Annotated in this window: 54 protein-coding genes (2 of these 54 running past the window's edge); 23 read left to right on the forward strand and 31 right to left on the reverse strand. The window is 49.7% G+C overall.

The window, feature by feature from the left end; translation table 11 throughout:
• Together AB1757_12130 and AB1757_12135 are read right to left on the reverse strand one after the other, a co-directional pair.
• Window positions 1-917, reverse strand: the 5' portion of a protein-coding gene (locus AB1757_12130) for an ABC transporter permease (protein ID MEW6127776.1). 343 nt of this gene lie to the left of the window's left edge; 917 of the gene's 1,260 nt are visible here — the first part of the coding sequence; it begins with the start codon at window positions 915-917; its stop codon lies off the left edge, out of view.
• 168 nt (window positions 918-1,085) lie between these two features.
• The gene (locus AB1757_12135) at window positions 1,086-2,312 is read right to left on the reverse strand and encodes an ABC transporter permease (protein MEW6127777.1); all 1,227 of its coding nucleotides are present in this window, start codon (window positions 2,310-2,312) and stop codon (window positions 1,086-1,088) included.
• 158 nt (window positions 2,313-2,470) lie between these two features.
• Here AB1757_12135 and AB1757_12140 point away from each other — a divergent pair, with 158 nt between their 5' ends.
• The 4 genes from AB1757_12140 to AB1757_12155 all read left to right on the forward strand — a co-directional run bounded on the left by AB1757_12140 (window position 2,471) and on the right by AB1757_12155 (window position 9,350).
• Window positions 2,471-3,664, forward strand: a complete 1,194-nt coding sequence (locus AB1757_12140; protein ID MEW6127778.1) for a 1-deoxy-D-xylulose-5-phosphate reductoisomerase — start codon at window positions 2,471-2,473, stop codon at window positions 3,662-3,664.
• 27 nt (window positions 3,665-3,691) lie between these two features.
• A complete protein-coding gene (locus AB1757_12145; protein MEW6127779.1) occupies window positions 3,692-4,108 on the forward strand; it encodes an ester cyclase in 417 nt (138 codons plus the stop codon).
• A 695-nt stretch (window positions 4,109-4,803) separates the two neighbouring features.
• A complete protein-coding gene (locus AB1757_12150; protein MEW6127780.1) occupies window positions 4,804-5,457 on the forward strand; it encodes a rhomboid family intramembrane serine protease in 654 nt (217 codons plus the stop codon).
• Window positions 5,458-6,074: 617 nt separating this feature from the next.
• Window positions 6,075-9,350: a TonB-dependent receptor gene (locus tag AB1757_12155; protein ID MEW6127781.1), complete on the forward strand. Its 3,276-nt coding sequence runs from the start codon at window positions 6,075-6,077 to the stop codon at window positions 9,348-9,350.
• 82 nt (window positions 9,351-9,432) lie between these two features.
• Here AB1757_12155 and ispG read toward each other — a convergent pair whose 3' ends face one another.
• Entirely contained in the window at window positions 9,433-10,683 is a 1,251-nt protein-coding gene (gene ispG / locus AB1757_12160) for a flavodoxin-dependent (E)-4-hydroxy-3-methylbut-2-enyl-diphosphate synthase (GenBank protein MEW6127782.1), read from the reverse strand.
• A 339-nt stretch (window positions 10,684-11,022) separates the two neighbouring features.
• Here ispG and AB1757_12165 point away from each other — a divergent pair, with 339 nt between their 5' ends.
• Both AB1757_12165 and AB1757_12170 read left to right on the forward strand, forming a co-directional pair.
• Window positions 11,023-11,343 (forward strand): YbjQ family protein, encoded by a 321-nt coding sequence (locus AB1757_12165; GenBank protein MEW6127783.1) that lies wholly within the window; start codon window positions 11,023-11,025, stop codon window positions 11,341-11,343.
• A gap of 274 nt (window positions 11,344-11,617) precedes the next feature.
• A complete protein-coding gene (locus tag AB1757_12170; GenBank protein ID MEW6127784.1) occupies window positions 11,618-11,767 on the forward strand; it encodes a hypothetical protein in 150 nt (49 codons plus the stop codon).
• A gap of 110 nt (window positions 11,768-11,877) precedes the next feature.
• Here AB1757_12170 and AB1757_12175 read toward each other — a convergent pair whose 3' ends face one another.
• The 4 genes from AB1757_12175 to rseP all read right to left on the reverse strand — a co-directional run bounded on the left by AB1757_12175 (window position 11,878) and on the right by rseP (window position 17,150).
• Window positions 11,878-12,342, reverse strand: coding sequence for a hypothetical protein (locus AB1757_12175; protein MEW6127785.1), 465 nt, complete (start codon window positions 12,340-12,342; stop codon window positions 11,878-11,880).
• Between the two features lie 160 nt (window positions 12,343-12,502).
• A complete protein-coding gene (locus AB1757_12180) occupies window positions 12,503-13,699 on the reverse strand; it encodes a Xaa-Pro peptidase family protein (GenBank protein MEW6127786.1) in 1,197 nt (398 codons plus the stop codon).
• 288 nt (window positions 13,700-13,987) lie between these two features.
• A complete protein-coding gene (locus tag AB1757_12185) occupies window positions 13,988-15,694 on the reverse strand; it encodes a S8 family peptidase (protein ID MEW6127787.1) in 1,707 nt (568 codons plus the stop codon).
• Between the two features lie 55 nt (window positions 15,695-15,749).
• The gene (rseP, locus tag AB1757_12190) at window positions 15,750-17,150 is read right to left on the reverse strand and encodes an RIP metalloprotease RseP (GenBank protein ID MEW6127788.1); all 1,401 of its coding nucleotides are present in this window, start codon (window positions 17,148-17,150) and stop codon (window positions 15,750-15,752) included.
• A 260-nt stretch (window positions 17,151-17,410) separates the two neighbouring features.
• Here rseP and AB1757_12195 point away from each other — a divergent pair, with 260 nt between their 5' ends.
• On the forward strand, window positions 17,411-18,661 hold the full coding sequence (locus AB1757_12195; GenBank protein MEW6127789.1) for a hypothetical protein: 1,251 nt from the start codon (window positions 17,411-17,413) through the stop codon (window positions 18,659-18,661).
• Between the two features lie 122 nt (window positions 18,662-18,783).
• Here the strand turns inward: AB1757_12195 and AB1757_12200 are convergent, their stop codons facing one another.
• The 5 genes from AB1757_12200 to AB1757_12220 all read right to left on the reverse strand — a co-directional run bounded on the left by AB1757_12200 (window position 18,784) and on the right by AB1757_12220 (window position 24,269).
• Complete coding sequence (locus tag AB1757_12200) at window positions 18,784-21,261, reverse strand: M1 family aminopeptidase (GenBank protein ID MEW6127790.1); 2,478 nt, start codon at window positions 21,259-21,261, stop codon at window positions 18,784-18,786.
• Between the two features lie 163 nt (window positions 21,262-21,424).
• Window positions 21,425-21,973 carry a hypothetical protein gene (locus AB1757_12205; GenBank protein MEW6127791.1) on the reverse strand — a complete coding sequence of 183 codons (549 nt, stop codon included), beginning with the start codon at window positions 21,971-21,973 and terminating at the stop codon, window positions 21,425-21,427.
• Window positions 21,974-22,244: 271 nt separating this feature from the next.
• Window positions 22,245-22,673: a hypothetical protein gene (locus AB1757_12210; protein MEW6127792.1), complete on the reverse strand. Its 429-nt coding sequence runs from the start codon at window positions 22,671-22,673 to the stop codon at window positions 22,245-22,247.
• Window positions 22,674-22,852: 179 nt separating this feature from the next.
• Window positions 22,853-23,482, reverse strand: a complete 630-nt coding sequence (locus AB1757_12215; protein MEW6127793.1) for a hypothetical protein — start codon at window positions 23,480-23,482, stop codon at window positions 22,853-22,855.
• A 223-nt stretch (window positions 23,483-23,705) separates the two neighbouring features.
• Window positions 23,706-24,269 carry a hypothetical protein gene (locus AB1757_12220; protein MEW6127794.1) on the reverse strand — a complete coding sequence of 188 codons (564 nt, stop codon included), beginning with the start codon at window positions 24,267-24,269 and terminating at the stop codon, window positions 23,706-23,708.
• Between the two features lie 342 nt (window positions 24,270-24,611).
• Between AB1757_12220 and AB1757_12225 the strand changes: the two genes are divergently transcribed.
• Window positions 24,612-25,061, forward strand: coding sequence for a type II secretion system protein (locus tag AB1757_12225; protein MEW6127795.1), 450 nt, complete (start codon window positions 24,612-24,614; stop codon window positions 25,059-25,061).
• 4 nt (window positions 25,062-25,065) lie between these two features.
• On the opposite strand, the gene AB1757_12230 is transcribed toward AB1757_12225, so the two are convergent.
• The 4 genes from AB1757_12230 to AB1757_12245 all read right to left on the reverse strand — a co-directional run bounded on the left by AB1757_12230 (window position 25,066) and on the right by AB1757_12245 (window position 28,338).
• Complete coding sequence (locus AB1757_12230) at window positions 25,066-26,106, reverse strand: homoserine dehydrogenase (GenBank protein ID MEW6127796.1); 1,041 nt, start codon at window positions 26,104-26,106, stop codon at window positions 25,066-25,068.
• A gap of 18 nt (window positions 26,107-26,124) precedes the next feature.
• A complete protein-coding gene (gene hpt / locus AB1757_12235; protein ID MEW6127797.1) occupies window positions 26,125-26,661 on the reverse strand; it encodes a hypoxanthine phosphoribosyltransferase in 537 nt (178 codons plus the stop codon).
• 571 nt (window positions 26,662-27,232) lie between these two features.
• Window positions 27,233-27,826 (reverse strand): hypothetical protein, encoded by a 594-nt coding sequence (locus tag AB1757_12240; GenBank protein ID MEW6127798.1) that lies wholly within the window; start codon window positions 27,824-27,826, stop codon window positions 27,233-27,235.
• A gap of 272 nt (window positions 27,827-28,098) precedes the next feature.
• Entirely contained in the window at window positions 28,099-28,338 is a 240-nt protein-coding gene (locus tag AB1757_12245; GenBank protein MEW6127799.1) for a winged helix-turn-helix domain-containing protein, read from the reverse strand.
• Window positions 28,339-28,817: 479 nt separating this feature from the next.
• Between AB1757_12245 and AB1757_12250 the strand changes: the two genes are divergently transcribed.
• From AB1757_12250 to AB1757_12270, 5 genes are all read left to right on the forward strand, one after another.
• Complete coding sequence (locus AB1757_12250) at window positions 28,818-29,378, forward strand: hypothetical protein (protein MEW6127800.1); 561 nt, start codon at window positions 28,818-28,820, stop codon at window positions 29,376-29,378.
• 61 nt (window positions 29,379-29,439) lie between these two features.
• Window positions 29,440-29,991, forward strand: coding sequence for a hypothetical protein (locus AB1757_12255; protein MEW6127801.1), 552 nt, complete (start codon window positions 29,440-29,442; stop codon window positions 29,989-29,991).
• 115 nt (window positions 29,992-30,106) lie between these two features.
• Window positions 30,107-31,252, forward strand: coding sequence for a histidine kinase (locus AB1757_12260; GenBank protein ID MEW6127802.1), 1,146 nt, complete (start codon window positions 30,107-30,109; stop codon window positions 31,250-31,252).
• Window positions 31,231-32,037 (forward strand): LytTR family DNA-binding domain-containing protein, encoded by an 807-nt coding sequence (locus AB1757_12265; protein ID MEW6127803.1) that lies wholly within the window; start codon window positions 31,231-31,233, stop codon window positions 32,035-32,037. The genes AB1757_12260 and AB1757_12265 overlap by 22 nt, the downstream gene beginning before the upstream one ends.
• A gap of 297 nt (window positions 32,038-32,334) precedes the next feature.
• Window positions 32,335-34,110 carry an alpha/beta fold hydrolase gene (locus AB1757_12270; GenBank protein ID MEW6127804.1) on the forward strand — a complete coding sequence of 592 codons (1,776 nt, stop codon included), beginning with the start codon at window positions 32,335-32,337 and terminating at the stop codon, window positions 34,108-34,110.
• Between the two features lie 506 nt (window positions 34,111-34,616).
• On the opposite strand, the gene AB1757_12275 is transcribed toward AB1757_12270, so the two are convergent.
• Window positions 34,617-34,838 (reverse strand): hypothetical protein, encoded by a 222-nt coding sequence (locus AB1757_12275; GenBank protein MEW6127805.1) that lies wholly within the window; start codon window positions 34,836-34,838, stop codon window positions 34,617-34,619.
• 93 nt (window positions 34,839-34,931) lie between these two features.
• The gene (locus tag AB1757_12280) at window positions 34,932-35,735 is read right to left on the reverse strand and encodes a CbbQ/NirQ/NorQ/GpvN family protein (protein MEW6127806.1); all 804 of its coding nucleotides are present in this window, start codon (window positions 35,733-35,735) and stop codon (window positions 34,932-34,934) included.
• Between the two features lie 102 nt (window positions 35,736-35,837).
• On the opposite strand from AB1757_12280, the gene mnmA reads away from it, so the two are divergent.
• Together mnmA and AB1757_12290 are read left to right on the forward strand one after the other, a co-directional pair.
• The gene (gene mnmA, locus AB1757_12285) at window positions 35,838-36,962 is read left to right on the forward strand and encodes a tRNA 2-thiouridine(34) synthase MnmA (GenBank protein MEW6127807.1); all 1,125 of its coding nucleotides are present in this window, start codon (window positions 35,838-35,840) and stop codon (window positions 36,960-36,962) included.
• A gap of 208 nt (window positions 36,963-37,170) precedes the next feature.
• Window positions 37,171-39,546 carry a cytochrome c biogenesis protein CcdA gene (locus AB1757_12290; GenBank protein MEW6127808.1) on the forward strand — a complete coding sequence of 792 codons (2,376 nt, stop codon included), beginning with the start codon at window positions 37,171-37,173 and terminating at the stop codon, window positions 39,544-39,546.
• 105 nt (window positions 39,547-39,651) lie between these two features.
• On the opposite strand, the gene AB1757_12295 is transcribed toward AB1757_12290, so the two are convergent.
• The 3 genes from AB1757_12295 to AB1757_12305 form a co-directional block, all read right to left on the reverse strand.
• Window positions 39,652-40,350 carry a methyltransferase domain-containing protein gene (locus tag AB1757_12295; GenBank protein ID MEW6127809.1) on the reverse strand — a complete coding sequence of 233 codons (699 nt, stop codon included), beginning with the start codon at window positions 40,348-40,350 and terminating at the stop codon, window positions 39,652-39,654.
• A gap of 63 nt (window positions 40,351-40,413) precedes the next feature.
• Window positions 40,414-41,100, reverse strand: a complete 687-nt coding sequence (locus tag AB1757_12300; protein ID MEW6127810.1) for a response regulator transcription factor — start codon at window positions 41,098-41,100, stop codon at window positions 40,414-40,416.
• Window positions 41,101-41,111: 11 nt separating this feature from the next.
• Window positions 41,112-42,941, reverse strand: a complete 1,830-nt coding sequence (locus AB1757_12305; GenBank protein MEW6127811.1) for an ATP-binding protein — start codon at window positions 42,939-42,941, stop codon at window positions 41,112-41,114.
• Between the two features lie 84 nt (window positions 42,942-43,025).
• On the opposite strand from AB1757_12305, the gene AB1757_12310 reads away from it, so the two are divergent.
• The 4 genes from AB1757_12310 (at window position 43,026) to AB1757_12325 (ending at window position 45,242) form a co-directional block, all read left to right on the forward strand.
• Entirely contained in the window at window positions 43,026-43,385 is a 360-nt protein-coding gene (locus tag AB1757_12310) for a hypothetical protein (protein MEW6127812.1), read from the forward strand.
• A gap of 234 nt (window positions 43,386-43,619) precedes the next feature.
• A complete protein-coding gene (locus tag AB1757_12315; protein ID MEW6127813.1) occupies window positions 43,620-44,384 on the forward strand; it encodes a DUF1080 domain-containing protein in 765 nt (254 codons plus the stop codon).
• Between the two features lie 170 nt (window positions 44,385-44,554).
• The gene (locus tag AB1757_12320; GenBank protein ID MEW6127814.1) at window positions 44,555-45,013 is read left to right on the forward strand and encodes a GNAT family N-acetyltransferase; all 459 of its coding nucleotides are present in this window, start codon (window positions 44,555-44,557) and stop codon (window positions 45,011-45,013) included.
• A gap of 7 nt (window positions 45,014-45,020) precedes the next feature.
• The gene (locus AB1757_12325) at window positions 45,021-45,242 is read left to right on the forward strand and encodes a DUF5597 domain-containing protein (protein ID MEW6127815.1); all 222 of its coding nucleotides are present in this window, start codon (window positions 45,021-45,023) and stop codon (window positions 45,240-45,242) included.
• 40 nt (window positions 45,243-45,282) lie between these two features.
• On the opposite strand, the gene AB1757_12330 is transcribed toward AB1757_12325, so the two are convergent.
• On the reverse strand, window positions 45,283-45,777 hold the full coding sequence (locus AB1757_12330; GenBank protein MEW6127816.1) for a hypothetical protein: 495 nt from the start codon (window positions 45,775-45,777) through the stop codon (window positions 45,283-45,285).
• 481 nt (window positions 45,778-46,258) lie between these two features.
• Here AB1757_12330 and AB1757_12335 point away from each other — a divergent pair, with 481 nt between their 5' ends.
• The 3 genes from AB1757_12335 to AB1757_12345 all read left to right on the forward strand — a co-directional run bounded on the left by AB1757_12335 (window position 46,259) and on the right by AB1757_12345 (window position 49,022).
• On the forward strand, window positions 46,259-46,900 hold the full coding sequence (locus AB1757_12335) for a sulfur transferase domain-containing protein (protein ID MEW6127817.1): 642 nt from the start codon (window positions 46,259-46,261) through the stop codon (window positions 46,898-46,900).
• Window positions 46,901-46,995: 95 nt separating this feature from the next.
• On the forward strand, window positions 46,996-48,258 hold the full coding sequence (locus AB1757_12340; protein MEW6127818.1) for a PQQ-binding-like beta-propeller repeat protein: 1,263 nt from the start codon (window positions 46,996-46,998) through the stop codon (window positions 48,256-48,258).
• A gap of 26 nt (window positions 48,259-48,284) precedes the next feature.
• Window positions 48,285-49,022, forward strand: a complete 738-nt coding sequence (locus AB1757_12345) for a DJ-1/PfpI family protein (protein MEW6127819.1) — start codon at window positions 48,285-48,287, stop codon at window positions 49,020-49,022.
• On the opposite strand, the gene hpnE is transcribed toward AB1757_12345, so the two are convergent.
• The 7 genes from hpnE to AB1757_12380 form a co-directional block, all read right to left on the reverse strand.
• Window positions 49,019-50,335 (reverse strand): hydroxysqualene dehydroxylase HpnE, encoded by a 1,317-nt coding sequence (gene hpnE / locus AB1757_12350; protein MEW6127820.1) that lies wholly within the window; start codon window positions 50,333-50,335, stop codon window positions 49,019-49,021. The genes AB1757_12345 and hpnE overlap by 4 nt on opposite strands.
• Window positions 50,336-50,340: 5 nt before the next feature.
• Window positions 50,341-51,207, reverse strand: coding sequence for a presqualene diphosphate synthase HpnD (hpnD, locus tag AB1757_12355; GenBank protein MEW6127821.1), 867 nt, complete (start codon window positions 51,205-51,207; stop codon window positions 50,341-50,343).
• The gene (gene hpnC / locus AB1757_12360; GenBank protein ID MEW6127822.1) at window positions 51,207-52,253 is read right to left on the reverse strand and encodes a squalene synthase HpnC; all 1,047 of its coding nucleotides are present in this window, start codon (window positions 52,251-52,253) and stop codon (window positions 51,207-51,209) included. Before hpnC ends, hpnD begins: the two co-directional genes overlap by 1 nt.
• Before the next feature lie 97 nt (window positions 52,254-52,350).
• Entirely contained in the window at window positions 52,351-52,908 is a 558-nt protein-coding gene (locus AB1757_12365; protein ID MEW6127823.1) for a CarD family transcriptional regulator, read from the reverse strand.
• Window positions 52,909-53,445: 537 nt separating this feature from the next.
• Window positions 53,446-54,996 (reverse strand): trypsin-like peptidase domain-containing protein, encoded by a 1,551-nt coding sequence (locus AB1757_12370; GenBank protein MEW6127824.1) that lies wholly within the window; start codon window positions 54,994-54,996, stop codon window positions 53,446-53,448.
• A gap of 443 nt (window positions 54,997-55,439) precedes the next feature.
• Window positions 55,440-55,769, reverse strand: coding sequence for a carboxymuconolactone decarboxylase family protein (locus tag AB1757_12375; GenBank protein MEW6127825.1), 330 nt, complete (start codon window positions 55,767-55,769; stop codon window positions 55,440-55,442).
• Window positions 55,770-55,782: 13 nt separating this feature from the next.
• Entirely contained in the window at window positions 55,783-56,181 is a 399-nt protein-coding gene (locus tag AB1757_12380; protein MEW6127826.1) for a hypothetical protein, read from the reverse strand.
• Between the two features lie 77 nt (window positions 56,182-56,258).
• Between AB1757_12380 and AB1757_12385 the strand changes: the two genes are divergently transcribed.
• Entirely contained in the window at window positions 56,259-56,393 is a 135-nt protein-coding gene (locus AB1757_12385) for a hypothetical protein (protein ID MEW6127827.1), read from the forward strand.
• On the opposite strand, the gene AB1757_12390 is transcribed toward AB1757_12385, so the two are convergent.
• Window positions 56,390-57,292 (reverse strand): hypothetical protein, encoded by a 903-nt coding sequence (locus AB1757_12390; GenBank protein ID MEW6127828.1) that lies wholly within the window; start codon window positions 57,290-57,292, stop codon window positions 56,390-56,392. The two genes, AB1757_12385 and AB1757_12390, sit on opposite strands and share 4 nt — an antisense overlap.
• Before the next feature lie 88 nt (window positions 57,293-57,380).
• Window positions 57,381-57,671 carry the 3' portion of an EthD family reductase gene (locus AB1757_12395; protein ID MEW6127829.1) on the reverse strand. It continues 33 nt past the right edge of the window, so the window shows 291 of its 324 coding nt (coding positions 34-324); its start codon lies beyond the right edge, outside the window; the stop codon is at window positions 57,381-57,383.

Consider the following 57,671-nt stretch of genomic DNA (forward strand, 5'->3'; position numbering starts at 1 on the left):
ACCAGCAACCCCGCAGCCGATAGCGGCACGACAATCACGCTCGCGCCATAAGCGATTTGATTCAAAATATCGAAAATGCCTTCGGGGGTGGTGAGTCCGAAATTATTCGGTTTATCTGCCGGAACGCCGCGACGACGGCGCATCAACTCGGTTACTTCATCGGTCATCCTGCCGAACTGTTTCGGTTTGGATTTAACCGTGATGGTGATTTCCTCGATTTCGGGATGTTTGGATTTGACGGTGGAAAACGGAATGAGCAATTCGCGGTCTTCGACAGCATCGCCGCCAAACAGTCCGCCGGGCGCTTTATCCATCACGCCTATAATCGAAAAAATTTCGCCTTCGACTTCAATCTCTTTGCCAACCGGGTCGATTCCGCCGTAAAGGGTTTCCGCGACGCTTGCGCCGATGACCGCTACCTGCGCGCGATGTTGTTCTTCGGAAACGGTGAAAAATCTGCCCGATTGGATATAGACATTGCGCAAGCGGTCATAATTGCTCCACACGCCGAGGATGAGTGGACGATTGGCTTCAACGCCTTTGTATTTGACAACCGGTGACACCCCGAATGGCGCAAAAGAACCGACAACGATTTGCGGGGTCGCGCCTTCAACACTTGGTAATTCGGCAACCGCCTGCGCGTCTTCAAAGGTGATGTCTTTGCGCATACGCTCTTCCTGCGACGGTCTGCCGCGCATGCCAATCGAATTCATTTTCGATACGAAAATTAAATCGGGACCAAAGCGTTCGGTCTGATCAATCACGAACTGGCGCAAGCCGGTTAAAAAAGATGAAATCGCGATGACCGTCATGACGCCGCCAATCACTCCAAGCATGGTGAGCGCCGAACGAATTTTGTGCGTCCGCAAGGTGTCGAACGCCATTAAAATATTTTCGCCTACTTCCTGAATATACATATTTAAAGTAATGAGGACTGAGGACTGAGGACTGAGTTGCAAAAAGGATGAAGTCTGAAGGCAGGACGATGAACTACGGTTTTTAATTTTGATGCTTCTTGTTTATCCTTCATCGTTCATCCTTCATCGTTTCAGGAAAACTCAGTCCTCAATCCTCAGAACTCAGTCCTAATCTGCCCGCAGCGCCGTAATCGGGTCGAGTTTGGCGGCGCGGTTCGCCGGATAAATTCCGAAAAACAGACCCGTGAGCGTAGAAACAATGATAGCGATAAATGGTGCCCAGAAGGGAATGGCGACCGGAACCGGCAAAAATTTTCCGAGTATGGTCATTACCGTAATTGCCATCAACAATCCGACAATGCCGCCCAACAATGACAACATCGAAGATTCAACTAAAAATTGCACCAGGATGTCGCGTCGCGTCGCGCCGAGCGATTTGCGTATGCCGATCTCTTTGGTGCGTTCCGTAACCGTCGCCAGCATGATGTTCATAATCACGATGCCGCCAATGACCAGCGAAATGCCGACTACAGGAAAAGCCACGGAGGCTACGGTTTTGGTAATCGAGCCGAACATTTGTTCGGTAGTTTCATCGGTGACCACCGAAAAATCATCCGGTTGATGGAAATCCAGTTTATGACGCGAACGCAAAATGACGCGCACCTGATCCTGGACATCCGAAGACGGCACATTATCGTGCCCGCGAATCACAAACGTCAGTGAACGACGGCTGCCAAACACTTTCAAATAGGTGCCAATCGGAATGTGTACGAAATTATCTTGAGAAAAACCGAGCACCGTGCCGATGGCTTTGGCGACGCCGATAACCGTATAGGTATAGCGCCCGATTTTAATCTCTTTGCCTATCGGGTCTTCGGTTGGAAAAAGTTTGGTGGCGACCTCTGCGCCGATATAAGCGACAAATCTTCGCGATTCATCATCGGCTTCGCTGATATAACGACCCTGCACGACTTCAACATTGGTAACAAAAACCACATTGGGCGTGACCCCTTGAATGCCGACGCCTTCAACGGCGTTGTTGCCATATTTGACGATTTGCGAACTGCCGTCCTGTGCGGCGATGTTATCGGCAAGTGTTACATTTTCACGAAGCGCGTAAAGGTCATCCATTTTGAGGTCGGGATTTTTACGCATGGCTTCCATGAATTTATCGAAATCACCGAAATTCATGGCGGCTTTTTGAATGCGAAAAACTCCTGAACCGAGGGTGGCGATTTTTTCTTTGATGTAAACGTTTGCGCCTTCGATGACGGTTGCCACTGCGGTGACGACAAACACTCCGATGATGACGCCGAGCAGAGTGAGAAAAGCTCGCAATTTATGAGCGAGAATCGAAGATAAGGCAATGGCAGCGGCTTCAATAATTTTATTCATTCGGCATCGCAAACTTTGGGATTAATTTACTGATTGAGACATTGGGATTATAACAAGCACATAAGAAGAGACAAGGAATTTGCCGAAAAAGCCGCAATCTGCAATCTTTGATATTGCCACGAATGGCGTGATAGAATGCCGCCGCCACGGGTAATTTTATGAGAAAACTCAGCATTCTCGGCTCTACAGGTTCCATCGGTCAAAGCACACTTTCGGTGGTTGATTCGCTCACCGGGCAATTTCAAGTCATCGCGCTTGCCGCAGGCAAAAGCCTCGATGAACTCGCTAAACAGATTGTGCGTTATGCGCCCGAACTGGTTTCGGTGGCAAGCGACGGTGATATACAACTCTTAAAAGAAAAGCTTCGTGATGCGAATGTTCATCGCTTGCCGGAACTGGTAAGCGGCGAAGCCGGATTGGTTGCGGTTGCCACGCACGCCGATGTTGATACGGTGATTTCGGCAACTGTCGGCGCGGTCGGATTTTTGCCAACCTACGAAGCGTTGCGACTGGGTCGCCGTGTCTGTCTTGCCAACAAAGAGACCTTGGTGATGGCTGGCGAGGTGATGACCAAAATCGCCTGTGAATCGGGCGCCGAACTGTTGCCTGTCGATAGCGAACATAACGCTTTGCATCAATGTATGCGCGGCGAAAAGAATGCTGAAATCAAGCGCTTGATTTTAACCGCATCGGGTGGCCCGTTTCGTGAGAAATCGGTTGAAGAGATGCGCGAAGCCACCGTAGAGCAGGCGCTTGCGCATCCGACCTGGCAGATGGGCGCGAAAATTACTATCGATTCGGCGACCTTGATGAACAAAGGTTTGGAAGTCATCGAAGCTCACTGGCTCTTCGGTTTCGGCGGCGACAAAATTTCCGTCTTTGTGCATCCGCAATCCATCGTGCATTCGATGGTCGAGATGATTGACGGTTCGATTATCGCGCAACTCGGCGTCACCGATATGCGCTTGATGATTCAATACGCCATGACCTATCCCGAAAGACTGCCGACCGATTTGCCCGCGCTCAGTTTTGAGAAACTCAGCAAACTGGAATTTTTTGAACCTGACTTTGTGCGCTTTCCGTGCCTGCGTCTGGCTTACGATGCCATGCGTGAAGGCGGCACTACGCCAGCGGCAATGAGCGCCGCAAATGAGATTGCGGTTGCAGCGTTTTTGAATCGCCGCATCAAGTTTATGGAGATTCCGCGCATTATCGAAGAGACCATGAAGGCGCACCAGAAACAGGCGTGTTCGAGTATCGAAGCGATTTTGGAAGCCGACCGTTGGGCGCGCGCCTTTGCCGAAACTTTAGTGAACAATAGCTTGTCGGTTGGTAAACAGAGCATCAAGTGAACGGTTTTCAGTTGAAAGGAAGAGTTTATGCTTTCTGAAGCGGTGCGTGAGTTTCGCGAAAAAAAGGTTCGTGAACATATGGAATCCGAAAATGTTCAGGATTTCGCCACCACCATGACGACCTTTTCGCATCCGCATTATGAAATTATTCCCACAGATAAAATCTACGATGGTGAAGCTGAGGTCGCCGAATATTTTCGTGAAAGCCGCCGGGCGTTTCCAGACCAGCGCAACGAATTGATTTCTTTGCGCCACAGCGATGATGCGGTGATTGTTGAATTCTGGTTGATGGGAACGCACAAAGGCGCGCTTGCGAATTTGCCGCCGACCGGTCGCCAGTTTCGTTGCCGAATGACAGCATTTTTTATCTTCGATGATAAAGGCATCGTTTGTGAGCGGGTCTATTTCGATTCGGCAACCATTCTTAGGCAACTGACAGCTTGACCATGAATGATTGAGTTCGACTTTGCCAGCCTGTTGAATAAGCGATCATTTAATCGAAGCATCGCCGCATCTGATTCATTAATCAATTCCATCCCGAGCCTTACATCAAGCACCAGATTTCGATGCGCAACCGCGCGATTGCTGCGTAATGATGCCGGTAATAAAGCCAGCGACTAAGCGCCAAACCAGCATACAAAGGGAAAGAGCAACACTTTGACGAATGGGTTTAATTCGTCCTCAGCCAACGAACTACTTTGTATTCGCCGCTTGAGTTCTGCCGTCATTGCCCTCTCCTTTCTATGCTGGCTTCGCTCGTAAAGTAAATTGGCAAGAGGTATGCCAAGGGCGAATTTTTATGAGTTCCAAACCCCACAGACATCGCGCTATCTCATTTAGCAGCCAACAGTTTTAAGCAGTTCTGCGCGAGCAGTTTTATTTGGCGCTGAGAAACTTCTGTCGGTAAATCCTTCATAATTTATTTTTCGATTGCTGCATAAAAAAAATACAAGCTGAAAAAAAATAATCTGTATGTGTGAAATACAATGCGCGATTTTTTAGAAATCAGCATAGCGGTTATCAAATAAATAAACTGCATAGGTGGCTTTTATTGTGGAAGCTTTTCGGTCTGCAAATTGCAGAAAGGGAAGCGAGCACAAAATTGGGCGCTGAAAATAAAATAGAAGGAGAATAAAAATATGTTATTCCCAATCGGCGATGATAATTCGACCAATAAGACACCGGCTATGGTTACTTATGGGTTGATTGCCTTGAACGTCATTTTCTTTTTTGTCGAAATGAATGGCGGCGAAGCGTTCATTCAACAATGGTCAGTTGTGCCGCGCCGATTGTTGGCTAATCCGGCTGCGGATTTTCCGACGGTACTCACTTCAATGTTTATGCATGGGGGATGGCTGCACCTGTTTGGCAATATGCTCTACCTTTGGATATTCGGTGATAATGTTGAAAACCGCTTCGGGCATATCAAATTTCTCATCTTCTATTTGCTCTGCGGGATCGCCGCGACAGTTGCGCAGGTAGCCGTCAGCGCCAATTCGACAATCCCGAATCTCGGCGCCTCGGGTGCCATCGCCGGTGTTCTCGGCGCTTATATTGTGATGTTCCCTAAAGGGCAAGTAAGAGTCTTGATCGGGCGGGGGATTGCCACCTTGCCGGCGTTTGTGGTGCTTGGACTATGGATTGTTTTGCAGTTTTTTAGCGGCATCGGTTCGATTACGGAATCGGCGCAGACCGGCGGCGTCGCTTATATGGCACACATCGGCGGCTTTATTGCGGGACTCATTTTAACGTTTATTCTGGGCGGTGGGCGGCGCACTCAGGCTGCGGTTTAACCGGCATATAAAAAATAATGATTGAAAAAATCAGGTTGAGCGGGCAATACCGCTCTGAAATCTTCGCTTCTAATATTGATGAGAATCTGTAAGGTGATGAAAGGCATTTATGTTTCTGCCTGCTAAGGCTTGGTTGAAAACCTTTTCGTAAGCAGCATGTAATTTTGCCAGTTGGTAATAAAGATTGCTCCTGGACTTGTTCGCTAATATCCTTACACGAGTTTGTTGATTCAATATTTTGAATAATCGTCCAATATATTGAATCGCAACTTTTACAACTTTTTACATCATTCCATTTTTTTGAAGATATATACAAAACTTTGAACGGCAAATTCTTCAGTCTCACTTGAGTTGAAATACAATTATCGAAAACAAAGCGGTTAATGAAAAGCCGCAGGCTGGCATAAACTTTGCTTTTTAAACGCCCGACTAACCCAGCTTGTTTGCGCCTCAACTCAAACATCTTACCAGGAGTTAGAGTACTTCCACGCAACCAGCCTTGTTGTACGAAGAGGGGCAAAAAGCGACAAACAGAGTTACGCTGAACAACCAGATACCCGTGTGTGCATAGGTTGTCAGCAACTTTTCAACTGAACCCTAGGAGTAAAAAAAACTATATGAAAAGTAAGTCCCTAATTCTGACCATCATTCTGTTGATTGTCTCGGTGCCGGGTCTGGCGCAGACCAGTCGCGGCACGGTCACAGGACTTGTTACCGATTCATCCGGAGCGGTAATTTCCGGCGCGACGGTTACCTTGACCAATAATCAAACTGCGGTGACCCGAACAACCGCCAGTAATGATGAAGGACTCTATCGTTTTGATGCAGTTGATCTCGGCACTTATTCGGTGAAAATTACGGCTCCGAGTTTTGGTGCCGTAACGAAAACCAATATTGTCGTAAGCGCCAATCAACTTGCCACTGTTGACGTTCAATTGACGCCAAGCGGTGGTGATGTCGTCGTCGATGTGACCGCTGGCGGCGGCGATCTGTTACAAACCGCAGCGCCGGTTCGCGGTGGTAACATCGAAGAGAAAAAAATTGTTGAACTGCCGATTGCCAGTCGCAATCCGGTTTCGCTTGCCTTGACTTTGCCCGGCGTTTCCACCAATCGCTTCGGCTTTGGGGTGGGAACCTTTTCCGTCAATGGCAGTCGCGGTCGCTCGAATAACTTTTTAATTGACGGAACCGAAAACAATGACATTTCGGTTGCCGGTCAAGCCTTTCAAATTACCAACCCGGATGCGGTTGCCGAAGTCTCGGTGCAGACTTCAAACTATGACGCGGAGTTTGGTCGCGCCGGTGGCGCGGTCGTCAATACCATCACCAAAGGCGGCACCAACAATTATCATGGCACCGTCTCTTACCTGGTTGAATCCACACGCTTCAATGCGATTACCAGCAATGCAGCGCTCAATCCTGAAGTGCAACGTCGCAAGCGTCCGCTTCCGGGCACGGATCAATTTTTTTCCGGCACTTTCGGAGGCCCGATCAAACGCGACCGCACCTTCTTTTTCGGCGCGTTTCAGGAAGAACGCACCAAATCTTCGGGAACCATCAATCTGGTGACGCTTTCGGCGGCAGGTCGCGCGAGCCTTCGCGCGCTGTTTCCGCAAGGCAGCAACAGCAATGTGGACACTTATCTGGCGGGCACTGAGGGTGTCAATGCAACCAGTCAATTTTTCACACAGGATTTAGGCAACGGGCGCGGGCCAATTCAATTCGGCACTGCCATCGCTTCGTTCCCCAATGAATTCCGTGACCGTCAATGGCAAGCGCGTATAGATCATCGCCTGGGAGAAAACGACCAACTTTCGGGACGTTACCTGTTCGATGATCAGGATGCGCCAACCGGCGGCGGCGGCGGCTTCCCGAGTTTTATCACCAGCAACAAAAATCGCTTTCAGAATTTCCTGATTGCCGAAACCCATGTCTTTTCAACCTCGCTGACGAACGAATTGCGCCTTGCCTACAATCGCATTACCCTGGCATTTCCAAACGATGCCAGCAATTCTCTGGCGCAGACCTTGCCCACCATCGATCCGGGCGCGCCGTTCAGCAATGTCGGAGTTGCCACCAATATTCCGCAAGGGCGCATTGCCAACAACTATTTGATTCAAGATACCGTAACTTATATTCGCGGCAATCACACTTTCCGTTTCGGCACGGAATTGACAAAGCAACGTTCGCGACAGTTTGCGCCGATTGTTGAACGCGGCTTGTTGACTTTCCGTTCATCGCCGGGCAGGTCGGATTTTGCCAACTTCGTGGATAATTTCGGCGGTTCCGGTGGCGGCGCGCGTCGCGATTTCGGCAGCGCGGCTTACTATCCCGAACTGTTCCGCCAAGGTTATTTCGGGCAAGACCGTTGGCGCGCAACCGAAGAACTGACCTTGACGCTCGGCTTGCGTTACGAATATTTCGGCTTGCCGATTAATTCGATTCGCACGGCGGCGTTTACCGGGTTGTTCAATGTTGACCCGTCCACATTCCAAGGGCCATTCAGCGAGCCGAACGAAGTGGAAGCGGATAAAAATAATTTCTCGCCAACCCTTGGCATCGCATACTCACCGTCGTTCAAAGAAGGCTGGCTGCATCGCATCTTCGGCGACAAACGTTCGGTGATTCGCAGCGGCTACCAGATTGGCTACGACTCGTTCTTCAACAACATTGCGTCAAACGCGCAAACCTCTTCGCCCAATGTAGTGGCAACCAATGTGCCGTCGACGGTGAATGCTGCCAACCCGCGCGGACTCACCAATGTTTCGGGTTCATTGCCACTGGTGGCGCGCGCTTTGTCGCCGCTTGATTCGCAGACCCTGGTGCTGGCGAATCTGGTGAATCCTTACTATCAACGCTGGTCGCTTGGCATTCAAAGAGAATTGCCCGGCAATTTCCTCTTTGATGTTTCTTACGTTGGTTCAAAAGGCACAAGACTGTTTATCAATGAAGACCTCAATCCGCTCGTGCCTGCGAATTTGCGCATCACACCTGCGGGTTACACCGGACCGATTTCAGGTCGTCTCGATAATTTACAGGGGTCGCGGTTGATTCGCTCCAATGGCGGTTCGTCAACTTATCACTCAGGGCAACTTCTGGCGCTACGTCGTTTTGCCAATGGCTTAACGATGACTGCCGCTTATACCTATTCCAAACTGATTGACAACGCCAGCGAAGTCTTTGGCGTTGGCGGTAACAACCAACCGCAACAAGCGGCGGTGCCGTCAATTTTCGGCGGACAGGCGCGTGAACGCGCGGTGTCGCTGTTTGACCGCACCCATCGCGCTTCATTCACTTATGTGTATGAACTGCCGTGGATGCGCGAACAGCATGGCGTTCTTGGTCGTGTGGTGGGCGGATGGCAAGTTGCCGGTGTCACCACGTTTGAATCCGGTGTGCCGTTGAATGTCTCGAACGGACAGGATGCCGACAGCATTGGCGGCAATCTGGATCGCCCGGACTTTAATCCCAACGGACAGTTCGGGGTTCGCGCTGTACCGAACGCCGCAAGCCCGACGGGGTACATCAACCCGGATAACAACAACGCGCCGATTGACCCCAGTCAGGCGATGTTCATCGGCATTGCTGCGAATTCCGGTCGCACAGGCAATCTCGGACGCAACACTTTGCGCACGCCGGGACTCAACAACACCAACCTGACACTGACCAAACGGGTATTGATTACCGAAGGCCAGCGCATTGAATTCCGCACGGAATTCTTCAACGTTTTCAATCATCCGCAATTTACGAGTTTGAGTTCGAGTGCTTTTGCCTCCGGCTCAACGACGATTTCAGCAAGCGTTTTCAGCTCACCCGCCGGACGTTTTCTGAGATCGGATTTTGCAGATGGCGGCGGACGTGTGGTGCGCTTCCAGTTGAAATACTTGTTCTAAGTAATAAGGCGTGTCAGTAACCCGACCGTGAGGGAGGGCGTTCAATGAGTAAAGGGCGAAGAATTTTCTTCGCCCTTTTTATTTACCCTTGAAAAGTCGCTGGTTGGATTCCTTGAATGGTCGCGTAATGCGAATCAATATACTCATCGAGAATCCGAATAAATTCGGGAACAATCGTTGCCCCTTGCAGAGTTTTAAACATTCGCCCGTCAACATAGACGGGAGCGCGCGGCTCTTCACCCGTACCCGGAAGCGAGATGCCGAGATTCGCGTGTTTCGATTCGCCGGGACCATTGACCACGCAACCCATCACCGCAACTTTTAATTCTTCAACGCCGACGTAAGTTTCACGCCACTCAGTCATTTTTTCGCGAATGTAATTTTGAATGTCTTCAGCCATCTCCTGAAAGAGCGTGCTGGTGGTGCGCCCGCAACCCGGACACGCGGTGACGAGCGGCATAAAACTTCTCAGTCCCATGGTCTGCAAAATCTGCTGCGCGACTAAGACCTCTTCGCTGCGGTCGCCGTTGGGTTTTGGTGTAAGCGATACGCGAATGGTGTCACCGATGCCGCGTTGCAGTAAGACGCCCATCGCCGCAGTTGAAGCGACAATGCCTTTGCTGCCCATCCCGGCTTCCGTGAGTCCCAGATGCAATGGATAGTCACAACGCGCCGCAAGGTTTGTGTAGATGGCAATCAAATCCTGAACTTCGGAAACTTTGGCGCTGAGGATTATCCGGTCGTGACCAAGACCGCATTCTTCTGCAAGTTCGGCGGATTCAAGGGCACTTATGACAACCGCTTCGTGCATGACTTCGCGGGCATCTTTGGGACTGGCGCTGGCGGCATTTTCATCCATCAAGCGGGTGAGCAAGGTTTGGTCGAGCGAACCCCAATTGACGCCGATGCGCACCGGCTTATTATTTTCGATAGCGACTTCAATCATTGATTGAAAATTTTTGTCGTGATGTTTGCCTGCGCCGACGTTGCCGGGGTTGATGCGATACTTGGCAAGCGCACGGGCGCATTCGGGATACTCTTTTAAAAGAATGTGTCCGTTGTAATGAAAATCGCCGATGATGGGAACCGGGCAGCCGCGCTCTGCAAGGCGTTCGACGATGTGCGGCACGGCGGCGGCAGCCTGTCTGGTGTTGACCGTGATGCGGACGAGTTCGGAACCGGCGCGAGAGAGTTGTTCACATTGCAAAGCGGTGGCTTCTATATCGACAGTGTCGGTGTTGGTCATCGATTGCACGACGATTGGATGACCGCTGCCAACTTGAATGCCGCCGACATCAACGGCAACCGAATTTCTTCTTTGAATAAATGACAAGCGTTTGACTCCTCAAACAGGATTCAGGATTCGGGATTCAGGATTCAGGTTTTAATTTAACCGAATCGCAAATCGCCTATTCCATCGAATGCAAAATTGTAACGGCTCGGATGCTGTGTGGCAAAGTTGGGTTTTCTCATTCGTCAGATGTAAAAATCATTTGCGTCAGCACGATGCGCAACGCGACAGCAATAACAGTTCGTGATAAAGTTGCGAAAAACAGACAGCGAAAGGGAATTGAAAATGAACGATAGATTACAACACCTGGACAAAGCCCAACAAAGTGTCACCCCTGAAACCCCCTATTCAGTAGCTCAAGGCTACAGGCTTTCACACCACATGGTCACCACGGCATTTAACCTTGAAGGATTTCGCATCGTCAGACAATTAGGTGTGGTGCGCGGCATCACTGTGCGTTCGCGTTCGATTTTCGGAACGCTTGGCGGCTCACTGCAAACCATCGTTGGCGGCAATATCACCGCGTTTACGAAATTGTGCGAACAGGCGCGCGCCGAAGCCTTTGAAATTTTGATTCAACACGCTAGCGAAATCGGTGCCAATGCAATAGTCGGCATGCGTTATGACGCGACGGAACTGATGAGCGGCGTGAGTGAGGTTTTAGCTTACGGTACGGCTGTGGTTGTTGAGCCGATTGAATGAGCGCAGGTTTTGTATAGCTTTATGATTTGCGATGGATGTTATCTATCAAAGTTGCCATTGCCGAAGGGGCAAAGGAAGTTAGCCTGTGGTAAAGCCACAGGTTAATGAGCAAGGCAAATCTTTCGCGCCCCCCTTCAGAGCCAATGCCATTAAGTTAAGGAGAATTACTTACCGGGAGCGCGGACGTCCACGTCCGCTGGTGGGAGAATGCGGACGTGGACGTCCGCGCTCCCAGTCTTAACTTAATGGCATTGCCCTTCAGGGCGCGGGTGCGATGACGACGATGGCTTCATTGAAAGAGATTGCGGCAAGCAAAGATATGTCTTACGAAGCATTGTTGAAATTTTATATTGGACAAGGGCTGAGAAAAGACATCGCCAAACATTTTTCCGAACGAGTGTTAAAGAAGACCGAAAAGTTTTAACAAAACATCTGCAATCGCAGGAATAAGTCGCCGCGATTTGGCGAGAGATTCGTGATGAAGCAGTTGCATGAAATGCGTTGACTGAAAATGAAATCAAGAACAGTTTTAATTCAATCTCCGAATTTTGGCTTGCGGCGGTTCTTCAAAATATAAGTGCCGTCGCAAATTACCCCGTGACCAAAACCGCACGCGAAATCTGCGCCGCTTTGTCTGACTATCACTTTGTTGGCTTGAAAAGTAAAAGTAATTTCACAACCCTCTTCACTGTATTCAGTGGTTTTGAAAACCGCTACGCCATTTTTGACTAGGATAGTGCCGCCCGCTACACCTGAATTGTATGAGGGCGCGCCGCGATTGAATTCAATCTCAAATTCGATTTCATCAGCCGATTTTTGCAAGACTTTAAGCAAGCCGCCCGCGCCGCGTTTATAAGTAACTTCATAGGTGCCCGTGACATTTTTCGGCGGTATATTTGATTTTTGAAATCCCGCAAAGGCGAGCACCATAAAAATCAATATCGGAACAAGCGTATAAATTTTCAGATGGCGAACCTCTTTTCCAATGCGCGAATTCATAACCGATTCCTTTATTTGAAGTGGAGTGATTATGATTGCTTTGAAAGAAATTTCCAAACCCAAGGCATGAAAAAAACGAGCCTTGCGAAATATCAAAGAGATACTCGCAAGGCTCGTTAAACTCGCAAGACTGGCTAGACTCGCCGGACTCGCCAGACGATTACGCCAAAATCGCGACGACTGCGGTTTGCGGATGATCGCCGGTGACGCGGGCTTCGCCTTCGGCAACATACATATCGATTTCGCTGCGCACGCCGAATTTGCCTTCCTGATAAACCCCCGGCTCAATTGAAAAACAGGTGCGCGGAATCAACACGCGGCTATCCTGCGTTTCGAGATTGTCAATGTTTGCGCCGTTGCCGTGAACTTCTGTGTGAATGTTATGCCCTGTGCGATGAATGAAGTAGTCGCCATAACCCGCTTCCCGAATGGTGTTGCGGCAGACATCATCAACTTCCCAACCATGAATCGTGCGCCCTTCGGCAAAGGCTTGTTTGACGAAATCAATTGCCGCGTCGCGACCGCTGCGCACCACCTGAAAAACTTTGTTGACTTCATCAGGAATCGTTTCACCAACGAACCCCGTCCAGGTGATGTCTGCATACACCGAACCGGGTTTATCCAATTTCGCCCACAAATCAATCAACACGAAATCGCCTTTATTGATTGGCGAGCAGTGGTCTTTTTCGGGTCCATAATGCGGCATGGCGCTGTTGGCATTGACGGCGACAATCGGCGGGTCGTTGGTAATCATGCCGCGCGAAGCGAACCTGTCCATAATGAATTGCTGGATGTCGTATTCGGTGGTCGGAATATTTTCTTTCATGCGGCGTCCGATTTCCGCGAAGGCTTCTTTGACGCTGGCATAGAGACCGCGCGCCGACTCTTCGTGCATGGCGAGTTGTTCATCATCCCACGCGGCTTCAAATTGTTGAACGAGGTTTGCCGAGGTAATTGGTTCGACGCCGAAAGAGCGGATGAGTTCGATGGTTCCCGCATCAATGCGCGAAAGATAGGGAATCGCTGCATCGGGCGAATACTGCATGGCGACGCGCGGTTTGCCATTGGGATTTAAAGCGAGCAAGGCTTCTTTCAAGGTAGCGTGCAGTTGTTGCCAGGGCAAATAAATTTTTTTGCTGCCCGGCAGATGGTCAAGCGTGCCGCGTTCGATGGAATGCACGATTTTTGTCGGTTCACCTTTGGCGGGTACAACATAAAACCAGCGACGAGTGGCGAGGTGCCCGCCGGTTGGAAAGCGCAGGATGTTTGCGGCAATCGGGTCGCTGCCTCTGAAACTGTAAAACAACCAACCGTCGAGACCTGCTTCCTGCAAAGCGTTTTGAATTTTCTCTATCAAGTTTTTTGCCTCCGAGTGGAATGTGTATAAATGCTGATGCGGTTCAGACTTTTCGATTAACATAGTAAGCAGGAAAAATTTCTTTGACAAAAAACTACTGGAATTTCTTAGGAAATCCGCTATCTCGTGTCAAGGAATTTTTTCGGTTCTACTTAATTCAATATGCCTTTAAGTTCTCCTTGCCTTGGCTCTTTCACCGCAGAGGCGCAGAGAAGGCGGAGATGGCGCAGAGCAACCTGAGTTATTTCTCTGCCCGAAGTCGGTTTTTCAAAAAGCCTGTCGAATAAATTAAAATCTGCGCGTGAAACTGAACGCGGTTGAGCGCGCGCCGGTGTTGGGATTAAATGCCGTAATATTTACAGGCGTCCCGACCGGAAAAGTCGCTGCTACACCGGCTTTCCCAAGTTTCACAGCAATGCGTGTGAATGAACCATTTGCTAATGTAAAAGCCGAATCGAAACGGCTGCGACCAATCTGCACGCCGTTGACTTCGATGACGGTTTGCGAATCGACAAATCCAAGCCCATCGATGAAAACGAATTTGCCGCTGAGGGTCACGCCGCCCACTCCCAGAGAAGGAACCGACGGGATGTGATTCATCAACGCATTAAAGGCATTGGCGCGACCCGATGATTTGATCTTTGAAGCCAATGGCAAAGTCGGTTCGGCTGTGGTGATGATGCGTTGTTTGATTTGTTCGGGCGTCAGCGACGGTTCGCGTGTGGCTAAGAGCGCCACGATGCCTGTCACATGCGGCGCGGAAAACGAAGTGCCGCTTTGCGCGCTATAAGCCAACGCCTCAGGTAAACCTGCAAAGCCACGCGGCACGGTTGTCAGTACGGCAACCCCGGGCGCGGCAACGCTCACGCTTTCGTGTCCGAAATTTGAAAAAGTCGGAAAGGTGTCGGTGATATCGACCGCCGCAACCGACAGGGCATTCGGCAGCGAACCGCCCCACGAGGCAGGGTATTCCGGCGCGGCATCGAGGTCATCACCGTTGCGATTGGCGCCGCAATCGCCGTTTCCGGCTGAACTCACAAAAACGATTCCGGCGTTACCGGCTTTATTGATGGCTTTTTTCAAACTCTTGGAAAAACTGTCATTGCAACTCGCCCCGGTCGGTCCCCAACTGGCATTGATGGCGCGGACATTGACGCCTTTATTTTTTTGCGCGATGGCGTAATTGATGGCTTTGACCGCGCCCGCGGTATCGCCCGAACCGTTGCTGATAAATTTGAGCGGCATCAGTTTCACATTCCACGACACCCCGGTGATTCCTGCGCCGTTGTTGCCGACTGCGCCGATGACTCCCGCAACCGCTGTACCGTGCGCATCAAAGGTGACGCTATCGAATACGCGGTTGTTGTTATCGAAAAAATTCCAGCCGTTCACATCATCAACAAAACCGTTGTTGTCATCATCAAGGTTGTTGCCGGGAATTTCGGCGACATTCGTCCAGATATTTCCTGCAAGGTCAGGGTGTTGAATATCCACGCCGGTGTCGGTGATGCCAACGACGACATTATTGCTGCCGGTGGTTAAATCCCAGGCGCGGGTTGCAGAAATATCTGCGCCTGAAACCGTTTGGTTGAACAGTCCCCACATTTCGTTAAAGCGTAAATCGTTGGGAACGGTTTCCGAAGGTTTGAGAATGAAATTGGGTTCGGCATATTCGACACGCGGGTCGCTTTCCGCCTGACGAATCGCCTCATCAATCGAAAGGCTGTCGTCGAATTCGACTTTAACAATACCGAGGCGTGGTTGCCGCTCAACATCAAGCGATTCGGTGCGCAAGCGTTGGTTATTAAAAATCTGTTCGGGAATCACCGAATCATTGACGGACTGGGCAAAAACATCTTTGAACTTAATCAGGATTTGATTTGCCACATAACCGCTATCGGCTTGACTCAACTTTTTAGAATAGGCGGATTTTTGCGGAATGAGCAAAAGGACACAAAGCGCAAGGCTCAGGAATAACAATGCGTACTTCTTCATTGAAAGAAAACCTCAGACAGAATAAAGATGCGTGTGGGAGAAATTGCCTGCGGAGTTATTTCTCCGCAGGCTTCGGTTGTTCAACTTGTTGCTGCACAGCAGGCGCTTTTTTGCTGCTGATCTTTTTGGAAATATCGTTGTAGATGATAAAGCCCATCAATAACATCAATGCCACGAAGCCGACTTGAATCATCTTTTCTTTGATTTTGATGGTGAGCGGCAATCCGAAAAACCCGAGCACTGCTTCAAGTCCGAGCATGAAAATCAATCCGCCGTCGAGCACCGGGATCGGGAAGAGATTGAAGATGCCGAGATTGAGCGAGAGCAGCGCCATCAGCGAAAAGAGCACGATGGGTCCGGCTTTTACCGCCTGGCTGGAAAGTTCGGCGATGCCGACGGGACCAGAGAAGGTTTCGCCGACTTTGCGTTTGCCTTCAAATATCTGACCGATGGCGGTTGCCGTGAGTTTCACCATTCGCCAGTTTTCTTCAAACGAATAGGGAATGGCTTCGGTGAGTGATTTGGTTTTGACGATTTTGTCGAATTGCGGCGACGGCGCAAACCCGATTTTAAATTTGCCGTCCATCATTTGCGGTGTGGGGGTGATTTCAACTTCGCTGCCGTTACGCTCAACGGTTAATTGAACCGGTTGCCCGTTGCTGTTGTTAATCGTGGCAATCAATCGTTCAACCCCTTGACGACTCTGTTCAAGCGGTTGCCCGTTGGCGCTTAAAATCACATCGCCTTCTGCCAGACCGGCTTGAGCGGCAGGGCTTCCGGGCGCAATACTGGTTGCAGTAATTTTCGCTTTATCCTGAATGAAACCGTGAATGCCGATTTTATCCGACCCCACATCTACAGTTTTAATTTCCAGGTTTAAGTCTTTGGTTTGGTCGCCGCGTTTGACGGTCACCGGAACCGTTTGCCCGGGACGGACAATCGCGTATTCATCAACATCGCGCCAGGTGGGATTCGTCAGGTCGCCTATTTTCATAATGGTATCGCCGGATTGAAATCCTGCGGCGGCAGCCGGTGAACTGGCTTCGACCGAATAAATCTGTGCGGGTTGGTTGCGGAAGGCTTCCTCTTCAAAATAGAACATCGAAACCACAGCCGGAATCAGTAAGGCAAAAAGAATATTGACCGCAGGTCCGGCAACCGCGACAAAAAACCGTTGCCATTTCGGCTTCGACATGAATTCATAAGGTGCGCCGGTGACCTGTTCATCCAGATTTTCACCCGACATCTTTACATAACCGCCGAGCGGAATCAGGCTCACCCGATAATCGGTATCCCCACGTTTAAATCCGAACAGACGTTTACCGAAACCAACACTGAATACTTCCACGCGAATGCCGAAATATTTTGCCACAATAAAATGTCCGAACTCGTGTATGACCACCAACGGTCCCAAAACGAGCACGAACGCCAGCGCCATCATAAAATAATCGCCCAAAATAAGCTCTCCTTTATAATCCTGTTCAATACTTGCTAATAATTATCTCCAGCCCACATAAGCAGAGATGCCTAATTCACCCGTTAAGTTTATCGTAGCCGCAAACCCATGTCTATAGGTTCGTGCGTTAAAGCTTGACACTGCTTGCAGGTGTCCCTTTTAATACGGCGCAAATTTAAGCCAGTGGTTTGAAGGTAAAAATTCTTGTTCCGTATAAGCTTGAGCGGTGCTTTTAAAATTAATGAACTTGAGGTGAAGACATGCGACAAAATAGCGACCGGCAAAACCGCCTGATGAAACCAGGCAAGACAATGAGTTGGTTCCTTAATCGTTTGTCGGGTGCAATACTGGTTGCGCTTATTTGCTGCCTGAAAGCTATGGCGCAGGCGACCCCACAACCATCTGCCAGCGAACCGTTTTCTCCGCCTACAGGGAAGTTTGCGGTCGGCACCCACGAGTATTTATGGATTGACCGGAAACGCGAAGAACCCTTCACCCAAGACCCCGCTGACCGCCGTCGCCTGATTGTGCGCGTCTGGTATCCCGCCGAAAAGGTCGAGGGCAAAGAGACTTCGCGATATGTGCTCAGCGCCGATGAATTTCCCGAAAAAAGCATCTACCGGCGCGGCGTCAATCTGAAAACCAACGCCGTGACCGATGCGCCGATAGCCAAAGGGAATACCCGGTTCCCGGTGTTGGTTTATCAACCCGGCGGCGGCACAGCGCGATTCGTCGGCACTTTTCAAGCCGAACACCTCGCCAGTCATGGCTATATCGTCATCAGTGCAGACCATCCGGGGTTCAGCGATACCATCCTTTTTCCTGATGGCACCCGGTTTCAAGCCGATATGATGTTGATGCCGAAAGAGACCGGCAATTTCCGCGATGATGTGCTGAAAAATTGGGAGTGGCTGGATAAACAGGTTTTTCCGATCTGGGTTGCCGATGCGAAATATGTGTTGGATAAACTCGAAGAACTCGACAAAGCTACAGGGCAACTGTTTTATAAACGATTGGATTTATCGCGCATCGGCATGATGGGCTGGTCTTTTGGCGGCGCAACCGCAATTCAGATGAGCCGGGATGACCCTCGCGTCAAAGCGGTAGTTGACCAGGATGGACAACTTTTTGGCGATGTGCGCGATAAAGGAACCCATCGCCCGGTTATGTTGATGCATCATGGGCTTGAAGACAAACCCCCGAAACCCGAACAGTCCGAGGTGATGAAAGAACTCATCGCCATGACAAAAACTCAAACCACCACCTTCATCAATCGGTCAACCAATGATTGGTACGAGATTACCATTGATAAGACCCAACACGGACATTTCTCGGATTTTCTGCTCTTTTTTCCGCGTAGTCCGTCTCAGCTAGACCCGCGCCGCGCGCACGAAATTATCATCGCTTACACTATGGCATTTTTCGATAAGCACCTGCGCGGGAAAGATAGCGAATTGCTCAAAGCGCCATCATCGCTTTACGGAGAAGTGACTTTCAAGAAGAAAAAATAACCTCACAAATTACCAATCAAAAAACTGCCAGCGCGCGAGCAGCGGTCTCTGACCGCGCCATTCGCCAATCCGATGCCGCTGTTCAATGCTGCCCCAATTTGTTTGAGGCACACTGCCATTCGTTACCTGGTGCTTGCGGCTTTCAATTGATTAATCGCATTGGTGATGAATTGATTGGCAAAGGGTGGAAGCCCCGGCGATTTCGCCAACTCTTCGATTGCCGGAATGGCGCGCGCGTCGCCTAAGGTAATCAAAGCTTGTAGCGCGGTGAATTTGATTTGTGGCGAAGGGTCTTTAAGCGCGCCGGTCAAGAGTTCAAGCGCCGGGTCTTTGCCTTTGCCGATTGCGGCTAAAAGCATCATGGCTTCGGCGCGCGTTTCCGTAAGATTTCCGGGCGCGGCAAACTGCAAAGCTACGTCGAAGGAACGCGAATCTTTAAGCGCCGCAAGCCCTTTGACGGCTCCTGCCTGAATCGTGCCTTGCCACGATTTCAGCTTTGCGGCGTTCGTCAATTGGTCATAGGCTTTCGGGGATGCCGTTTGCCCAAGGGCTTCTGCTGCGTCGGCAACCGCAAAATAACTCGCATCATGGTTGATAATGTTGATAAATCGGTCTGCCAGTTTTTCATCTTTGAATTTCGCCAAGCCTTTGACGGCAGCGCGCCGCACGCTCGATTCTTTATCGTTCAACGCTTCAATGAAAACGGCTTTGGTCGCTTCGCTTTGGATTTCCGCGAGCGCATTTGCCGCTTCGACGCGCACACCTGCGAATTTGTCTTTCAGCATCGCTTCGCTCAACGCTTTGATTGCGACATCGCTGGTTTTGCCCTTCAACTCATTTGCCGCCAGCACCCGCCCCATCACATCTGTATCGTTTAAAAGTTGGGTTGCCAGTTCCGCGTCTGTGCGGGTGAATTTAATTTTTTTAATCAGGTAATTGCCTTTGTCGAAATTGATAAACTGCGGTTTTCCATCAACCGCAAAAATGAATTCTTCTTCTTTCCGGTCAATCCAGACGCGATGAACTTTTTCACCTGTGGCGGTGGTGATGGCGATGTCTACAGGCATGGTGAAAAATTCCGTTGACGCAAAACCCTTGCGCTGCTCATCGGGTTTTTGCGTTTGGTTGACGACGAGTTTCACCTGCTTTGCGGCTTCATCGTAACTCGAGGTGATTTCAAATTCAGGATGTCCCATTTTGTACAACCATTCATCGAAAAACCATTGCAGGTTTTGCCCTGTGGTTTCTTCGATGGCGACCACCAGTTGTTGAGTTTCGACATTTTGATATTGATGTTTTTTGACGTAATGCTGAATGGCTTTCCAGAAATTCTCTTCACCTAAAACGAATCGCAACATATTGACGACGGCTGCGCCGCGCGGATAAACATAGGTGTCAAACAGCGCATCCGGGTCGTTATAGAATTTGGTGACGATGGGGCGGCGAATGCCTGCCTCCCAGGTTTGGAAATAGGCTTTTTGATTGCCGTACATTTCATAGAGGTAATCGTCGCGGCTTTTGTCATGTTCGGTCCAGGTGGCTTCCATAAAGGTTGCGAACGATTCGTTCAACCACAATTCACCCCAATCGCGACAGGTCAGCAGATTGCCAAACCATGAATGTGCAAGTTCATGGGCGGTGATGCCATCGGATGAAACATCCAGGTGTGCGCGGTGGTCATGAACCGCTGTATCGGTCATGGTTGTGGCGGTGATGTTTTCCATCGCGCCGCCGAAATCGCGCACAGTGGTTTGCGCGTATTTGGAAAAGGGATAGTCGTAGCCGGTTTTCTTCGAGAAAAATGCCACCATTCGCGCGAGTTTGCCAAATGAGATGCGAGCATTTTCAACCTGATCCTTGTACACGTAGGAACTGACCGGAATGTTTTTGAAACGGTCTTTGACTTCGGTGAATTCGCCGACGATGAAAGAAACCAGATAGCTCGAAAACGGTTGCGTCATCTTCCAGTGATAGGTTTTGGTTTTGGTTGCCGGATGATTTTGCACAGCAATCAAGGTTCCGTTTGAGATGACCTGATATTTATTCTCAACCGTGGCGATAAGCTCGCTTGTGGCTTTGTCATTGGGATAGTCATAACAGGGAAACCAGTAGTGATTGGTTTGCGCTTCGCCTTGCGACCAGATTTGGTAAGGGCGATTAGGGTCTGTATTGGTCGGAGTGATGAAGGTGACGCCTTTGCCTTCCGGCGGATTGGCGGTGTAGTTAATAACCACCGCGACACTGCTGCCAACCGCGTAAGGTTTATTGAGAGTGACGAAAAGTTTTTCGTTATTGACGTAGCGAAAATTGAGGTCAGTGCCTTGTGCCAGCTTTACTGATTTAATGGTCAGGTTGCCGGCATCAAGTTCAATGGCGCTGATAGCCTCTGAAAATGGTTTGAAGTACACAGTGGTTTCGCCATCAATTGATTTTTCCTGCCAGTTAAAAGCAAGTTTGATGCGGTAATGTTGTACATCATAGTTATGGCTGCGGGGCCAGTTCACGGGCGGCGCGGCAGGCGTTTGCGCGAAAGCAAATAACAGATTGCCGGTAAAAAGTACGGCGGCAAATAGAGGAGTAAAAACAAAACGCTTCTTCATAGAATCTGATTCAGGTGATAAACGAAATTGGCGGCTGGCAGGAAATAAGCTACCGGGATGAAAGCAGCAAAGATGTGCTGAGCGATTCGCTTAAAATCATCAGCACATCTTTGGTTCAATGACTTCCCCTGTTGATTAAAAGATAAACTTTGTAGACTGCGAACTAATTCTTCTTTTCAGCCGGATGATTGTGGTCAGCCAGATAGGGCACTTGAAATTCAGAAGTGCAACGGAAATTGCCGCCGCGCCCTTCGATGGTGAACACATCGGCTTTATCGGTCGGACGAAAATCGAAAGTTAAATAGTTGACCAGGGCAGCATCTTTAACCGTGGTCAAATCAATTTTCATATCTTTGCCGCCTGCGCCGAGAACAATTTTAAAATTGTCGTTGGCGTCAAACCACAAGCCGAAATCATAAGTGCCTTTGGGCACATTGACGCCGGAAATCACGACATCGAACTCGGTTTGCAAAGTGCCGATTTTTTTCCACAATGAACCGACCACGCGCTCGCGAAGCTGGTCGTTTTTCTTGAATCCCAGATATGCCGGTTCATTCCAATGCATGGATTTATAAGTAAGGGTGAGGGTGCCTGCGCCCTCCACCTTCATGGAGTGGGAAAACTCTTTGGCGACGGTGCGCGGGTCATGCGCCGAAGCGCCGACGGCGAGCGCAAAGACCATCGCCAACGCCGGAAATAAAAATTTTTTCATGGTGACTTTCTCCTTAGATTTGAAAATGAATGCTGGAACTGAAAGGCAGATTATAGCCGCTGGAGATTGGCAGGACAATGTAAGAAGTTGTGAAGTTCGGTCAGCTATCGCCTGACGAACAAGCGATGGTTTAATGATGAATCGGGTATGAACGAATTGAGCGCGATCAGCCATTTCGCGCGACTGAATTGCCGGAAGAAGGTGAGCCAGAGCAACTGCTTACTCTGGCTTGAGGCATTTTTATTGCTCCAAAAACTGACCACCTGCCGGATTATTGCGTGATGCAAACCGCCTGATTGTTGCGGGCTTCAATGGGTAATCTGTCCCAATCCTGCACGATTTGCGCCAATTGCTGGGCGATTTCATCATTCGCATTGCGATTGATGAGCATCCATTTGAGCCGGGATAACAATTCGCTGATTAACGCCGGGTCTTGCGTGGCGAAGATAATTTTTTTGTTGACTTCAAGTTTTAAAGCCGGAACATCGATGGTTTCAAAACCGATGGGAAATTCGGGTTTGCGTAATTCTCTGTCCCAATTGGGAGAAATGATGTTCATCCGCCAGTGTTTTGAATCATCGCCGCGCACGATTCCCGAGGCGTGATAAACATCAGTAATTTTACTCTTAATCCACATACAATCTGTGCAGTAGGTATGCTGGACGATGGTGAGAACAAATTCAGGATTTCTAGGTTGCATATAGACTCTAATTTTTACCGGGATGAGAAAAACTCGAACTTGTAAAAGCTTTGGTAAAACCACAAGGGGACATCAAGACAGAGCCTTTATAAAAGCATAACCCGGGTTCGTCAACACTTTTATTGAACCAAGAGGTCGTTTATCAGTTTTCATTGAATCGAAATACCGCAGGCGTAAAGCTATTTCGATTTGTGCATAGCCATTGCTAGTTCTGATTGCGGCACAAAAACACTTTGCACCGGGTCAGCAACCCATTCGGCAGATTTCAAACCCGCCTTTTCTTCATATGAAAAGCTGATGAGAAACTGATTCGGATTATAAGGTTTGACAGACCACCCGGTATAACTGACGAGTTGCCCGCTTTCTCGCGACTTTTTAACCTCATCCATCATGCATTGGTCTAAAGTCATACCCTCTTTTTTAGAAGGCATATTCCGTAACCGGGTCATCAAACCGGCGGTGGCTTTGGCTTCTTCCAGGCTTATTTCTTTGGGTTGCACATAGCGATAGGCAAAGTACGCACTGACGCAAAGAATAACCAGGGTCACAGCCCACAGCGCCCAACTCGGAATCAGCGATTTAAAAGGGATGGTTCGCCAGTTTTTCCAATCAATGGATTTCCAGTCAACTTTTTGACGGTTGGCTTTCCAAACAACTTTTCCTTTTTGTTTTCGTCGGTCAGCCACCAGCTTTTGCTTTTCAACAGAGGCTTTCTTTTCAGCCGCCTTGCCTTTCGGCGTGACCAGATTGCACCCCGGACATTGCATGGCTTCTGGCGGCGTTTCCGTAAAACATTTCGGACATCGCATAGTTTTTCTTCCTGAAGTTTAATTTCTCTCTCAAAATACATTGACCTGCAAAGCATTTGTAATGCCAAACTTTCTAGCACTTCGTTTCAATGAACAAACCACTTTTGAAACAATAAATAACCTGAATTCAGCGATTCAAATTTAGAAGCTGAACCCCCAAGCCTCCCAATTTTTGTCAGCGAATGAAAAATTTAATGACAAAACCCGTTAACCAGAACTGACATTAAGGTTTATAAACAAAGTTTGCCAAATCGGTTTGTGGTTTATAGGTATTTTCAAAAGCATTAAACAGCCAGACGGCTTTTTGCTGCTTATCTTTTTCCTGAAAGGAGAAGGTAATGGAAAAGCCGCCCTCAATCGCTTCGACATTCCAGCCTTCCGACTCCATCAGGTTCTCTGCCTTGCGCGATTTTTCAACTTCATTGTTCAAGGCTTCATCAACCGTCAAATAAGAGTTATTGGCAGTTTGCGATTGCAATCGTTCGAGGACTTCCTGGTGCGGAATGCGTTCGGCGGGTTTTGGCGGGTCGCCGAAATAAGTGAAACTGAGATATGCCCCCAAGGCACAAATGCTCACAGACGCGACAATAATTAGCGTAGAGACCAGCGGGCTGATGCTGAGCTTTTTTGCCCCGCCGGAGATGCTTTTATCGAAACGGCTTTTTTCAGAAGCTTTCTTCTCTTCTGCTAATTCGGCTTCTAAACGCCCTCTTGGGGTCTTCAATTTACAGCTTGGACAAGATAGCGCGCCAATCGTGGTTTGGGTGCGACATTTCGGACAGATCATAAATACACCTCCAGTGCAGCATGATTTTTAGCATTTTACAGACCACAACTAACCGCTTGCGTGAAGACTTGCAAATTGCACACAACGCAAAAGTTAAGTTTTTTCCAAGACCGCAATTTGGCGGCGGCATTACACTATTTGTCATTTGCTGAATCCCGGCTAGTGACAAAATATGGAATTGAAAAATCGGGAGGGGCAACATTTGTTGACGTGATGCAGAGCATATCGCGCTTGATTTGAAGATTTACAGATTTCTATCAGCTACCGATTGAAATAGGGAATGCACGGTCTTTGAATTGCAAGAAAACTAAGGATTATTTTTTCTGATAAAGGGGCACAATCATGAAAGAAGCCGGTTTTTCCTTGGTAGAAATATTAATTGTGGTGGCGATACTGGGAATATTATCGGCGATTGCAGTTCCGAATTTATTGCGTTCCCGCCAGGCTGCCTTTGAAGCCAATGCTTTAAGGTATGTGAAAACCTGGCTACCGGGTCAGGAAATGTATAAACGCGCCCACGGTCGTTATGCCGATAGCGATGAAATCATGGTATCGGAAAAATTCATCAATAAAAGCATGCGTTCGGGCAACGCCGACGACACCGCTTATACCTATTCCATAGATTCCCAATCAACCAACGCGAACGGCACTCCCAACACCACCCGGTGGTGGGGAACTGCCAGACGGCGATTCGGCTATAACAAAATTCAATCTTTTTACATTGACCAGACGGGCGTCATCCGCAGCGCTTTTGCCAATACGGCGACTTCACTCGATAAACCAATAGAATAAATTTTTAAAATTTGCCCGATAGTTGTCGGTGAATGCTGAGCATATCGCTTAACAAGGCATAAGCGGTTTGCCTGAGCTTCGGGTGATGTTCGACAAGGCTGATTTCACCCATCAAATCGGTGGTTATGGAAAGCGCGCTTGAGGTGCCTTGCAGGGTAGCAAACAGCGAGCCGACATTTGTGATTTCCGGCGCAACCTGAATTTCTACCTTCTCACCTCGACGCTCGGCGCGGGCGATTAAGCGAATCGTTTTACCGGCGGCACGCGCCGACTGAACAGCTTTCAAAGTCACCTCGCGAATGCCCGTGGGTGACAGATTGCGTGGATGCAACTCAGCATTCATTAAGACATTGGCTAAAGCGATAGCCTTTACTCCCGCATCCCATCCGTCAATATCGTAATCGGCGTTGGCTTCGGCAACCCCCAGTTGTTGCGCTTCCAGAAGTCCTTCGGCAAATGTGCTGCCTGCTTCCATCGCGCTCAGGATGACATTGGTGGTGCTGTTTAAAACGCCTGAGAAACCGAGAATCTCGGTTGCCGGTAAACCGAACCGATGCAGGTTGAAAATTGGTGTGCCATCCATCACTGTGCCTTCAAAGTGAAATTTCGCTGCCTGCTTTTCGGCAAGCGATTGCAACTCGTGATAGGCACAGGCAATCGGCCCTTTGTTTGCCGTAATGACATGGATACCGAGCCTTAGGGCTGCGCGAATATAAGTCGTCGCCGGTTCGCCATCCAAGGGGCTGAGCGGGGTGGTCTCAAAAATGATGTCGGCATCAGCGCGTTGAATCAACTCTTCGGCGTCGGTGATTTCCGTTATATCGGAAATGCCGGAAAGTTGATGGTGACGTTCGACCCGCTCGGTTGCTTCCATCAGGTCAATATCCGAATCGGTGATGATTGAGCCGTGGCGATGTGTGGCAATCCCTGTGGTTCGCCACTGAACGCCATAGATTTCATTGAGCAAGGTTTGACGGCTGGCAAGCAGTCGCGCGAATTCACGCGCCACGTTTCCGAACCCGATGAAGGCGAGTTTTAATTGCATCGTTTAACCTTAATCCTGTTAAGCCGTTGTTGGATTGAGTACGGCGATATGTGGCAGGTTGCGGTAACGCTGTTGATAATCCATTCCGTAACCGACGACGAACACATCTGGAATGTCGAACCCGCGATAAGCAATCGGCAAATTAATCAGGCGTCGGGCGGATTTATCGAGCAGCGTGCAGAGTTCAAGGCTCGCCGGATTACGCTCTCTGAGAACTCTTCGCAGATAGTTTGCCGTAAGCCCTGTGTCGATGATGTCTTCAACCAGAAGGACATTGCGTCCGGTGATACTCTCTTCCAAATCCTTGGTGATGCGAACGACTCCCGATTGCGGTTGATTGGCGTAAGAAGAGATCGCCATAAAATCGATTGTGGTGTGAATCGTGATGGTGCGCAGCAAATCGGCAGCAAAAATAAATGAGCCTTTGAGAATCGCGATGATTGCCAGGTCTTTACCGGTATAAGCCGCTGAAATTTCCGCGCCCAACTCTGAAACCCGCTCCTGTAGCCGATTCTGTGGTATGAGAACTTTTCCTAACATGATTTCTTTGGTCATAAACTTTTTAAGAAAAATTTATTGCCTGATAGCAATTTTTTTATTGACATAATTTTTCAGTGTGATAGTATCACCGCCACTTGGTTGGTAACAACTAAGTGCAGATCCCGAGAGGTTGAAATTGAAATCTTCTGAATCGTAAGTGAACCAAAGCTTCGCAAGAAGTGGCGGGGAACATACGAAACCTCTAGTACGGATACCGACGTTTGAAAGCTGAGGGAAGCGGAAACTCGCAAGAGTGGAAGCCGACCAAGGTTAGAGAGTAGAGGGAAGCGGAAGCCGACGAAAACGGCGGGCAACCAAAGTTTTTGAAAGCGGAAGATGACTGAAGCTCAAAGGACGAAGGGGAGCGGAAACTCGCAAGAGCGGAAGCGAACCGGAGTTCAGAAAACGTGGGCTGTTAGGATTCTTCGGAATCTTAACAGGTAAGATTTCGCAAGGAATCTGAACTATGTACAGAGGCTCGGAGGAGGACAACGTAGGTCACTCGGGATCACTGCTTTTCAGGCAACAATTTTTCAGCAAACCGCATACATCACATTCAAATTTTATTATCAATTAATCTTGAGCCTTACCTTCTGCCGCCGCTTGCTGAGAACTTTTCCAGCAATTTGTGGTAATCCGAAGCGTAGAGCAGTTTGATATTCACATCCGGGTAGTGTTCGCGCAGCAACCGCACTTTGCGATTTTTCTTGGTCACCAGCGACTGTTTGAGCGTGGTAAGTTCGATGTAGAGGTCGTGGTCGGGCAGATAAAAATCGGGTGTAAAACTGGTGGCGACATTGCCCGCTTCATCGCGTTCGAGCACGAAGGTGCGCGGTTCGTACTGCCAGTGAATATGATAAAAATCGAGTATGCGGGCAAATTCGGCTTCGGAATCGTGAGCAAATTGAATGAGGCTTTCGGAGGCAATGGATTCATCCCTCTCGAAAGCGCTTTGGGAACGCTCTTCATCCGGTTGTTTTTGGACAAGGGCTTCAACCGCGCGTTGCAGTTCGGGTAAAAGTGATGCCGGAATCTCCACGGCATATTCAGCGGTTTGATTGAGCGGGTGCTGGTCTTTGATGACGAGGAATTGTTCTCCGTCGCGTTCGGCAATTTGAATATCAATGTCAGCAGGTTTGGTCAAACGTTCAGTTGATGCGTCTACAAATTTTGTCGTCATAAGAAACCTATGCTTGTGCCTCACAGGGTTCCTGCCTGCGTAAAACGCAACTGAAAAGAGGGCTTAGGGTTGCGTTGCGCCCCTCGTTCGGTTGGGTTTAATTGCTCAGCAGGTTTATGTCCCTCAGCTCAAGCAATTGTCTCAACAAAAAATCCCCTGTTATGCAGTACGTTTGTGTCAGCAAAACAGGGGCGTCTCACGACCTCAGTCTAACCCAATAAAATCATTTCACACAAGCAACATAAAATACTTTGCAGAAACTTCAGATAGATTTACGCGCAAGGTAACCTGACCCGCGCCAGATTGGACTCTTCAACGAAAGTGTCCTGCCACACGAGTTGCACTAACTCTTCTTTTTCGAGAATCCGACCCCGGTTGTTTACCAGCGCCAGAAGCACATCGAAAGTTTTCGGTGGCAGCAGCAAATCCTTGCCATCGCGCAACAGCACCCGTTCTGTCGCATCCAGACGAAAGTCACCGAAATCATAAAATTTGTTGCTTTGACTGGACATAACGGTTTGCGAAACTTTTTTAGAACTTCCTCAAAACTTTTTCATCTTTTCCGAAAGACTTTTGTTGGGTTACTGGTGTATTTTATGCAACGAAAATAATGAATATACGCGAAACCTCTTCCTGAAAGCGTTTGTCATCGCCCATTTTAGCCCAAAGCGACGTATCGGACAAAATTATTGGTAATCACGTCAGAGTTTTTCCATCGACGGCGTGTACAGGCGGGATTTTTATGAGTAACAGGTTGAGCGCGCGCCACACAAGAGTGGTTCACGACATTTATACTATGCACAGCTTACTGTCACGGCGATGTAATTTGTTAACCCATTAACTTGAAAATTATTTCTGCGCCCAACTCAAAAAGGATGCCTGGACGGGGAACTTCGGCGTTTATCCGCCAATTGCCCTTGAACCGGGACGCGCTGAGGGGGAGTTCATCGATGCAGGGCAGAAGAAACGCCTGAACTATGTTCGTGCCCGCATGAATGAAGCTCTTGAATACCTCTTTCTGACCTTTACCGAGCAACCGTTTTCGCAAGACACGCCCGGCAAAGAACACACACCCTATCTACAGATTCGCATCAATCCCAAGCGGATGGCAGTGTCGGGCGTTGATGTGATGCGGGCAAACGGCAATATCAGCGCCAGCAGCAGCATGGATAACCAATTCGCCATCCGCAACGGCAATCTGCTCGAAGGGCGATTTGTTTACGAAGGCAGCTACAACGTTGCCTGCAAAGTGTTGATTGAAGCCGACCCGGATGCGCCGGTCACGGCGCGCGATGGCACGTCCCTACCTGCGGGCGGCGGCGCAATTGCCAAAGCCTACTTCGATTCTAAAAAGCAGATGGATATGAGTAGCGTAAACCCGCGAGAAATGATTTATTTTACGAACCCTCGTGTCATTCGTGGTTTTCAACAGGGCAACCGCGCCACCCTTACCATTCAGGATAGAGATGTGATTTATACCATCAGGATGATTCTCGACGGCGGCAAATGGAAACCCGCGTCGGAAAAGCTCACCGATTTGGTCGTTCGATGAACCTTCGCCGTTCAAATTATGTGATCTGAGTAACGCCAGGGCGAAAGCATAAGCGAAAACGATGCGACGACGTAAACAAGCCGAGCAAGCCTTAGCTCCTTCTGCCCGAAAAGCCGGAAACCTTTTGATGGGGCTGGCCACGCCGATTGTCAGCATGATGGTCATGAAATTTTTACCGGCAATCGATTTCGATACCTATTCGCGGGTGCTGCAAACCATCTTCATCGCCGCGCAGGTGCTGTTTATCGCGGGCATTCTGCCAGAGTGTAGAAAAAAGAGTGGGAAAGCGCGACGCGAAGTGGTCTATGGGGTGACGAGTTTGAGCCGTGAGCCAGATTCAACTCTGACGAAAGCTTCGGTAGTGACGTGCACTATTTGGTCATCGTCGGTTTGCGGCTGTGCCGCTTTGATGTGCGGAAAGTCTCTGACTTTCCGAGCGCCTTGCCACCTAACGCTTGCGGCTGTGCCGCCAATTTGGGGCGTAGCCCCGAACCGTTTGCTAATGGTCTCGGCGGGGCAACGCTCGCGCCGCACAGCAAAGCGGCATAGCCGCCAGCAGTTTGATAACCTGTCATTGCACGGCGGTAGAGAAACCTTGAGACACCAGGTCTAAAAAGGAATTTGCCCGCCTGAGTTATAACCAACAGCAGCGGCTTATCAACATTTCATCGTTGAAGAAATTGCCCGCACCATGAATAATGCAAAAGTCGAATGTCGATTTGCATAAAATGAAAACGCCACCTCTTATTGATAAAAAATTTCCCCGCGCCTTACGCCTGCACCTTGCCATCATCCTGGGCGGGTGGCTGTTGCTGGCGCTCATCAGCACCGTGCAACGCTATGCCGATAGTATGCAGAAGGTTGCCAGCGAGAACTTTTTCTCCGTATTGTTTTGGTCTTTGGGAATGTGGCTTTATTGGGCGCTTGCCACGCCTCCGGTCTTTCAACTGGCGAAAAAAATCCCGCTCAATAAAAAGACTTTGGCTTATGCCACGCCGATTCATTTTTTGCTGGCGTTTCTTTTTGGACTCCTGCACATCACGGTTCTTGCCCTGATGGGCGTTTGGTTTAGCACCGCTCTGGCCGGCGCGCCGCCGACATTTCAACAGGAATTCGTAAGGGTTTTCAGCTACTTTCTCTATCTGGAGTTTGTGTTTTACTGGGCGATTTTAGGCGCCGGCATCGCCCAGGACAGCTATCAAAAATATCGTGAACGTGAGTTGCAGGCGAAAGAGTTTGAAATCCAACTGAGCCAAGCCCGTTTACAGGCGTTGAAGATGCAACTGCATCCGCATTTTCTGTTCAATGCCCTGAACACCGTCTCCATGTTGATTCGTAACCGCGAACCTGAACAAGCAGTGCAGATGATCGCCGGAATCGGCGATTTGCTCAGACATTCGCTCAATGACCATACCGCGCAGGAAGTTCCACTAGCCGCCGAATTAGCGTTCATTCGCCGCTATCTGGACATCGAACAATCGCGTTTTGCCGACCGCTTGCGTGTAGAAATTGACGCGCCCGGTGATTTGCTCACCGCGCAAACGCCTAACTTGATTTTGCAACCGTTGGTCGAAAACGCCATTCGTCACGGCATTAATAAATCGTCTTCGGCAAATTTAATTCGCATTGCCGCGGCGCGGCAAAACGGCTGGCTTGAATTATCCGTGCAGGATAACGGCTGCGGGTTTGCAAAAGATTGGCAAGCGGATGAATCACAAGGCATCGGCATAAAGAACACGCGCGCCCGGTTGCAACAGCTTTATGGCAGCGAGCAGCAATTGATTATTGAAAACGCCGAACCGAACGGCGCGCGTGTGCGTTTGAAAATCCCTTATCATCAGGCGGGAGTCGAATGGAAATCATCAGAGCGTTAATCGTGGATGACGAAGTGCAAGCCAGAAAAGGCATTCGCGCGTTGCTGGCGAGAGATGCGGAGATCAAAGTTATCGGCGAATGCAGCGATGGCGGGCAGGCGATTGCAGAAATTGAACAAACCAACCCCGACCTGATTTTTCTTGATATACAGATGCCCGAAAAAAACGGTTTCGAGGTTTTGCGCGCTCTGGATTTACAACGCCCACCCACCGTAATTTTCATTACCGCGTATGACAACTTTGCTTTGCAAGCCTTTGAAGTTTGCGCCTTGGATTATCTGCTCAAACCATTTTCCGATGAGCGGTTTTATCAGGCTCTAGCGCGCGCCAAAGCGGTTCATCGTCAACGCCATGCGCATCAATTCAGCGAACGATTGCTGTCGCTCATCGAAAATTATCGCCGTCTTGAATCACCCACCAAACCTGAGACTTTGCCGCAAGCCGCAGAGTCATTGAAACGCTTCTTTGTGAAGACCGGCGGCGAAGTTCATTTTGTCGCCGTGGACGAAGTGGATTGGCTGGAAGCCCTGGGTTATTACACCAAAATTCATACAGGTAAAAAATCGCATCTGCTGCGCGGCAATCTCGGAAGCCTCGAAGCCCAACTTGACGCGAAAAAATTTGTCAGGATTCATCGTTCGATGGTGGTGAATTTGAGCCGCGTGAAATCTTTGAAGAACTGGTTTCACGGCGAATGTTTCGTGGTGCTCGAAGACGGCACGGAACTCAAAGTCAGCCGCAGTCATCGCAAAGAACTGGAAGCGCGGCTCGAAAAATTCGCTTGAGTTCGGAAACGCCTCATTAAATTTTCCCTCGCTTCGTTGCAAAATTTCCCGCCTTCGTAGCCTTACCGCAAGCCTTCATTGCATAACTTTTGCCCTTGCAAATTTTTTTTTCGTACCCTGTGCGGGTCAATGCTTCGGATACTTTTCGGCTGAGATACGGGAAAAGTTTCTTGAAATCAAATGGCGGTAGCTTCACTCATTTTTCCGCGTTGCTTACCGGGTTTCAGAAACTTACACAAAAGTGTCCGAAGCATCGCGCCTAAAATAAAAGATTTTTTTTCGCAGAGGAGTTAAGGAATGAGACCAGTTATCCGAGCGGTTTGCCTGGTGATTACAAGCCTGATTTTTATCTTGCCATTGCCGATAATTGCTTCAGCGCAAGAGCCGCCTGCAAAAGAAACGACCCGCGCGCAGATGGCGGAGTTTTTGCGTTATGTCGAACTTGACCAAAAGACCACTCCGGCAGAGGTTGATAAGTTGACGGACTTGTGGATAAGAGCCGGGCAAGCGGGGCTTTCATCGCCCGACCGCCAAACCGCTTTTCGGGATTTGTACCTGGCATATCTCAAGTTGACCGGGTTTGACCTGAGCAGCAACCCGCAACGACTCACGGGACTGGTGCAATTCGCGGTTTCAACTTTTGAAAAAGGTGGGCGGATGGATTTACGTTTGCCGGAACGGCGCGGAAAAATTGACGGCGATTACATTCAGGTTGAAACCCAGGGGCGCGGACCAACGCCTGTGTTGCTCATTGCCGACGGCGGCATGGATGGCGTAGAACTCTATCGCTCATTCATTGAACGCAACAAAACCCGTTACACCATGCAGGTCGTCACTTTGCCGGGCATAGGCAAAGGCAGACCGCTTCCGCATCCCGAAGTTTATGACCCGACCCGCAAACCCTGGTTGAACAGCATAGAACAATCTTTAGTTAAACTGCTCGACAAACAAAAAGAGAAAATGGTGGTCATCGGAACCGCGATGGGCGGTTATTTCGCGGCTCGTCTGGCAGCTGTGAAACCTGAAAAAATTCGCGCCGTGATTTTAGTCGATGCGTTAGTCAATATGCCCATGCGTTCGCGTGTCACGCCTGACCAACCGGCTTCGCTACAAGAACGTCTCGCCATTGTGAAAACGATTACCCCGGCGCCATTCATGTTTCCGATGGGTACGGTGCCCGGACCGGACGAGATCAAAAAGCTTCTTGATGACCCGAAAAATGCGCATCCGGCGGTGCAGAACTGGATGAGTTTTGCGGTGAAAGATGACGCCGTGTCTAAGCGTTGGTCGTTTCAAACTTTGTCCGCCGGTTTTTTTGCCAACGGCGCGCGTTACACTCCCGAATTGCAAGCTACGGATTTAACCGACGACCTGAAAAACCTCAGCGTGCCGATGCTTGCCATGTGCGCTTTGGTTGATGATAAATCGCCACGCGCCCCTTTGGCAGCCATCACGCAATGGGAAACGATGAAGATGCTTTATCCGACGATTCCGCTAACCGTCATCACCTTTGCCGACACACGTTCATATATCAGCGAAGAAAGACCCGCTGAATTCGACAAAGCCTTGAGCGATTTTCTCGCGGGCAAACCGGTGGTTAGAAATGACCTGCCCGCCTGGTATTCACGCCCAAGCCCGCGCGCTTCCATAGCGCAAGAAATCGGCGCAACCCGCGTCACCATCACTTACGGGCGACCGAATTTGCAAGGGCGGGAACTCAATCAATTGCCCAAAGGTCGCGTGTGGCGCGCAGGCGCAAACGAAGCGACCAGCATTACTTTCAGCACAGACGTAAACATCGAAGGGCAAAAACTCGCGGCGGGAACCTATACCTTTTTTGCCATTCCGAATGAACAAGACTGGACGATTATTTTCAACAAAGTGAAATTGCAATGGGGCGCGTTCGATTATAACTCGACATTTGATGCGTTGCGCGTCAAGGTTCAATCGCAGATGGCAGAACCGCAGGAGTGGTTGAATTATTCATTCGAGCCGACCAATGAGAAGACGGCTAAACTGGTTTTGCATTGGGGGAAACTGAAGTTGTTGATCAACCTGGAAAGTCTTGTCTGACGGAAAATTCTTAAAGTGAGCGGGCAAGCAACCGATAAGCTTGCCCGACAATCATTGGCAAGTCGCTTCAAAGCCCAAGACATAATTAATCCAAGTTGCCAGTTGCTCAATGCCCGAAGGGGTAATGGTATGAAGTTAAGCGGCGCGGATGGAGCGCCGGTTGTTTAAGACCGTCTTGGTCGCAGACCCCTTGAAATTTCGAGGACAGACTTTCATAAATCGGCGCAGACTCGACCGTTGGCGCTACAATTTTCCTTAACTTCAGGTCATTGCTCCAAAGGGGCAAAAGAAATTAGCCTGTGGTGCAGCCACAGGTCAATGAGTAAATTAAAGCTCGAGCGCCCTGAAGGGGCGCAGGACTCAGGCAGCCCTGCGCCCCTTCAGGGCGCGGTTGCGATGGCGACCAATGCATTCCAGCGGCTGCACCGCTGGCTAATATCCGTCGCGCCTCCAGCGCAGTTCAATGAACTGGCAACGTGGATTAATTAGCGTAGTTTGACGAGATTCTATTTGATTTCCGGTGAATCTTTATAAATTTTCTTAGGGGTCGTCGAGGGCGGCAAGGTTTCCAAAACCATGTAATCGGCAATTTGAATGTAAATTATATCGCCGAGGGAATTGACACGAGGAATTTCCCAGCGAATCCCGTTCCAGGTCGCCAGGTCGAAAGATTCAGGGTCGTCCGGCGTGCCTCTGAGTCTGATCCATGCTTGCTGCCCTTTGATCATTGCTTTCGTCCGATGTTCGTGAACCTTCGTCCGTTGTTATCATCGCTCACGGCTACTAACAACATACAACGAACTACGAACAACAAACAATAATCAAATTACCGTGGTGACGATTTCGCGTATGCTGCGTTGCAATTCGCTGTCGTCGGTAATCGGGCTGCTGATGGCGACCGTGCAGGCGGTATGCGGGTGAATGCCTTCGCTAATGAGTTGCGCTGCGTAAACCAATAGCCGCGTTGATACGCCTTCTTCGAGTCCATGCCCTTTCAGGTTACGAACCTTTTCGCCAATCAATACCAGGTCTTTTGCGGTCTGTTCATCGACGCCGCCTTCGTGCATGACAATGTCTTTTTCAAGGGCAGCGGGCGGATAATCAAATTCCATTGCCACGAAACGCTGCCGGGTCGATTGCTTCAAATCCTTCAGAACGCTTTGATAGCCGGGGTTGTAAGAGACGACCAATAAGAATTCATCGGGTGCCTGTAAAATCGTGCCGCGTTTTTCAATCGGTAAAATGCGCCGGTCATCCGTCAAAGGGTGAATCAACACCAGCGTATCTTTGCGGGCTTCGACCACTTCATCGAGATAACAAATCGCCCCGTGTTTAACCGCGGTCGTCAGCGGTCCGTCATGCCAGATGGTATCGTCGCCTTCCAATAAGAAGCGTCCGACCAGGTCGGTTGCCGATAAATCTTCGTGACAGGCGACGGTAATCAGCGGGCGGTTCAACCTGTATGCCATGTGTTCGATGAAGCGCGTCTTGCCGCACCCCGTCGGCCCTTTGAGCATCACCGGCAGTTTGGCTTTATACGCGGCTTCAAAAAATTCCACTTCGTGGTCAACCGGCAAATAATAAGGCTCTTTTTTCAGAATATATTTTTCGATTGCTTGTTCCATTTCCCTCTCGGAATTCAAATTTCAGATTACTGAGCGAGTTCGCTATAATTCTAAGTTTCAAACTAAAGAATTGATGATAACATCTGGCTTTCGCGTGAGCCAATGAGGAGTAGGATGAGAATCGCAGTAGCCATGAGCGGCGGCGTCGATAGTTCGGTTGCCTCCGCAATTTTAAAAGAACAAGGGTACGACGTCGTCGGTTTCACCATGCAACTGTGGAATCAACGTCGTAAGCTTGCGCCCGATGCCGAACCGCAGCCGTCGCGCTGTTGTTCGCTCGATGATGTCTACGATGCGCGGCGCGTCGCCACCGAAATGGGCTTTCCGTTTTATGTGCTCAATCTCGAAGACGAATTCGAGCGCGGCGTGGTGCGCCCGTTTGTTGAAGATTATCTGGCCGGTCGCACGCCGATTCCCTGTGTGTCGTGCAATACGAAATTGAAATTTGCCAGGCTGGTAAAAGTCGCAAGCGATGTCGGCGCAACCCAAGTCGCCACCGGACATTATGCCCGCGTGGAATATAACCAGGCGCGAGAGCGATATATTTTGCGAAAGGGGCGCGACCTGGCAAAAGACCAGTCGTACTTTTTATTCGAGATGACGCAACGGCAACTTGCAGCGGCGGTCTTTCCACTGGGAGAGATGACCAAACTTGAGGTGCGCGAGATTGCCCGTCGCCTCAATCTCGACACCGCGGAAAAGGCGGAAAGCCAGGAAATCTGTTTTGTGCCCGATGGCAACTACGCGAAGTTTGTCGAAGATTATGCGAAGTACGAAATGCAGGTAGACGACGCCAAGACGCCCGCGATGAGCGAAGGCGAAATCGTCACCACCGAAGGCGAAGTGGTTGGCGAACACGCGGGACTTCACAGGTTCACCATCGGACAGCGTCGCGGGATTGGTATTGCCGCGCCGGAACCGTTGTATGTCGTCAAAATCGATGTGCCGCGCAGTCAACTCATCGTCGGCAAAAAGCAGGATTTGTATGGCAAATCGTTTATTGCAAATGGCGTCAACTGGCTGTCATTAGCGCCACCCGATGCGCCGGTTCGCGCCAGCGTCCGCATACGCTATCGCGCACAGGAAGCGCCGGCAACAATTACGCCACTCGCAAGCGGCGAAGTGCGGGTTGAATTCGACGCGCCGCAGGCGGCGATTACCCCCGGTCAGGCGGCAGTCTTTTATGACGGCGATATGGTAGTCGGCGGCGGCTGGATTAAAGAATAACTTTTGGGAATTTAATCTGGCGAAATCGAATTTACTGGTATTGGGTATTAAATTCACCACAGGGTTTTTGAAGAAGGGGAGAAAGGGAGAAAAATTTTTCGCTGTTTCTTTTACATGAATTATCAAAATTCGGGTTTCACAAATTAAAAGGTTATTGTCTCCCCTTCTTCTTACAGTTTCTGTGGTGAAAAATTAAAATGAGGCTCCTATGCAAAAAAGATTGATGATTGTGGTTGGTTTATTATTCGCGGTTGTATTCAGCGCGTCTCAGGTATCGGCGCAAATCGGGCAGGGCAGCGCCAGCGTTGTCAAAGCCAAAGGGTATATTTCACAGGACGGAGTAGCGGCGGGCAAAAAATTTAAACTCGCAGTTGAACTCGAAATTGCCGAAGGCTATCACATCAATGGTCACATTCCATCCGAAGATTATCTGGTCGCCACCAATCTTAAATTGGAGCCGGTCGCCGGATTAAAATTTTCCGAGCCGAAATATCAAAAGCCCAAGTTGCAGAAATTTGACTTTTCGGAAAAAGAGTTGGCAGTGCTCGAAGGTAAATCCTTCATCATCGTTGAAGGCGAAGCCGAAAATAATTTGAAACCCGGCGATGCGACGCTTCGCGCAACCGTCACCGTGCAATCGTGCAATAACAATCTCTGTTTGCAGCCTGCGGATTTGAAACTTGAAATTCCGGTTAAATTGGTTGCGGCTTCGCAAATCGCCAAAGAAATCAACGCCGAAGTTTTTGCCCAAGCTGCCACGCAGCAGGTTGATGATGGTTCGGTAGTGGCTTCTGCGACGGCGACGAAACTCACGCAATTTGGCGGCGCGGAAAATAAAAACGAGATTGCCGCGAACCTCGAAAAATATGGCTTATTGCCCACACTATTCGTGATTTTCTGGGCGGGTGTGCTCTTGAATCTTACGCCCTGCGTTTATCCCATCATTCCCATCACCATCAGCTTTTTTGCCAATCAAGGCGGCGCACAAAAGCCAAGCCTCAAACGCACGTTTGCGATGTCGTCGCTTTACGTGTTGGGTATGGCGTTGACCTATTCGGTGCTTGGCGTGATTGCTTCACTCACCGGCGGACTGTTTGGCGCGCTCTTGCAAAGCCCAATCGTTTTAATCGGCATCGCGCTGTTGATGGTCGCATTGTCGCTTTCGATGTTCGGCGTTTATGAATTCAAACTGCCGGACTCGCTCAACCGTTTAGCCAACAGCGGGCAACAATCAAAAAGCAGTCTCTTTTCGGCGCTGATGATGGGACTGACGATGGGCATTGTCGCTGCGCCTTGCATCGGTCCTTTCGTGGTTGCGTTGCTTGCTTTTGTCAGTTCAAAAGGCGACCCGTTTTTCGGCTTTTTACTGTTCTTCGTTTTGGCGCTCGGACTCGGCTTTCCGTTTATTTTCCTCGGCGCGTTTTCGGGTTCGCTGAAAGCATTGCCGCGTTCGGGGGTGTGGATGGTGACGGTTCGCAAAGTTTTTGGGTTGGTGTTAATCGGCATGGCTTTGTACTTCTTAAACCCGTTGATGGGCAAATGGGCAAGTTATGTGTTCGTCGCCTTCTTTGCGATTTCGGCTTTGTATCTATTGTTCGTTGAAGCCGGAAAAGCCCGTCCGGTGCAATTCGCCTGGGTGCTTCGCGCCTTGGGTGTTGCGGCAATCGGACTCGCGGTCTGGTTTGCCATTCCCGTAAAAGTCGGTGAAAGCATCAAGTGGCAACCCTACAGCGAACAGGCTCTGCTTGATGCGCAAAAGCAGGGCAAAGGCGTCATCATCGACACCTTTGCCGATTGGTGTATCCCCTGCAAAGAACTTGACCAACTCACTTTCACTGATGTGAATGTAAAAAGCGAAGCCGAAAAATTCATCACTTTGAAATTGGATTTGACCACCGCCGATGAGGCTTCGGAAGCCGGACGCGCGAAAAATAAATTTGCCATTCGCGGCGTGCCGACGGTGTTGTTTCTGGATGCCAGAGGCGCGGAAATCCCGAACCTTAGACTCGAAGGTTTTGAGAAGCCCGATAAATTTTTGGCGCGCATGAAACAACTCGGTTCTGCGCCTGCGAACACCGAAGTCGCCAAAAACACGACAACCGAAATGAAACCGGTGAGCGATGCCGCGCCCAATGGCGCATCGGGTGAAAGCGCAGGCGAACCCGCGCCGACACTTTCATTGAACGTGCTTGATGGCGGCAAAGTGGATTTGGCATCGCTCAAAGGCAAAGTGGTGCTTGTGGATTTCTGGGCGACCTGGTGTGTGCCATGTCTTTCGCAAATTCCTATCTTCAATGATTTTTCGACGAATTATAAATCGCAAGGTTTCGAGATGCTCGGCATTTCGCTTGATGAAGAAGGCGCGGAAATCGTTAAGCCTTTTGTGAAAAAACAGAAGATGAATTACACCATCGCGGTTGGTGATGCGAAAGTTGCCGAAGCCTTTAAATTATCATCTGAAACCCCGCTGCCGGTGGCATTCCTGATTGATAAACAGGGGCGCATACGCTACACCCACAAAGGCACCAGCCCGAATGTGCGAGCCGAATTTGAAGCGCAAATCAAACAATTGCTCAGCGAATAAGCAGCGTTGGGAAGTAAGTTGAGGAAGCGGTCTTTGACCGCGACATTTAATGAAACGCGGTCAAAGACCGCTTCCTCAACGGTTGCTTAATCATCAATCCGATAATTATCGTTCCATACAGTTCGCGTCCGCTTCATTCAATGATGAAGCACTCTTTGCGGGCTTCTCGAAAATCAGAAAGTACATCTGCTTGCCATACTCCGCATCGTAAAAACCGGGGCGGCTCTCTTTAAAAACGAATCCGTTGCGGGCAATCTCTTCGCGCACTAACCGTTCGGGAATCACATGCAACCGGTGATATTCGGTTCGCGCTCTGCCTTCGGGTCCTTGACCATCAATCAATACCAGACGCCCACCGGGTTTTAAGGCGCGAAACACCGCCTGCATGGTCTGATGGTATTCGCGAAATTCGTGATAGGTGTCAACAATCAAAACCGCGTCGAGGTCACCCGGCAATCGCGGGTCGGCGCTTTCGCCGAGAACCGGTTCCACCTGTTCGAGTTTTTCCTGGGCTTTGCGTTCGCGCACTTTTTCAAGCGCCTCCGCGTCGATATCTACTGCATAAACTTTGCCGGTTGCGCCAACCCGCGCCGCCAGCCGGAAGGTAAAATAACCGCGACCGCAACCGATATCGGCAACGCGACTTCCGGCTTTGACGCCCATCGCGTCCATAACTTCACCGGGTCTTTGCCAGGTGTCGCGTTTGCGGCTGCGTTCGGTTTCCTGCGAACCCGCGACGGACATTGACACAACGCTAACGCTTATCAAAAAGCAGACGATGAGAATCAGTTTTTGAACCTTCATCTGAAATGACCTCCGATTGGAAAGGCTGGGTCGGGAATTGGTTTGAGTCGGGTGACTCCTGAGTTACCCGATAAATTTATATCCGACACGATGAACGGTCAAAATATATTCGGGTTCATTTGGGACGGTTTCAATTTTATGACGCAAACGGGCGATGTGATTATCGACGGTTCGCGTAATCGGATAGTTTTCATAGCCCCAGATTTTATCCAGCAATTCATCGCGGGTGATGGTTTCGCCGCGATGGCGAATGAAATATTTCATCAACTCAAATTCGCGCGGCGACAGCTCAAGGGGTTCGCCTTTTTTTGAGGCGAGATATTTTTTGAAATTCAATTCGATGTCGCCAAACCGGTAGGTTTCCAAATCGCTCACCAGTTTGGCGGCGCGTCTGAGATGCGCCCGCACCCGCGCCAGCAGTTCATTGATGCTGAACGGTTTGGTCACATAATCATCGGCGCCGATTTCAAGACCTAAAATTTTATCAATCTCCTGCCCGCGCGCCGTGAGCATCAGGATGGGCGTATCCATGCCGAGACTGCGTAGTTCGCGACAAACATCCAAACCGCTTTTTTTCGGCAACATCACATCGAGCAAAATCAAATTCGGTTTATCTTTTAAGGCGCGAGAGACGCCCGCTTCGCCATCAACTGCCGAGATGACTTCATACCCTTCGTATTCAAGATTGTCCTGCAATCCTAAAATCATGCTCGGTTCATCTTCGATGATTAAAATTTTTTGCGTAGTCATAGGGTTTCTCACTACACGGTTATTTTTTCAGCCGGTTCGTTCACCACCTGGTTGTCTGGAAGCGTTGCAGATTCGCTTCGTTTGATTGGAATGGCGATGATAAAGCGGCTGCCTTTGCCCAGGGCGCTTTCAACACGAATCTCGCCGCCGTGCGCTTCGACGATATGTTTGACGATGGACAGTCCGAGTCCGCTGCCTTTGGTGTCATGCACCAGACCATCACTGACGCGATAAAATTTTTCAAAAATCTTTTTCTGTTCGTTGCGGGCAATGCCGATGCCACTATCGCGGACTTCGATGATGATGGAATCGTCCTGCCGGTAAGCCCGTACCGCTATATGTTTGGTTTCGGGCGAATATTTAACCGCGTTGTTCAATAGATTGAGTAATGCCTGAGCCATCGCGTCGCGGTCAATCAGCGTAACCGGCAGGTTCGTTTGAATATCGGTCTGGAGTTCAAATCCCGCGCTGATGATTTGATATTCATAACTGCTGATGACTTCGTTGATGATGTCTGCGAGATTGCCTTCGACAAAATTATAGTCGCGTTTGCCCGCTTCGATTTTGGAAAAGTCCAGAATGTTATTGATGAGTTGGGTGAGTCTGCGGCTTTCATTGTTGATAATTCGGTAATATTCCTTAGCTTTTTCGGGGCTTTTAAGGCGTCCGAGTTCGAGGGTCTCGGCAAACAATCGAATGAGCGAGAGCGGCGTTTTGAGTTCGTGCGAGACATTCGAGACGAATGCCGATTTTGCCTGCGCCAGTCTGATTTCGCGGGTGATGGCGCGCAAAGTCAAAACGATGCCACACACCAGCAGCGCAAAAACGAAGGCGTTGATGATGAGGTTTTGCCGGAAATTATTTTTTGCCAGTTCATCGAGAGTGATGTTTTTATAGCTGATGACCAGTTCGTATTTCGGCACGATGGGCGCAAAGGGAATGGCGACCTCGTAATTTTTTACCTCATCGCGACTGCTATAAAGCGCCTTGCCGTTTTCATCAAAGAGCATCAATGCCAGTTCATATTCTTTTTCAACTTCATCGGAATCGCGTTTCATTTCGGCGACCACTTCGGGAAAAATAATGTCGGTGAGGTAGGAAAAATTCACGGTTAAGCCTGCAAAGCCATACTCTCTGGTTTCCAAAAGAGTCATGCCGCATTCCGGGCAATGCCCCGGTTTATCGAACGGTTTATCGTGTTGATTGCAATAACAGGGCGGGCAGGCGTAATACTTTTTGAGTTCCGTTCCGTCAAATAAAGGGGCGACCAAAACCACCGACGACGGTTTTCGGGGAGTGGATTGCAGACATTCGGCTTCGGCTACATAAGCGCGGGTTTTGCTGTTGAGGGCTTTTTGCGTGGCAAAGCCTTCGGTGAAATAGCGGTTGATGCAACCGGTCGCCGAATTGCTGACGAAATGCCCGCCTATCCAGTAACCTGAACCGTTGGTGGTGTGCAGCACTGAAAAGGCGTTGGTTTGCGAAGGGCGATAGATTTGCGCGAACAGGTTGTCGATTTCCTTATGGGTTTCGAGCAGCGCGATGAAGCGTTTATCGAGTTGTTCCCAGTTCTGTTGTTTGAGTTCTTCGGGCGGGATTTGTTTGGCAAGAGTGACCGCGTAATCTTCGAGTTTCTCTTTGACCCGTTTGGTAAAGCGTTGCAGGGTTTGTCGCAGATTTTCACTGACGGCAGCTTTGGTCTTTTTCTGCAATTCATTGAGCGAGCGGTATTGAATCAGCGAAATCAGGATAGTCGGCAACAAAATGGCAGTGATGGCAATGGTCGTGAGTTTCACCCACGTCCATCTTGACGCATCTTTATGCAGACGATTCCACAACATCCGCCCCAGTATATAACCAAATCGCCGGAAAATATGTACACAAGCGGTAAGGAGTTGTAAAAAATTGTATCGGGATTTGAGCAATTGCTAACAGATGATAATTTGACGAACCCGGAGCAATTGCATATAACCCAAAGTATAATTTTGTGGCTTATTGCAATCGTTAGATTTGATAAATATTTTGATTGGTTTTCAGAGCAGACGTCATTGATGATCTTACCTTTATTAATCGCGGTTACGTTTATCGTCGCGGGAGGCATTTTAATCCGCAGTGCCAGAAAATCGCTGTCAACCGGAAAAGCCGAAACTGATGAAAATGATATCTTTTACAAAGCACATCAACCTATTCGCTTTTTCATATTCATCATTGCGCAAATAGTTTTTGGTTGTCTTCTGGTTCTTGCGGGCTTGGCGCTCATTGTCGCATCATTTCACGTCCGCTAAATCGGTAAGCTTTCAACCGCGCGACTGCGACAGTAGAGGAAGCGGTATGGAACTACGGGAGGGAATGCTTCAGTTTTGCAACACACCTGTTAGAGAAGGTGATTGCCTGAACGCGATTTCGCTTGGTTCAGTATTCAACTGTAGCCGATATGAATGGCAGCAGATTTTGGCGTAGTCGAGGCTATCGTTCGACGTAGAAATAATCGGTTTATGAAATTAGCAAATGGAGGATTGATGAAAAAGGGTTTAATGATAACGATAATGTTAGTGGTCGGCTTAGTGTTACTCTTGCCGCTCAATCATCTCGCGCAGCAGCAACAACCGCAGGGCGACCCGAAGCTCACAGAAGTCTGGAAGCCGGTGCCGCCAATCATCACGCCGGGCGTCGGAACCGCTCCACCATCTGATGCCATCGTCTTATTTTCTGGAAAAGACCTCTCCGAATGGCAACATGTAGAGGGCGGCGCGCCTGCGAAATGGCGAGTCGCGGGAGGCGCTTTTACGGTCGTCAAAGGCACCGGCAATATTCGCACCAAACGTGGATTCGGTGATTGCCAACTGCACATCGAATGGCGTACCCCTGCAAAAGTTGAAAGCGAAGGGCAGGGACGAGGCAACAGCGGCGTTTTTCTGCAAAGCCGTTATGAAGTTCAGGTCTTGGATTCTTACAACAACGTCACCTACTCGAACGGGCAGGCGGCAAGCATTTACAAACAACACATTCCGCTCGTCAACGCCAGCCGCAAACCGGGCGACTGGCAAACCTATGACATTTTCTTCCGCGCTCCGCGCTTTGCCGAAAACGGCACGGTGGCAACTCCGGGATACATCACCGTGATACATAACGGCGTGCTCGTTCAAGACCACGTTGAGTTGAAAGGCAACACCGTTTACATCGGTCAACCGGCATATGAAAAACACAGTCTCAAGGAACCCATTGAACTTCAGGATCACGGCAATCCCCTCAGCTATCGCAACATCTGGATACGCGAGTTGTAACCGGTAGCCGGTTAAACAGAGCGTCCCGGAGACGCAAGGGAAATATGTTCATCCTTCGCCCTTTCAAGAGAAGGGCATGAAATTAAGACCGAAAGCGCCGACATCGAGGTTGGCAATCGTGAAATCTGCGATGTCGGCGCTTTCGGTAAAATTTTTTTCTTTACCACGCTATGGAGATTAAACTTGATGACCTGCGTCACCCCGCGATTCACGCGCTGTTGAACGAACATCTGCAAAATATGTATGAGCTTTCACCGCCTGAAAGCGTTCACGCGCTAGACCTGGATAAACTGCGCGCGCCCGACATCACCTTCTGGACAGTTTGGGAAGCAACTGTGCTACTGGGTTGCGGGGCGCTTAAAGAACTTGACCCTAAACACGGCGAAATCAAATCCATGCGCACGCCCGTCGCCCATCGTCGCAAAGGCGCAGGTCGCGCTATCCTCGCGCATATTATCGAAGTGGCACGAGAGCGAGGTTATGAATGGCTCAGTTTAGAGACTGGTTCGGCAGCGGCTTTTGAACCCGCGCGAAAACTTTATGAAAGTTTCGGCTTCACCTACTGTGAGCCGTTCGGCGATTACCCGGATGATCCCAACAGCACATTTATGACCTTGCGGCTGGCATAGGATTGCGATTGCGCCGGATGAATTCGTGATTGCCGGTACAGGCATCACCGTCACTTTTGATGCAGCGATACCGGGCGAACCCATCGTCGGCATCCTTTCGGTTCAGGAAGGCAAATACACAAACGGGCAGTGGATACCGGGTCGTTGGCTGAATGGCGATCAGACCCATCAAGGGCGTCATCTGCGCCTGCCAACGGACAAATTCGGCATCCGGCGCATCAAGCTTTAGGATTATCGTTAATCTATCAAGCGATGAAATCTCAGGCTATTCAAGGGGATGAGTGTTCGGATTGCGATGATTTTGGCGGAATTTTTTCACCCAATCGGGCTGTGGTTTTTTCAGTGACGCTTGGTGGCATAGTGACGCTCGCATCCGGCTCTTTTAATAGTTCTCGGGTTTTGACGGATGCGCTGTTTTGCGCCGGGTTTGCAGATTTTTTGTTTAATCCCGGAAACTGTTTTTTTAGGAGCAGAGTTCGCCAGAAAATCTGCACCTGCCAGAAAAAGATTGCGGTCAAAAAACCTGCGGTCAGGTAAATGACCACAGGTGTTTCCGCTTTGCCGAGAAATATCACATAAAGAGTAATCGCCAAAGCCAAACTGACCACTGCGGTCATGGCATTCAAGGTGATGTTGGCGGTGAAATGTTGTTCGGGTGAAATTTGACGACTGCTGATTTTGTCAAAGTCAGGCAAAAAGGTGCCGCATTGTCGGCAAAACGATTCCGCCTGTTGTTCGGCTTTTCCGCAATTTGGACAAAACATATTTTTCTCTACGAATGAACGTGGCAACCGGGTTCCTTTTTATCAGCTTGTTTAGCATATCGCCAGATGATGCGGTCAGGTGATAGATTGAACCCCCAGGACACCAAGGACACGAAAATTAAAAAGACAAAAGGTTATTCATCTCCTTCGTGCCGCTTCGTGTTCAATGCTTCTTTAGCTTGGGAGTAATGCGCTGGCTGAGTTTTTATAGCAGTTTGCAATACGATTTACTGAGGTTGAATAAGCGGTCGTTGACCGCTCTCTCAACAGAGACTGCGTAAACGCTTTTGCAAACTGCTATAGGAGTAATGCGCTGGCTGAGCTTTTAAAGGTTCCATTCTCTTCAATTGCCTGCCCACCTTTTCCTGATACAACTTGATACAACTTATTACAAGCTGGTGAGGACTTGCCTCACACCATTTTCGTAAAGTGCGGTTAGATTCGATAGCTTTGAAATTTCACAGATGAATTGGAGATAAAAATGAAACGGAGTTTCAGTTTATTCCTGATAATTTTGCTTGCTTCAGTTGCAACTTTTTCCGCTGTACAGACGACCGCAACAAAGCCTTATGTTTGTCCACCGTGTGGTTGTAAACAGGATGACGAAGTTTTTGAACAACCGGGAAATTGTCCTGATTGCCATATGGTACTGGTTGAAAAAACTCCCGAAATGGATGAAGTGACTTCCATCCGCCGGTTCCTGCGCGTTGATAAAGACATTTGTACAGGCGGACAACCGCGTCTCGTGCAACTTGCGAAACTCAAAGCCGAAGGCATCAAAACCATCATCAATTTGCGCCCGCCCGATGAACACGCGGGTGCGAAAGAAGAGGCTAAAGCCAAAGAACTCGGCTTGCGCTATTTCAATATCCCTGTGAGTTTCGCCAATCCCCAAGATGAACAGGTCGAAGCGTTTTTGAAACTCACGGATGATGCAGCCAATCGCCCCATGTTTATTCATTGCGCGGCAGCAATTCGCGTCGGCGCGTTCTGGATGATTCGTCGCGTGATGCGCGATGGCTGGACGGTTGAAAAGGCGCAGGAAGAGGCAAAAAAAATCGGCTTGACCAATCAGGACTGGATTGATTTCGCGATGGATTATCTCGAACGACATAAGAAGTGAAAAAGACAAAAGGCAAAAATCAAAAGGCAAAAGTAAGAGAGACCGGCAGGTGACTCTCTTTTTGGTAATGATGAGTTGAAAAGAGTGAGAGGCATATGAAACTGCAAGGCAAAATACGGCTCTGGTTTTTCGCAGGGATGTTGCTGGAACTGTTGATTGGCGGAAGCCCTATCGTCTTTGCGCAATCGGCGGATTGGTATCAATGGGGCGGCGCGACCCGCAATTTCAAATCTCCGGCAAAAGGGCTTGCAACAAATTGGCCTGCGACGGGACCGAAAAAATTATGGCAACGCGCGCTTGGCGATGGCTATTCGGCGATTGCCGCAACCGACGGCAAACTCTTCACCATGTATCGCAAAGGTGAAACCGAAATCGTCGCGGCGCTCGATGCCGCAAGCGGAAAAACCTTGTGGGAATATGCCTACAGCGCGCCGTTTACGAAAGACTATGATATGTCGAACGGCGAAGGTCCACACGCGACCCCTTTGGTTATCGGCAATTTGATTTTTACCGCAGGCGCGACCAGCAAATTTCATTGCCTGAATAAACAGACAGGCAAACCTGTCTGGTCGCATGACCTGATTAAAGAATTCAATGGCACAACCCGCGTCAATGGCTATTCCTGTAGCCCGTTGGCTTATAAACATATGGTCATCATGCAGGTCGGCGGACAAGGCAGTGCCATCATCGCTTTCAATCAAAAAGATGGCGCGGTGGTCTGGAAAAAACATGATTTTAAAAATTCTACTTCGTCGCCCCTCATCATCAACGTCGGCGGCGAAGAACAACTCATCGCCTTCATGTTCGATGACATCGTTGGCGTCAATCCCACGACCGGCGACCTGCTTTGGAGTTATAAACACACAACGGACTTTGGTCTCAACACCAGCACACCGGTCTGGGGCGATGACGATTTGCTGTTCGTGTCGTCGGGTTATAACGGCGGCAGTCGCGTGATCAAACTTATAAAAAACGGCGCGAAAACCACACCGGAAGAGGTCTGGTTTTCGCGCTCCATGCGCATACATTTCAGTAACTGCATTCGCCTTGGTGACATTGTCTACGGGTCAAGCGGCGATTTCGGTCCGGCATTTTTTACGGCGGTGAATGTTAAAACCGGCAAGGTGCTCTGGCGCGACCGCAACATCGCGCGTTCGAGTTTCATTTATGCCGACGGGCATTTCATTCTGCTGGATGAAGACGGCAACTTGAGTTTAGCGACGCCGACCGACCAGGGCGTGAATGTGCTATCAAAAGTTTCGTTGACCTCGACCAACTCATGGACAGTGCCAACGCTTATCGGCACCACGCTTTATGTGCGTGACCGGAAAAATATTATGGCGCTGGATTTGAAATAATCCCCAAATTTAAAGGAGAAAACCAAATGGAGCGAAGAAAATTTTTAGCAAATACAACTGTCGCCGGTATCGCGCTGGCATCTGCGGGCATTCAAGAAGTGGTGGCAAGACCACCGAAAGAAAAAAAATCTGCGCAGCAGATTACCACCAAAAATTATAAAATCACGGTTCCCGAAGATGGGGTTATCCCGGTTGCGGTTGCGGTTTCGCAAGGCGTGACGGTGATTGATTTCGCCGGACCCTGGGAAGTTTTTCAGGATGTCTTTTTCGATAAGAATGGCAAACATCATATGCCGTTTAAACTTTATACGGTTTCCGAAAAGACCGAGCCGCTCAGAGGCTCTGCGGGACTGAGAATCGTTCCCGATTACACCTTTGAAAATGCGCCCGCGCCGAAAGTCATCGTCATTCCGGCACAGGTGGGTTCGACGGCGCTGCACGACTGGCTGCGCAAAGTTGTACCCGGTACGGATGTCACCATGTCTGTTTGCACGGGCGCCTTTCAACTCGCCAAAGCCGGACTCCTGACCGGTAAAACCGTGACCACGCATCACAAATTTACCGACCGTCTCGCACAACAATATCCCGACATCATTGTGAAGACCGGTTTGCGCTTTGTTGAAGGCGAAAAAATTTCAACCGCCGGAGGACTGACGTCAGGAATTGATTTGGCGCTTCGAGTGGTCGAGCGTTATTTCGGCAGAGACATCGCTGAAAAAACCGCTGTCTATATGGAATATCAAAGCAAAGGCTGGATAGCTTAAACAATCAATTGCGCAGCCGTGTTGCCGCTGAGCACGGCGCTTTCGATGGTTGCCGGAAAGCCGGTGTTCGTCCAGTCACCGGCTAAGAAAAAATTCGCAATCGGGGTTTGCGCATCGGGTCTGAGCCTATCGCTTTCGACGGTGTGAGCGATGGTCGCTTCGCGCTCTTTCACAATCGTCGCATGCAACAATTTGGCTTCATGGCTTTGCGGGATGAGCGCCTGCAAATCCCGCATCGCCATTTCAACCAGTTGATGTTTCGTCCAGTTGGTATATTGATTGGCGGCGCTGATAATCAATGCCAGATGATTGGAAGGTTTGGTCGTCAAAGCAATCGCGTCTTTATTAAAGAGCCATTGAGTCTCGGTGCCAATCAAGCCGATGAATTGACGGTCGGTGAGCGGTCTATCGAACCACAGATTGATTGAAACGATTGCCGAGGACTTTAATTTCGCGAGATAGGCGAAATGCTTTTCCCGTAAATCATCATCGAGCATTTCAAACAAGACATTGGGCGGCACGGCGCTGATGACATAATCGGCGTTGATGATTTCACCGCCGGTTAATTCAACGCCTACAACTTGATCATCCCGAATTAAAATTTTATGCGCGCGAGCAAGCACTTGGATTTTGCCGCCGCGTGATTCGATGAAATGTTTGGCGTCTTGCGTGTAGAGGTCGCTCAGTCCCACGCTTGAAATGCCGATTGCCGAAGCCGCGCGCCCGCCGCCAAACGCCTCTTGCAAAACCTTAATCAACATTTTTGCCGAAGCGACATCGGGGCTTTCATTCAACGTCGCGACGACTAAAGGCGTCCAGAAACGCTTGCTGATATTGGCGGACTGCTTGAGCTTTTTTAACCACTCGGCAACCGTCAATGCGCCGTTTGTTGTCGCTTTGCCGCGCAGCGTGCTGCTTAAATTGAAGGCGCGCAATTTATCGCCAATCGTTAAACCTTTCAGTTTGAATAACCCTGCGAGCACGTGAAGCGGCGCAGGAAGCTTTGGGCACGCAAACGAATCAAGTCCGTTTTTGGCATCGAGAAAATCGACCCGCGTGCGCTCTTGAAATTTTAATTTTTCGAGGGTGCCGAGCTTTTTTAAGAAAGCGATGGTGTGATGGTAACAGCCCATAAACAGGTGCTGTCCATTATCAACGATGTCGCCGGTCGTTGGGTCTCGGAAAGAATAAGCGCGCCCGCCAAGGTGATTGCGACGTTCGACAATCACTACCTCGAAGCCGCGTTCGCTGAGCCGAACGCCCGCTGCAAGTCCTGCAAAACCGCCTCCAATGATGATGACGCGCTTTGCCAATCCCCTTACCTCTTGAATTTATTTTTGAACCAGACCTGCAAAGCGATTTCCAGGCGGCGGAATTTTGAAAGACTGACGCGATTGTGAAAGACGTTGTACTCGACCGCCTGAATTTTGTTGAGAATTTCCCGGTAAATCGCGCCCATGATTTCGGCGGCAAACATCGTCTGGCGGTCTTGTTCGGGCAGGGAACTCGCGGCGCGGTTGAAATAATATTCGGCGCGTCGGTGTTCGTATTTCATGAGTTCGATAAATGGCGCATTGTAACGATTGGCTTTCAAATCCTGTTCGCTGTAACCGAAACGCTCCATGTCTTCGAGCGGAATGTAGATGCGCCCGCGCTCTGCATCCTCTTTTAAATCGCGCAGGATATTCGTCAGTTGCAAAGCCAGACCTAAATTGACCGCGTATTCGCGTGTGCCCGGCGAATCGTAGCCGAAAATTTCAATACAGATCAGCCCGACCGCCGACGCCACGCGATAACAATATTCGCGCAGGTCTGCAAAGCTCTGATAGCTCGTCCACTCTAAATCCATCTCCATGCCTTCGATTAAATCAATGAAGGGTTGTTCGGGAATATCGAAATCATCGATGACTTCAGAGAGTTCTTCACCGAACTCGGTATTCGGGAAGCCTCGGAAACAAGCGGCAATCTCTTCGCGCCAGTGAGTTAATTCGCCTAAAGGATCGCGTCCGGTTTTGTCGTTATCCACAATGTCATCGAGGATGCGGCAGAATTTATAGACGGTGGTGATTGCCCGGCGTTTTTTTGTAGGCAGGAACAGGAACGAATAATAAAAATTCGAGCCGGTGGCTTTCACAAGACGAGTCGGCGCGCTGATGACTTTTGAAAAGGCGGATTCGGTTGGCATCAGTCGCGTTTGAACGCCTCCTTGCGCAAGGCTTTGATGAGGATTTGTAATTTGTCGCGTTTCGTAATCATCGGTCTAAAGCGAAACACATCGTAACCGTTTTCTTCGATAGCCTTCAAGATTTTTGTGCCGCCCAGCCAGACGACGCGAAGTTCAATGCCGAGTCTTCCGGTGACGGTTGTGCATAAGGCTTTGCCTTCATTGAACAATTCGCGGGCACGGGTGATTTCAAACTGCATCAACTCACAAAATTCTTTTGAGAGCGTCCGGGTGTTTAAGCCCTCATAGCTTAAACCGAATCGACGCAAATCCGCTTCGGGCAGATAGACGCGGTCTTTGCCTAAATCAATTGCCACGTCCTGCCAGTGATTGGCGAGTTGCAAGCCGGTGCAGATGGCATCAGACATTTCGTGCAACCTCGCATCGCGATAACCGAAAAGCAGGAGAATCAAACGCCCGATAGGGTTTGCCGAGCGGCGACAATAATCCGCAAGTTCCGTGAACGTTTGATAGCGGCGTTTTTCGACATCCTGCGCAAAAGCGGAAAGCAAATCTTCAAACAGCGTGAGTGGCAAAGCAAATTGTTTTTGGGTATCGGCAAGCGCCACAAACACCGGATGCCAGGCGCGACCCGCAAATGCTTCACCCAACATCACGCGCCATTCTTCGATTAATTCGAGTCGCGCCGCCGCGCTATAATTTTCTTCGTAACCTTCGTCGGCAAAATCATCGGCAATGCGCGCAAAAGCGTAAATCGAATAAAAATATTTCCGCAAGGGTTTGGGGACAAGCACCGAACCGACAGGAAAATTTTCATAATGCGAACGGGCTAATTTTTCGCAGTAATCGTAAGCTTCATCAAGCGACCAGGTTTTGGTTTTGAGGCGTGGCGCGTCAATAGCGGTTGCCAGCGCGATTCGGTTTTGCCGGATTGAGGTTGTCATGGGTGTTGGTTTAAAGGGTGGATTATAAAAGAAACACACCGATACTGTCAGGGCAACTTGGGTGTCGTGACGATAGAAGACCGCGCGAAAAACCGCAGACAACTATTCTGACGACGTGAGGGACTCGCCTGCTGAATAATGAATTGCGTTTATGATGAGGGCAGAGTTGCGGGGATGAACCTGCCCTGAAAAGAACTGTTTAGTGAACCGTTGCGGCTCGTAAATTTCTCACCCCCGGTTTGGCGGTGCCAATTACCGTGGTGTGTTTGGCGCAGCAGCGCCCCAGGGCTTCATCAACCTGGGCTTCGACTGTGCAATCGGTTTTGCGACAAACGGTCGCCAGTTCGCTGACCACCAGATAACGCGCTCTTTCAAGCATGCGTTTTTCGCGAAACGAGAGCGGTTTCAGGTGATTGAGATAGGTAAGGGTTTTCAAAACTTCGGCAACATGAAAAATATCGCCGGTTTTCATCTTTTCTGTGAATTCTTTGTAGCGGTCTTTCCAATCAACCGGGGGACTGCTGAAATCTTCTGAAAGTGCTTGTAGGAGTTTATCGCATTGGACGGCTTTGATGGGAGAGCGGAGACCGATGTCCGAAGCGTTTTTGATGGGAACCATGACGGTCGATTCGGTCGCTTTCAGTCTCAGCAGGTAGAAACTGTTATTGATTCCACCGATTTCCGTAGAGGTGATGTTTTCGATTACACCAATTCCATGATTTGGATATACAACCTTTTCTCCTATTTTGAAGTTCACAGACGCCTCCTTTGTCAAAGTAAAGCAGAGCCAGACTTTTTGATAATGGATGTAACAGGGCAATACCCTTGAACATTTTATTTACTCTTGATTGATTTGCGAGATGCGAATCTTGTGGATGTTTTTTTGAATGATTGTTTGTCTCAGGAATAAGCGCAATTTTTGAATCAGCAACTTTACTCTCGGACAATCGTTTCAATGATTCGCAAATCCAATGTACAACAGGCTTCAACCGACGGTCAAGCGGATTAGGCAAAAGTTTGTGAACCGCTCTTAGGCTATTCGTCATGGGTCATTTGCTTTTTCAAATTTTTATAACCTACCTTGAAACTGGCTCCCCTAGCCGATTTCGAGGTTGGTGGCTATTTATTGATTGAGGTTGAAACGATAGTCAACCAATGCCGTCGCGAAAACTGAACGGTTGGTCGAGGCATATGCTTTGAACTTCAGGTGATGATAAAGAGCGAGCCTATGGCTGTTGATAGATAAAAAGTTTTGTCAGTAGCGCCTGCTATCAACGGCGCTACTGCTGTTTGTTTAGGGCATGGTAAACGAAATGATGTAAGAGACGCGCACCAGTGATTTGGTATCGCGGCGATAAATTTTCAACACCACATCATCGCCGCTCTTTAATTGACTGGTGAGCAATTGATAATCTTCGAGCGAGCGCACCATCAGGTAATTGATTTCACTGATGACATCATCGGTCATCACCCCGCCCAGATTGGCGACACCCGCCGGGTCAACGCCTGCGACATAAACGCCGCGCAGCCCTTCCATGCCGAATTGTCTGGCGAGTTCGCCGGTCAAAAATTTCACATTCAGACCGAGTGAGGGTTGGAATTTTGGTTTCCCGGAAGTGGTTTCTCCCGGAACGATTTTAGGGACGGCAGGGGAAAGCCCTTTGGGGTTTCGCGGGTCAAACAGGGGTGGCGTTGCAACCGGAGCATTGGTGGTACGCTCTTCGAGTTTGACTTGCGCCGTCATATTTTTGCCGCCGCGCACATAAGCGATATTGGCGGTTGAACCGATGGGTTGCGCGGCAATCAAACGAATCACTTCGCGAAAATTTTTCACCTTCTGATTGTTGACGCTGACAATCACATCGCCGCCGGTTAGTCCCGCGCGCGCCGCTGGACTCGCATCATCCGTCGGTCGTTCAACCAGCACGCCTTGGTTATCAGGCAGCCGATTGATGCGGGCAATTTGCGACGAAATATCTTTGGGTACGATACCTAAAAACGCCCGCCGGACTCGACCATTGGCGACCAGTTGATTGTAAACATCGACTGCCGTCGAGGTCGGAATCGACAAGCTGATGCCGATGTAACGATCAATGTTCGGATTGTTGGTGATGATTTGTGTATTGATGCCGATGACTTCACCCGCGAGATTGACTAAGGGACCGCCGGAATTGCCCGGATTAATGGCGGCGTCGGTTTGAATGAATTGCTGGAACGCCGATTGATTGCGTTCGGCAATGCGGTCTTTGGCGCTGACAATACCCGCAGTCACGGTCTGTTCGAGTCCTAGTGGTGAACCAATGGCGAGCACCCATTCGCCAACCGCTAATCTATCCGAATCACCAATTTTAGCGACCGGAAGCGAAGCGCGCGACTCGATTTTAATCACCGCCAGATCGGTTTCCGGGTCTTGCCCGACAACTTTGGCTTGGTACTCCGTGCCATCCGACAACCTCACGCGCAATCGCACAGCATTTTTGACCACATGTTCATTGGTCAAGATGTAACCTTGCGAATTGACAATCACCCCTGAACCCTGCCCCTCGCGTCCGTAGTTGGCTTCGGTGTAAGCGACTTTGATATGAACCACAGAAGGTTCAACCTGCGCCGCTACTCGGGCAAACGAAGCCGACAGGGAATCGGGCGTGAAGGTTGCATTGCTGATGGTCAAGCGATTATCGGTTGCCCCGGCGATACCGTGAACCACTGCGCCCACGGCAATGCCGATGGATAAACAACACACCGCGACCAAAATTAAAATGATGCGGTTGTAGCGCGTGACTACCAGTTGTTCAAATCGCGTATGGTTTGGTTCTTCGTTGCTGTTCGGCTTTTCGTTAATCATGGGAGCATCTCCAAACTGTCAAATCGGTTCAGAAATTATGAGGTGATGAAATTATAACAAAGCGTGTAGGTTTGCCACAGCCTGGAAGTGCATTCTGAAAAGATGAGAAGCAGGGAAGAGGTGAAAAGGTGATGTGGGGTTTAGCGAGGCAAGCGAGCGCGCGCTGAAGTGGGACATCGCTATTATAAAAAAAACGACCCCAAGCCCTTAGGCTAAGCTCAGGGTCGTCAACGGCGGGTATGGAGGACCCCGCCGTATCCGAGTGAGGCGGAATTATTATTGATTCTTTTACTGCCGAGAGCGGTCTCGCGATTTTTTCACCATAGAGCAGGATGGCATTGCCATCTGAAATTTCGGTCTATACTGGTTCATTGAGCTTTCTGCTTTTTTCAGTCTTTCACTGAAAATGTTATTGCCATCACCTGCTCCGGGTTTTGTGGTCGTTATTCCTGATTAAAGAGTCTCAACGCCATCGCGCCGTGGGTGGCTGCTCCGCCAGCGCGTAACGCCGCCGCCAAAAAGGCGGTTTCCGATAACTCTTCACGGCTTACGCCTGCGCGTTTCGCCGCTTTCGTATGTGCTTCGATACAGTAGGGGCACTGAGTTGTGAATGCCACGGCGAGGGCGATGAGTTCGCGGTACTTTCTCGGAATCTTCCCGTCTTCTCTGCTGACAATGTTGTCCAGATTCAGCCAGGCAGTAAATTCTTCGGGAGACAACTTGGACATCTCCTTGAACTGTTGCAGATCGTTTTCATTATAATAATGAGTCATAAGCAAATCTCCTTTAAATATCCGTCAGGTTGGTAATTTTTACGGTTAGAGTGAAGGGAACCGGTCGGTTGTTGTTCGAGCCGATAAAGAGGGTGTAATCGCCACCTTCTTCTAAAATAATTTCGTAGGTTCCACCTCTGGCTTTTTTCAGCAATACCTGCTCTGCGTCGGTGCCTTCGGTTGCTACCTTGATGCCCACCTTAGCGGTGGGCGTGAGGGTGACAACCATTTTTTGTGCCGGGCTGACTCTGACCACATAGGTAGCGCCATAACTTCCGGTATTGGCTTTGAGCGTGGCGGAACTTTTCCCTTTGGCAAACTGAATGCGGGTTGCCGCCTGGGCTTTGGTTTGAACTGCGCCTATCAACACAAAAGTGATGAACAGCGCCGAAATAATCACTAAGTTTTTCATCGTTACGATTCTCCTTTTCTGTTTTGCTTCTTCTCGTTCAATATGGCTTCCGGTGAAGTGATGATTCCGGTGTTCAGGTGGACGGGGTCACGGATGCCGACCATTGCAGAATCGCGCTTGAGGACACCGCATTCATCGTGAAGTCGCCGGTACTTGCCACCGCGCGTGGGGTTGCAACCACAACCCCACCGGCGCGGCTGTTTCCCCATTAACGAAGGGGCTGGGGTTCACCATAGATAAAGTCATCCATCATGACGATGTCTTGTTTCTCGTCAGCCGTTCCCGGAATGCCGTCGCCGCTGGTGATTCGGACACGGGCGATACGCGCATCCTCAAACACGATGCCGAGGAAAGAAAGGCTGCCGTCGCCCGGCGATGCCGGAACGAAACTGCTGAACAACAACTCGCCATTGGCGGCAAAATACTCGACCAGGGTGCTGGCTTTACGATTTCCACGCTTCTTGCTAGACCCGCTCCCGTCCGGTTGGTCAACATCCGTGAAGACCGCACTAAAACCAGTGACCGCCGCCGGCTTATTGCCGTTGTTGGGACCGGGTACGAAGAACTCGACGTCGGTAATCCTGCCGCCAATGGCGCTGAACAGGCGCGAGGAACTGAACGCAGTGAAGATGGTGGCGTAAGCCGGATTGTTGAACTGACCAGCCATTCCCCCCGGCGGAAACAGCGCTGAATCGGCGGTGGCTGGCGCCTGAACGAATCCTGTGCCATCCGGCGTGGTGAAGAGCGCGCCGCGCGTGAACTGAAAGCCAGTGAACGGATTTGCGCTGACCACGGTGTTCTGATTAGTGGTGCTCCCGCCATCCCAGTTGATTTCGCGGCGACCGTGTTTGTCACGAGGACCCTGTTCATTACCATTGTTTGCCCCGAGTGCCGCGCGGTAGGCATCAACTGAACTCTGAATCGAAGCGACCGTTGGTCCTGCCGCCTGAAATACGATGGGGGGAACAAAATCCTTCGGTGATGATGAGGATGATGAGGAGGATGATGATTGATTCCCCTGCGCTTTTGCGACTGGGGGAACCGGGGGTAACATAATAACCGACAGCAAGCCAACGATGGCGGTGACGGTCAAAATTATTAGCGTTTTCATTGTTGTATTTTCCTTTCAAGAGGATTTGAATTGTGAATTTTCATTCAAGTGAATTTCCTACCTGTGCATCAATTGAATTGTGGATACTTCACTTTGAGATGAGTATTTCATTAATCTGAATCACGGGTATTACATCGGTGTAGTAAGGCATATCGCCCTGCAATGCCGTGGCATGTGGCGTAAAAGCCGCCATGAATGCCTCGACTGACTCAAACAAAAAATGGCATATGGCAACATATGCCGCTTCCGAACCGGGAGGGGCGCAGCCAAGTCCCTTGTCAACCGAGACGCCTTTAAAGCCTGGATGGGTGCTCAGCAGGTCTATTGCCAGAGGAATATGCGTCTCGATGTAGTAGTCCATATCAAAGCGGGAACCCGG

The sequence above is a fragment of the Acidobacteriota bacterium genome (assembly GCA_040754075.1).
Taxonomy (GTDB): Bacteria; Acidobacteriota; Blastocatellia; order UBA7656; family UBA7656; genus JBFMDH01.

Coding starts and splice junctions, on each gene's coding strand:
- AB1757_12135 (MEW6127777.1), bottom strand. CDS start 2,312: ATGAATAAAATTATTGAAGCCGCTGCCATTGCCTTATCTTCGATTCTC.
- AB1757_12140 (MEW6127778.1), top strand. CDS start 2,471: ATGAGAAAACTCAGCATTCTCGGCTCTACAGGTTCCATCGGTCAAAGC.
- AB1757_12145 (MEW6127779.1), top strand. CDS start 3,692: ATGCTTTCTGAAGCGGTGCGTGAGTTTCGCGAAAAAAAGGTTCGTGAA.
- AB1757_12150 (MEW6127780.1), top strand. CDS start 4,804: ATGTTATTCCCAATCGGCGATGATAATTCGACCAATAAGACACCGGCT.
- AB1757_12155 (MEW6127781.1), top strand. CDS start 6,075: ATGAAAAGTAAGTCCCTAATTCTGACCATCATTCTGTTGATTGTCTCG.
- AB1757_12165 (MEW6127783.1), top strand. CDS start 11,023: ATGGTCACCACGGCATTTAACCTTGAAGGATTTCGCATCGTCAGACAA.
- AB1757_12170 (MEW6127784.1), top strand. CDS start 11,618: ATGACGACGATGGCTTCATTGAAAGAGATTGCGGCAAGCAAAGATATG.
- AB1757_12175 (MEW6127785.1), bottom strand. CDS start 12,342: ATGAATTCGCGCATTGGAAAAGAGGTTCGCCATCTGAAAATTTATACG.
- AB1757_12185 (MEW6127787.1), bottom strand. CDS start 15,694: ATGAAGAAGTACGCATTGTTATTCCTGAGCCTTGCGCTTTGTGTCCTT.
- AB1757_12195 (MEW6127789.1), top strand. CDS start 17,411: ATGCGACAAAATAGCGACCGGCAAAACCGCCTGATGAAACCAGGCAAG.
- AB1757_12200 (MEW6127790.1), bottom strand. CDS start 21,261: ATGAAGAAGCGTTTTGTTTTTACTCCTCTATTTGCCGCCGTACTTTTT.
- AB1757_12205 (MEW6127791.1), bottom strand. CDS start 21,973: ATGAAAAAATTTTTATTTCCGGCGTTGGCGATGGTCTTTGCGCTCGCC.
- AB1757_12210 (MEW6127792.1), bottom strand. CDS start 22,673: ATGCAACCTAGAAATCCTGAATTTGTTCTCACCATCGTCCAGCATACC.
- AB1757_12215 (MEW6127793.1), bottom strand. CDS start 23,482: ATGCGATGTCCGAAATGTTTTACGGAAACGCCGCCAGAAGCCATGCAA.
- AB1757_12220 (MEW6127794.1), bottom strand. CDS start 24,269: ATGATCTGTCCGAAATGTCGCACCCAAACCACGATTGGCGCGCTATCT.
- AB1757_12225 (MEW6127795.1), top strand. CDS start 24,612: ATGAAAGAAGCCGGTTTTTCCTTGGTAGAAATATTAATTGTGGTGGCG.
- AB1757_12230 (MEW6127796.1), bottom strand. CDS start 26,106: ATGCAATTAAAACTCGCCTTCATCGGGTTCGGAAACGTGGCGCGTGAA.
- hpt (MEW6127797.1), bottom strand. CDS start 26,661: ATGACCAAAGAAATCATGTTAGGAAAAGTTCTCATACCACAGAATCGG.
- AB1757_12240 (MEW6127798.1), bottom strand. CDS start 27,826: ATGACGACAAAATTTGTAGACGCATCAACTGAACGTTTGACCAAACCT.
- AB1757_12245 (MEW6127799.1), bottom strand. CDS start 28,338: ATGTCCAGTCAAAGCAACAAATTTTATGATTTCGGTGACTTTCGTCTG.
- AB1757_12250 (MEW6127800.1), top strand. CDS start 28,818: ATGAATGAAGCTCTTGAATACCTCTTTCTGACCTTTACCGAGCAACCG.
- AB1757_12255 (MEW6127801.1), top strand. CDS start 29,440: ATGCGACGACGTAAACAAGCCGAGCAAGCCTTAGCTCCTTCTGCCCGA.
- AB1757_12260 (MEW6127802.1), top strand. CDS start 30,107: ATGAAAACGCCACCTCTTATTGATAAAAAATTTCCCCGCGCCTTACGC.
- AB1757_12265 (MEW6127803.1), top strand. CDS start 31,231: ATGGAAATCATCAGAGCGTTAATCGTGGATGACGAAGTGCAAGCCAGA.
- AB1757_12270 (MEW6127804.1), top strand. CDS start 32,335: ATGAGACCAGTTATCCGAGCGGTTTGCCTGGTGATTACAAGCCTGATT.
- AB1757_12275 (MEW6127805.1), bottom strand. CDS start 34,838: ATGATCAAAGGGCAGCAAGCATGGATCAGACTCAGAGGCACGCCGGAC.
- AB1757_12280 (MEW6127806.1), bottom strand. CDS start 35,735: ATGGAACAAGCAATCGAAAAATATATTCTGAAAAAAGAGCCTTATTAT.
- mnmA (MEW6127807.1), top strand. CDS start 35,838: ATGAGGAGTAGGATGAGAATCGCAGTAGCCATGAGCGGCGGCGTCGAT.
- AB1757_12290 (MEW6127808.1), top strand. CDS start 37,171: ATGCAAAAAAGATTGATGATTGTGGTTGGTTTATTATTCGCGGTTGTA.
- AB1757_12295 (MEW6127809.1), bottom strand. CDS start 40,350: ATGAAGGTTCAAAAACTGATTCTCATCGTCTGCTTTTTGATAAGCGTT.
- AB1757_12300 (MEW6127810.1), bottom strand. CDS start 41,100: ATGACTACGCAAAAAATTTTAATCATCGAAGATGAACCGAGCATGATT.
- AB1757_12305 (MEW6127811.1), bottom strand. CDS start 42,941: ATGTTGTGGAATCGTCTGCATAAAGATGCGTCAAGATGGACGTGGGTG.
- AB1757_12315 (MEW6127813.1), top strand. CDS start 43,620: ATGAAAAAGGGTTTAATGATAACGATAATGTTAGTGGTCGGCTTAGTG.
- AB1757_12320 (MEW6127814.1), top strand. CDS start 44,555: ATGGAGATTAAACTTGATGACCTGCGTCACCCCGCGATTCACGCGCTG.
- AB1757_12330 (MEW6127816.1), bottom strand. CDS start 45,777: ATGTTTTGTCCAAATTGCGGAAAAGCCGAACAACAGGCGGAATCGTTT.
- AB1757_12335 (MEW6127817.1), top strand. CDS start 46,259: ATGAAACGGAGTTTCAGTTTATTCCTGATAATTTTGCTTGCTTCAGTT.
- AB1757_12340 (MEW6127818.1), top strand. CDS start 46,996: ATGAAACTGCAAGGCAAAATACGGCTCTGGTTTTTCGCAGGGATGTTG.
- AB1757_12345 (MEW6127819.1), top strand. CDS start 48,285: ATGGAGCGAAGAAAATTTTTAGCAAATACAACTGTCGCCGGTATCGCG.
- hpnD (MEW6127821.1), bottom strand. CDS start 51,207: ATGCCAACCGAATCCGCCTTTTCAAAAGTCATCAGCGCGCCGACTCGT.
- AB1757_12370 (MEW6127824.1), bottom strand. CDS start 54,996: ATGATTAACGAAAAGCCGAACAGCAACGAAGAACCAAACCATACGCGA.
- AB1757_12375 (MEW6127825.1), bottom strand. CDS start 55,769: ATGACTCATTATTATAATGAAAACGATCTGCAACAGTTCAAGGAGATG.
- AB1757_12380 (MEW6127826.1), bottom strand. CDS start 56,181: ATGAAAAACTTAGTGATTATTTCGGCGCTGTTCATCACTTTTGTGTTG.
- AB1757_12390 (MEW6127828.1), bottom strand. CDS start 57,292: ATGAAAACGCTAATAATTTTGACCGTCACCGCCATCGTTGGCTTGCTG.